Consider the following 42,290-nt stretch of genomic DNA (forward strand, 5'->3'; position numbering starts at 1 on the left):
CATCGAGAGTATAAATATAAATATATCCATTTTATGAATTCCTTACTATTAAGCTATTTGGCAAATTAAATTGTTTGATTAGTTCTTCTTCTTTTTCTCTATGTTCACCTGCATCAATTTCATGATCAAAGCCTAATAAATGCAAAAGACCATGAATAAATAAAAGTGAAAACTCTTCTTGGGATGTATGTTCATACTCTTTGGCTTTGTCTTCTACATAATCTGATGAGATTACAATAGAACCCAAAGGCATATTTGGCATATCAAACTCTAAAGGAAAACTTAGAACATCTGTAGCTTTATCAATATTTCTATGCTCTTTGTTTAATTCTTGAATTTCATCATTATTTACAACAATTAATTCAATATCTTTAGATGTTAAAGAAGTAGTAATATCTTCAAGTAAAGAAGTGTTTATTTTCAATGAAGTATTATTTTCTATATCAATCATAATTTACCTTTTAATTTTCGCGAGTATATCAAACTTTTGCAAATTAAAAGTTTAATTATAATAAAGTTATATATTAATAAGAATAATATAAGGACTTAATATGGCTTTAGAAATTGGAATAAAAGATAGTATTGAATTTAAAGTAGAAAATAGTGATTTAGCAAGTAATTTAAATATCTCAAAAGATGATAGTTTCCCCGATGTTTTTGCAACGGCTAGACTTGTTGCTTTAATGGAGTGTTCAGCTGCAAAAATATTAATACCATTATTAAAAGAAGGTGAACTTTCAGTTGGTGTTGGTGTGAATATTACTCATTTAGCTGCAACACTTGAAGGGGATACTGCAATTTCAACTGCTACTTTTGATGGAATGGAAGGAAAACTTTTCAAGTTTTCAATTGAAGTAGTTGATTCTGGTGGAAAAATAGGAGTAGGAACTCATACAAGAGCTATAGTTTCAACTGATAGATTAATGTCAGGGGCTAAAAAAAGAGTTGCTAAGTAAAACTTATGAATGTAAGAGTTTTTAATAATAGAACTATTTTAAAATAGTTCTATCATTTTAGATACTTCATCTACAGGAAAGCACTTAAGCTTTAATTTCATACTTGGTTTTTGTGCAATCACTGCTTTTTGAATTCCTTGTGCTTGAGCTTCTTTTAATCTCATATCTATTGAGAAAACATCTTTAATCTCACCCGTTAGTGAAACTTCACCAATAAATACAGACTCTTTTGAAATTGGTCTATCTCTAAAAGAAGAAATAATAGCTGCAACTACGGCTAAATCAGCTGAACTTTCTTTGATTTTAATACCACCTGAAATATTTACAAATACATCATAGTGATTTAGAGGTAAATCAATCTTTTTCTCTAATAATGCTAAAAGCATATTAAGTCTTGCTCCATCAAATCCCGTTGCACTTCGTTTTGGATTTGGATTTGTACTTTCCGTTACAAGTGCTTGAACTTCAAGAATTAAAGCACGGCTTCCTTCCATTACGATAGTTAAAGCTGAACCTGATTGTGCTTTTGACTTATCAAAGAATTTTGAAGCAATATCTTTTGCACTTACTAGTCCTTCATTTGTCATCTCAAAAATACCAATTTCAGAAGTTGAACCAAACCTATTTTTAAAACCACGTAGCATTCGTATTTCTTTGCTTGCTTCACCTTCAAAGTATAATACAGTATCAACCATATGCTCTAGTACTCTAGGTCCTGCAATACTTCCATCTTTTGTTATATGTCCAATAATAAACATAGCGATGTTTGTCTCTTTTGCTTTTCTCATAAGCTCAAAAGTTATCTCTCTTACTTGTGAAACACTTCCTGGTGCACTTGTAAGATTTGAGGAGTAAATAGTTTGAATTGAATCAATAATTACAACATCATAGTTTACTCTTAAAAGCTCATCTTGAATCTCTTCTAATTTAATTTCACTTAATAAATATACATCATCATGGTTTGCATCAAGTCTATCCGCACGAAGTTTTATCTGTCCTGCACTTTCTTCTCCTGATACATAAAGCACTTTTCTTCCACTTGTAGCAATTGAACCTGCTACTTTTAAAAGAAGTGTAGATTTACCAACTCCTGGACTTCCCCCAATTAAAGTAAGACTTCCTGGGACTATACCTCCACCTAAAACCAAATCTAATTCATCATTATTAGATGAAAATCTAACTACATTATCTTGTTTGATTTGAGTAATAGGAACTGCTTTTGTATTTGTGTCTTTAACTTTTGATGTTTGTTTTAATACTTCTTGTTGGTCTTGATTTAATTCTATAAAGGAATCCCATCCTCCACAACTTGGGCACTTCCCAAGCCATTTTGTTGCTTGTTCTCCACAGTGTTGACATTCAAATAGTGATGTTTTTTTCTTAGCCATTTATTTTCCTTAAAAATCTAAAGGTGATTCTATATCATTTTTGTTTAATTCCTTGACTACATGAGTATAAATCATAGTTGTTTAAACTGATTTATGACTAATAGTCTTTTGGCCATGTTTATTATTTAAAATATAAAAATGACCAATTCTCTAATTATTTCATAAAAAAAGGTTTAATAAAATAATATCTAATATATCTTTTTGTATCTAAAAATATTTCAATATGTAATATTTTTACTGTAAAGTACTTAAGTATGGTGCTTCACCAGAATTAATTGGAGATATTTATAAAATGATGATAGATTTCTTTATAGAAGAAGAATTAAATGAGTGAAATAGACAACAAAATATATAACAAAGTATTGGAAAAGAATAAATTATATATTCTATTGGAAAACTTATTGGTTTTTTGTAATTGATTTGTTTCCTGTCAGCAATAAAGACTTCAAAAAAATAAGACAAATACTAATTGATAAAAAGAAAATAGATGGAGATTTTCACTGGAACTATTAAAACAAGATTATATATGTATGAAAAAGTTCCATATCTTGATTTAAGAAGAAACAAAACTAAATAGTTTTGTTTCTAATGTTGTACTTTCATTCTAAAATATCTTGGGAATTTATATTTTAATGATTCATCAATTTCAAGAGGAAATATTTTTAAAATAGATGGTCTTATTAGGTTATAATGTTGTCTATTTCCACTCATATATTTTAATTGTTCATATCTTCCATCTTTTAAAATTGTTACTCTAATATTTACATCACCTAAGTTTTCTAATATGTTTTTATCTACATCTTTTGAAATATTTGAATAAATTTTTTCTTTAATCTTTTTATAGAATGCTTGAATAGTTATCGGACCTGTAACTTCTTTTGTTATTTGAATCTTATCTTCTACTTTTTTAATTTTCTTTTCTTCTCTTATTGCTTCTTTAAGTGCCTCTTTTATCTCTTTTTTAACTTTTTCAAATTTTTGGATTTGTTCTTTTTTTTGTTCTTCTTTCACTACTTGTTCTTTTTCTTCTATAAAAGGAAGTGCTTCTGTATTTGTATTAATATTTTTTTCAACAATAGTTGGATTTTCAAGTGAATTATCTATAACATCCTGTGACCCAAAAAAGAAAGAGTATAGGCCATATAATATAGCACCTATTAGTAGCAAAATTAAAGTATCTTCAATAAATGATTTACTTTTGGTATTCAATATTTATCCTTGCATCTAAATTTTTTATTTAAATGTAAGTTTAGCATTTTTTTTAAAATTGTAAGTAAAATTAAAAAAACATTGTAATAATTATGTACAAAAATTGTTGTATAATATAATTAGAAATAAAAACTTTATTAAAAGATGAAAGATTACATTTTATGCCACATATTCACAGAAAAAGAAATAAAAATTTAGGTGTTTTAGAATTAGTAGCCATTGCCTTAGGTGGAATGGTTGGAGGTGGTATATTTACTGTTTTAGGTATATCTGTTTCAATGATTGGAGTTTATACTCCTTTGGCTTTTATAGTTGGTGGTTCATTAGCTTTTCTTGCAGTTTATTCATATATTAAATTAGCAGTTTTTTATAAAGATGAAGGAGCAACTTATTCTTTTTTCAAGAAAACTTTTCCTAACTCCTCTTTAGCTGCATCGCTTATTGGCTGGTGGGTTATATTTGGTTACATAAGTACTCTATCTTTATATGCTTATACTTTTTCTTCTTATGCGATAAGTGCTTTTGATTTTGCAGATAATGAAATAGTACGAAAACTAGTTGCTGGTCTTATCATACTAATTTTCACATTGATTAATGTATGGAGTGTTAAAGGAATGGGTAAACTTGAAGATATCATGGTTTACACAAAACTTATAATCTTAGCAGTAATTTCATTTGTCCTAATAAATAATTCAAATACCACACTTCCTGTTTTAATACAAAACAATGATGATGTAAGTATTCTTTCTATTTTGATAGTAGCATCATTGACTTTTGTTGCATTTGAAGGTTTTCAACTTGTAATTAATGCAGTTAATGAAATGGAAAAGCCAGAGCTAAATATTCCAAAATCAATATATATTTCTTTGATTTTAGCTATTTTAATATATTTTACACTTTCATATGGTGCAATAGTTTCTATACCTTTTGATGTAATAATCCAAAATGAAGAGTATGCCTTAGCCTCTGGAGCTGAAAAAATATTAGGGCATTGGGGAACTGATTTGGTGATACTTGGAGCTTTATTAGCAACTAGCAGTGCTATTAGTGGTACACTTTTTGGTGCATCAAGACAAATGTCTGTAATAGCTCGAGATGGATATTTCCCTCAGTTTTTAACAAAACGAAAAAACAATATCCCTTATCTTGCAATTATTACTATGGCTGGATTTTCATTTGTATTAATTTTACTTGGTGATTTAAAAGTTATCTTAGAGTTTAGTAGTGTTACATTTTTATTAGTTTCACTTCTTATGGCTTATGCAAATTTTAAAATATATAAAAAGACTTCCTCTTCTCTATTTATAACTATTTTAGCTATATTAGGATTATTATTAGGAATGGTTTTAATTTTATATTATGAGTATACTACGCAAGTTGAACAGCTTTATTTTATTGGTGGATTATATATTATTCTTACTCTTGGCGCATATCTTTATTCTTTTCAAAAAAAGATAGCTTAAGAATGAAAAAAATACTATTATTTTGTGATGGAAGTGTTAATCCTCAAAAAAAAATTGGTTTTGGGGCTTATTTTATTTATGATGCCAATCTAGTAAATCAAGATATTAAAATAAAAAGATTTGAAGATACATCTTCTACAAAACTAGAACTTGAAGTTTTACTTTGGGCCCTAAATGATTTAAAATATAAAAAAGAAGAGCTTGTAATATATACAGATTGTCAAAATATTCTAGGATTAGAAAGAAGAAGAGAAAAACTTGAGTTAAATAACTATAAAACTAGTACTGGAAAAGTAGTTAAAAATAATGAACTTTATAAAAGTTTTTATAAAATGACAGATAATATAAAAGTGAATGCTAAATTTACTTTTATAAAAGTAGAAGGTCATAAAAAGTCAAGTCAAAAAGATGATATTGATAAACTATTCAACCTTGTAGATAAAGCTTCAAGAAGAGCTTTACGTGAATATCTAAAAGAAGAATTGCAATGAATGAAAATTTTTATTTAAACTTAAAAGTTATGGATAACTTATACTCAATAACTAATAATGAGTTTTATGAAGATGCACCTAAAGATTGGTTTGTAGTAGTTTCAGATGTAATAGATTCAACAAGAGCAATTGAAGAAGGTAAATATAAAGAAGTAAATATGGTAGGGGCTTTGAGTATTATTTCTATTTTAAATATTGCTAAAAACATAGATATTCCTTTTGTATTTGGTGGAGATGGTTCTTTTTTATTAATTCCAAAATCAATATATAAACAATCAACACAAGCGCTACTTGCTGTTAAAAAGATTGCCATGGAATCTTATTCATTAAATTTAAGAGTAGGTATTATTTCTATAGAAGAAGTATATAAAAGAAATAAGCAAATACTAATTACTAAATATAAAGTTTCAAAAGACTATACCCAAGCTTTAATAAAAGGTGGTGGTTTAGAATTATGTGATAATCTTTTAAAATCAAGTGATAAGTATTTGATTAAAGAGAAAATCGATGAAAGTTTTAAACTTGATATTAGTGGTTTAGAGTGTAGATGGAAAGCAATAAAAACACCAAAAGAAGAAAACTTATCAATAATTATCAAAGCCTTTGATGAAAGTCATTATGAAAAAATACTAAAAGACCTAGATGGTATTTTAGGTAATAATACTCTAAGACATCCTATCATAAATGAAAATTTAAAACTTAGTTTTAAAAATAAAGAACTAAATGTAGAAGCTTCTATTTATACAAAAAATATTATTATGAGGTTTTTAATAAGTACAAAATTTAAACTAATAAATGCTTTAGGTGCATACTTGATGAAGGAAAAAGTATCTTTATGGGGTGAATATAAAGATAGAATAATAAGTACATCAGATACAGAAAAATTTGATGATATGTTAAGAATGATTGTTGCAACAGATTATTTACAAACTACAGCGCTTGAAAAGTATTTAGAAAGTGAATTTTTAAATAAAAATATACAGTATGGTTTACATAAATCAGATTCTTCTTTAATGACTTGTATTATTTTTCAAAGACATGGAAAACATATACATTTTGTAGATGGATCAAATGGTGGATATGCAAGTGCGTCAAAAAATTTAAAAGAAAGTTTAACAAAAAAATAAAGGATAAAAATGGTTATATATTTACATGGCTTTGGAAGTGCAGGGTTTGGAGAAAAGGCTCAAAAATTTTTAGAATATTTTGAAGATGAGATGATAACTCCCACATTATCAACAATTCCTGTATTAGCAATAGCTACACTAGAACAAATAATTGAAGCATTTGTAAACAGAGGTATAAAAGTATCTTTAGTAGGTTCTTCTCTTGGTGGTTTTTATGCTCTTTATCTTGCAAATAAATATGATTTAAAAGCAGTTTTAATAAACCCAGCAGTAACTCCTTGGCTTAATTCTGATAGTTTAGATAAAGATGGAGAGGAAATGTCTATATGTTATTATGATAATTCAAGATTTGAGTTTAATCACTCTCATATACAATCATTAAGAAATTATGAAGTGGTGATGCTTAAAAATCCTAGTAACTTTTTAACTTTATTACAAACAGATGATGAGGTACTAGATTATAATGATGCTGCTGAAAAGCTTGAAGAAACAGAACTTATAATAGAAGAGGGTGGAAGTCACTCTTTTGAAGATATCGAAAGATATTTTAGAAAAGTTTCTACTTTTTTAGAATAAATATATTAGAGATATACCCGCCCAGTTTGATTTTACATTATTATCAAATAGAGATTTATTAGATTTAAAATTAAAAGATATGATATATTCATCAAAATAGGTATCTAGAGAAACTATTTGAGTAATAGTTTCTCTAATTTTTTCAAGATTGTAAGATTTATCATGGTCATTTACATAAAAGAAGTCTGTATATGTATATGTTAATCCATAAGAAATAGACCAATTTATATCTTTAGAATTTCTTTTATGAATGTTTAATTGTTTATTTTCATTTGAACCAATTAATCTTCCTGCTGTGTTAAAGTTATCAGTATACCCACTTCCATATCTTATCATTGAGCTTAAACTTGCTGCTCGATTATAATTTCCTAAATCAATTCTAAAACTATTATTGATATCTAATTTTCCATAATCAAATGTTTTTTTATAGGATTTATGTCCAAAACTATAAGAGAAGTTATATAAAAAATCATCTTTTAGTTGATTGTCCCAACCTTGAGGTTTTGTATTTCCTGTAATATTATGGAAAGTTTCTTGAATTTGTTCAACTTTTGTACTAGCTCCTACCATTCCTAAAGTTAGCATATACTCATGAAAAAATGTTTCGCTCCATTTATAGATAAAGAAATCAAAATTTAAAATACCTGCATATGGTAAATCCCCAACAATTTTATTATTTTGTTTAATATCACTTGGTGTAAATGTTAATTGTGAGAAACCTATACCAAAGTTTGCATTTGTAGTTTGAGAAAAAGGTGTTGGTATTTTATTTATAAAATCATCTTCATATGAATCACTTACATATACAATAGAAGTTCCATTTGTATAGTGTCTATCTTTTCCATCTATAACATCATTTTCAAGATAAAGAGATAAACTTTGTGCCTGAGCAGAAATCGTAAAAAATATTGTGCTAAGTATAGTTAAAAGAGATGTTTTTATAAATAAATTCATATTGAAGTCCTTGAAACTAGTATACAGTCTTTTAATTTAATAATATTTTAAAGTCTTATTATTAAGATACTAGATATTAATTAATAATCTGTTTTTACTTTTAATGCATTTGTAATTTTATTTCTTTTTTAATTCTTTCATAAAGTTTTTGAAATGAGGAAGTAGTTCTTTAAAAGGTTTAGAATCCTTATTTTTTAACATAACTTCACTAAACAATTTTAAACCAATAATTAATGCTTTTGTCTCTTGATTATCAAGTTGCATTTTGCCTTCCATTTGTTCTACAATTTTAAAAATATCATCATGGTTTTTTGTTTCAAATACTAAAGGGTTTTCTTCAATACCATTGCCTTTTGAATCTTCTAAATGTTCAATTGTAAACTTGTATAAATTGCCTTTCATTTATTCTCCTTTATTTATTAATACTGAAACATAATCAATGAGTAAATCCTTTTGATTCTCAAGTTGAAAATCTGGATTTAAGAATATGTATATTCCAAAAACTACAGCCACAGTTGATAACATTATTTATTTTAGGTCCTTTGGATATTATCTTTCTAGAAAGAATTTAACATCTATTAGCTTAAAACTAACTTTCTAGAAAGATATATTTATTAAGTATTACTTCGTTATAATCTTTTATGAATAAAAATTACAAAGAAAAATTATCAGAATTAAAAAAAATAGTTTCTCCTTCGCATAAAAATACATTGGATCTTGTTATTCCTTTTCATATTTATTATAAGGATATGATGCAAGAGATAAAATATATGCTTGAAGTAAAATATACACTTAGTAAAAATGAACTTGATTTGTTATTAGCTTTGATAGGTAGTGGTAATAATTGTAATACATTAGCGCCTACAGAACTTTATGATTATTTATTATTTTCTTCAGGAGGAATGACAAAACTTTTGAAAAAACTTGAAATGAAGGATTATATTATAAGAGTTGAAAATCCAGATGATAAGCGTAGTAAATTAGTTCAGATAACTTATGAGGGGAAAGAACTTGCAAAAAGTGCTATAGATGATGTTTTAGAAATAGAAACTCAATATTTTTCAAAATTAAATGATTTAGAGAGAAGTACTTTATCAAATATTTTCGAGAAACTTGCTAAAAAATAGAGAAACTATTTAGTGATAGTTTTCTCTAAGTTTAAAAATTTTACTTTTAGTTTAGTTAGTTTCTTCATCTACATAGATTTCATCAAGTAAGGAATCTACAAATTTATCTGGTGAAAATTCAATTAAGTCATCTTGCTTTTCACCAACTCCTACAAAGAATATAGGAAGTTCAAGTTGATTTGAAATAGAGAATAAAGCTCCACCTTTTGCAGTACCATCAAGTTTTGTTACTATAATTCCATCGATACCAACCATTTCATTAAATGCTTTTGCTTGTGCTATTGCCGTATTTCCTTGTGTACCATCTAAAATCATAAGTTTTTGGTGAGGTGCATTTTCTTGTGCTTTATTACAAACTTTTACAATTTTAATAAGTTCATTATTCAGATTTTTTTGAGTTTGAAGTCTTCCTGCTGTATCAATAATAACATTGTCAATATCTCTAGCTATTGCTGAAGAAATTGTATCATATGCCACGGCACTTGAATCATGACCTTGTTTTGTTTTAATAATAGGAACATCTAATTTATCTGCCCAAATTGAAAGCTGTTCAATTGCAGCTGCTCTGAATGTATCACCAGCTCCTAGAATTACAGATTTACCTTCTTTTTTTGATCTATTTGCGAGTTTTGCAATAGTTGTAGTTTTTCCTGCACCATTAACACCTATTATTAATCGTACAAAAGGTTTTGGTAAATTGTTTAAATCAACATCAGGTGCATGTTCAAAAAGCATTACAAGTCTATGTCTTAACTGTTTTCTTGTAATTTCTTCAGGTAATCCATCCATTGCTTTTTCTATAATTTCATATTCCATATCTGCTTCAATTAGCATTTCTTCAATATCATCAAAAGCAATTTTTTCTTTTTTTGTTGGAATTACTGTTTTAATTGTTCCAAAAGTCTTTTCTAAAGCTCTTGAGAAAAAGCCTTTTTTCTCTTCTTTAGCTTCCTCTTCTTTTACCATTTCTTCTTGAATTACAGGTGTTTTAGAAACTTCTTCAATCTTTTCAATAACAGTTTCTTCAGTTTTCTCTTTTACTTCTTCAATAATCTCTTGTTCTACTAAAATCTCTTCTTTAGGTTCTTCTTTTTCAACTTTTTTCTTTTTAAAAAAACTAAACATTTTATTCCTCTATTTTTCTAAAAGTTTTTTAATATCTATTTCCATCATTTCAACAGGAACTATTCCTACATATTTTTGGAATATTTTTGATTCTTTATCAACTAAGAACATTGTTGGAATTGATTTGATTGTGCCAAGGGCATCTGATAATTCAAAGTTTTCTTTTCCATTTACAACTGCATAATTTATTTTGTATTCAGTTATAAACTTAATAATCTCTTCGTTTGATTTACCTTCTTCTAATAAAACTGATACAACTTTTAAGTCATTTCCATATTTGTTTTCTAATTCTATTAGATTTGGAATTTCTGCTTTACACGGTGGACACCAAGTTGCAAAGAAATTTAATAATACTAATTTTTCAGGATAATCTTTAAAAATTATCTTATCTCCATCAACTTTTATATTAATGTCTAAATTATTTGTTGTTTTTAATATAAAGTCTGTTTTTTTAATTACTACTTCTTTTGTCTCTGATTTATTAGAACTCTCATTTTCTGTCTTTGAATCACAACCAGTTAGTACTAAAATTGATAATATTGACAAAAATGCGAATGTTTTAAACTGCATTTTAATTCCTTTTGGTAAAATTATTTGTTGGGTAGGAATTTTACCCAAGTGAGGCTTAAAAATGGAATTGAATCACAAAAGTGATTTTAGAAAATCGTGTATAAAAAGATTAAAATTTACAAGTGTTACTTCAAAGTATTATAAAGACAAAATTGTTATTAAAAAATTAGAAAATTTTATAAATAGAAGCAAAGCAAAAAATATTTTATTATATATACCATTAGGTATAGAAGTTAATGTTAATCCATTAATCAATAAATTAAGAAAAAACAAAAATGTTTATGTTCCTTATATGGAAGGTGAGAGTTTTAAGATAGTTAAGTATAGATTACCTTTACAAAAAAAGAAGTTTGGAATAAAGGAACCAAACAACTCCTTTTTAAAGCCACAAAAAATTGATTTGGCAATAGTACCTATTGTAGGAGTAGATGCTATTGGCAAGAGAATAGGCTTTGGTAAGGGAATGTACGATAGATTTTTTGATAGATTATCTTATAGACCAACACTAGTTTTTACACAATTAGTACTTTGTAAAAGTGACAAAATTTTATCTGAAAGTTACGATATTCAAGCAGATTATATAATAACTAATTAAGGTTTTGAATATGGAATATATTATTGGGTGTGTGATAGTAGCAATTATTAGTGCTATTATAAGTATTATTGTAGTTAGAAAAATTGACAAGGCTAAGTTTCAAGTATTTATTGAACAAGCAAAAGCAAAAGCAAAAGTTATAGAGCATGAAGCGGAAGTTTCTTTAAAAGATTCACAATTAAAAGCAAAAATTGACTGTGATAGAGAGTTTAAAAATGCAAGACGTGATTATGATACTATGCTTGCTAAAATTGAAAAAAAAGAGAGAGAATTAAACGAACATCTTGAATCAGAATTGAAAATAATCAAATCTGAAAAAGAAGAAATAATAGAAACAAACAAAAAAATTACATCTTTAAAAGATAGTTTAGAAAAGCAAAAAAAGAGTTATGAAGATAAAACACAAGAAGCTATAAAGATTCTTGAAAATGGATGTGGTCTTACTGTTGAAGAAGCAAAAGAGTTAATGCTTGAAAAAGTAAAAGAAGATTCAAGAGCTCAAATTTCTTCTATTTTTAGAAAAAAATATAAAATAGCAGAAACAAATACTAAAAATGAGATTAATAATATGCTTTCTCATGCAGTTACGAGATATGCAGGAGAATTTGCAGCTGAGAGACTTATTAATAATTTGCCTATTAAAGATGATGAAACTAAGGGAAAAATTATTGGTAAAGAAGGGCGAAATATTAAAGCTCTTGAAATGTTATTAGGAGTAGATATTATTATTGATGATACGCCAAATACTATTACAATCTCTTCTTTCAATCTATATAGAAGGGCAATTGCTACTAAAACTATAAAAGTTTTATTAGAAGATGGAAGAATTCAACCTGCAAAAATTGAAGAAGTTTATAATAAAGTTAAAATTGAATTTGATAAAAATATCCTAAAAGAGGGTGAAGATGTAATCTTAGAACTTGGTATTAAAACAATGCATCCAGAGCTTATAAAACTTGTAGGACGTCTAAGATACAGAGCTTCTTATGGACAAAATGCATTAGCTCATACTTTAGAAGTTTCTCACTTAGCTGGACTTTTAGCTTCGCAAATGGGTGGAGATGCAATTCTTGCACGTCGTGCTGGATTATTACATGATATTGGTAAGGCTTTAACTCATGAAATGCCAGGATCACATGTCGATTTAGGTGTAGAAATTTGTAGAAGGTATGATGAACCAGATACTGTAATAAATGCAATTTATGCACATCATGGTCATGAAGAACCTATAAATGTTGAATCAGCTGCAGTTTGTGCAGCAGATGCATTAAGTGCAGCAAGGCCAGGTGCTAGAAGAGAAGTATTAGAAAGCTTCTTAAAAAGAGTAGAAGAGGTTGAAAATATTTCAACATCAAAACCTGGAGTATTAAATGCCTTTGCAATTAATGCAGGTCGAGAAGTTAGAGTTATTGTAAAAGCTGAGCTTGTAAATGATGACGAAGCAGTTATTCTTGCAACAGAAATTGCAAAAGAGATTGAAGAAAAAGTTCAATACCCAGGTGAGATTAAAGTAAATGTAATTAGAGAATTACGAGCTTTATCTTATGCTAGATAAGTATTAAATTAAAAAAGAAATAAGAGAAAAATGAAAATAAATACACCAACAACAAAAATAATAGCAGGTAAATATAAAGGTAAAACTATAGCTTTACCTTCATTAGAAGTTACAAGAAGTTCAAAATCAAGATTAAAAGAATCATTGTTTAATGTTTTACAGTTTGATATAATTGATAAAATATTTATTGAATCTTTTGCAGGTTCAGGTTCTATTGGGCTTGAAGCAGTTTCAAGAGATGCTAAAAGAGCATATTTTGTAGAGTTAAATAAAGCTTCATATAGTATTCTTATTAAAAACTGTAGAGCAATTGATATGAATAAATGTGAAACACAATTAGGTGATACTTTTGTTCAAACACCTGCAATCCTTTCCTCTGTAATGAATTCAAATGATGAAGTGATTTTATATATTGACCCACCATTTGATTTTAGAGATGGAATGGAAGATATTTATGATAGGTCATTTAAAATGATTGAAGAAATTGAAAATGAAAATATTTTTATGATTATTGTTGAGCATGTATCAACTTTAGTAATGCCACAAACACTTGGTAAATTTTCTTTAAATAAGACTAAAAAGTTTGGAAAAAGTTCTTTATCATATTATAAATACTCATAAGAAATAAAAAAAGATAAGAAGAAAACATGTTTAAATTTGCAGTATATTTATTGATTTCATTAATTGGAGTAGTCTTTTTATTGCCATTTTTTTATACTATATCTGCATATGAGTTAAATCCTTTAAAAATCCTTGAAAGTCCATCTTTACAGCATCTATTTGGTACAGATAGATTAGGTAGAGATGTGCTTGCAAGAATACTTCAAGGTGGACAAACATCACTTATTATTGGCTTTTTAGCAGCTAGTATATCTTCTTTGATTGGTTTATTTATTGGAATAAATGCAGGATATTTTAAAGGAAATATTGATAAAACGATTACTATTACGATAGATTTATTTTTAACTTTTCCTACTTTCTTTTTACTTTTGGCATTGGTTTCTTATATCCAAGCTTCATCTGTTATTTTGATAATTGTTATTTCAATTACAGGATGGATGGGAATGGCTAGACTTATAAGAAGTGAGAGTTTTGCAATTGGGAATAAACCCTATATAAAAATACTAAAACTATCAAATGTTTCTACTTTTAAAATCATCTTCAAATACTTTGCACCTTTGCTTGCACCAATATTCTTAATATCTTTTACTTTTGGAGTAGGTGGCTCAATTTTAGCAGAGTCTGGACTTTCTTTTTTAGGTCTTGGTATTAATCCTCCCCAGATGTCTTGGGGTTCTTTACTAAGCGATGGGAAAAGTGTGATTGATATAGCTTGGTGGGTTAGTTTCTTCCCTGGTTTAATGATATTTTTAATCACTTTTTGTCTTATTCAAATTTCTGATTATTTACAAAGTAAATTTAATACAAAAGAAATTCAAAATCCATAATTTAATTTTCTAAGTTCTTATGTTAATATAAGATAAAAAATAATTAGGAAACTTATCATGAAATATATATCAAATATCTTGCTTCTTTCAATGATACTACTTTTTACCGCTTGTTCTTCTAAAAATCAAGTAAGAATAAATGAGCAAATGAATACATTTTCTTTATATAAAAATGTGGTAATTCTTTCAGCACCTAAAACAATACCAAGTCCTTTTTCTGTAGGTTTAGGAGTAGGTGGAAGTCTTTCAAGACATGTTGGAATTAGTATGGGAACAGTTTTTAGACCTGATATAGAAAATGACGAAGCTTTAGATTTAGAACGAAGTATTGCTGTTCACAATGTATCTTTGCAAAATTTAGTAAAAGACGAGTTTTCAAAGGCTATGAGAAATGATGCTTACTATAAAAACAAATATACAGCTTTTGGAGCAGATTATCAAGTTCATTTATTTGTTCCTAAATATATAATTGATAAATCAATACTAACTTCAAATGCGTATGTAAAAGTTTATTTAGATCTTGAAATAGTAAATAGAAATGGAGATGTAATTTATAGTGATAGAGCTGTAAATGATTCAAAGTATTATGGAGAAGACAGTTTATTAAATAATAAAGTACTTCTTGAAGATGCTTTAAGAACATCTATACAAAAATCAATACAAGAGTTAATTATAAATATGAAGAAAAGCTAGTTTACTAGTTCTCTTAGATTAAACAATAAATTTATATTTTAAAATTGAAAGAAGTAAATGAATTATCTTTATGAAAATCAAAACATTCCAAAAGATTTAGAATCATATATTAAAACTAATAAATCTATACATCCTTACTTTGAAATGAACTTTGATGGAATTAAACCTAAAAATAGGTGTGGTTTTTTATCTATTGAAAATAAAAACTATTTTATCGTTCCAAAAATATCTTCAAAAGAAGATGATAATCTAAATATCTTTATATATATGATTTTATACTCTTATGATATTAAAATATCAAATGAAGATTTAGCTAGTTTTGATAATACAAAATATAAATATCTTGAAATTTTTATAAGATATTTTACAAATACATTACTTCAAGAATTAAAAAAAGGTTTATATAAAACTTATATCACTAAACAAGAGAATCTAAAAGTCTTGAAAGGTAAATATTTATTTGAAAAAAACTTTAATAATTTTTATCATATGAATATTCATTGTGAATTTGATGAGTTTTCATCGAATAATGATTTAAACAAGTTTTTTCTTTATTGTATAAAAACTTTTAAAAGATATAGTTCCTATTCAAATATACATAAATGTGAAGCAGTATTTGATGAAGTAGAATATAATCATGTAGATATCAATAGATTAAATATAAAGTTTGATAGATTAAATCTAAGGTTTAAAAAGTCATTTGAAATAGGACTTATGATACTTAAAAAACTATCACCTTTAGTTTCAAACTCAAATACAAAAAGTTTCGCATTTTTATTTGATATGAGTGAAATATTTGAAAAGTTTATAGGAAACTTATATAAAGACATAGATAGTACAACATCACTTCAAACAGAAAAAAATTTTGGTAATTTAAAATTAAAACCTGATATTTTAACGTCAAGAAAAATAATTGATACAAAATATAAATTAGTAAAAAATAAAGAAGATTTAAAAACAAATGATAAATATCAGATGTTTACATATGGAATAAATTTCAGTATCAAAGAAACTCTTCTTTTATATCCTAAACATATATATGATGTTAATGAAAGGTTAAAGCTTGGAAAAGATGATAATTTGATTAAATTAGAAATGAAAAGTATTGATTTAAAGAGTGATAAAACAAAATATGATGAATATATAGAAGAAATAAAAAATAGACTGGAGAATATTAATGCCTGAAAATAACATAATTACAGAAGAACAAGTTATCGATATGTACCAAAAACTAATAAACTATTCTAATAAACAATTGACAATTTTTGAAGAGCAAACTCAGTCTCAAATTGTGGAAAATATTAAAAATAAAATACTTAATGAAAATAGCTTTGAATGGAATGAAACTTCATTACTAGATTATTTAAATGCCCTTATCTATATGATTAAAGGACAACAGTTTGCAAGAACAATTAATAGTTTCTCTAAAAGATATTTACTCAAAGAAATAAATAAGGACTTTGGTGAGGAAATTTATAATAATGCAAAGAAGTCCCTTGAACTGCATGAAGAATATTATAGAAATATAACGAATAGGAGAAGGCTAAAAAAAGCAATTAAAAATTTTAAGGATAAATGGGATGATACCGATGGTTTATGGAGAAATGAATATTTTGAAGGTATTAGAACATTTAAAAATCTAAAAATAAATGTCTCTTATGGATATGGAAATAGAATAGCTCTTCCTAAAACTCCTTATATGAATTTTTTAAAAGAAGGTTTTCTTACAAATAATGGAGCATATCCATTTATAACTTATATTTATGAGAAAAATGAATTTGAAATAGGGATTAGTTTATCTAGAGAAAATAGACCTAATTTAAATGAAAATATAGTTAATGAAATTCAACTTTACAAAAGTACTTTTATTTCTACAAACGATTTAAATGCAGTAGTTAATCAGTTAGATATTTGCATAAAAGACTTTTTTAAAATATTAAACTCTAATCATCCATCTTTAGAGATTACAAAACAAGTCTTAGAACATATTATTGAGAATTATACTTTTGAAAAAGAAGTAAATCATTATTTTAAGATAGATAATAAAGACAAATTATATCCAAGAAGATTTATAGTAAATGAAGCAGCTAAATATCAGAATTTGAACAAAGAATATAATACAAATGAAGCTAAACAAATTTTAGAGAATATATTTGGGAATAGAATAGAATTTATTACAAAACCTAACCAAGGAAATAGTATGCAAATTAAAAACATCATTTTATATGGAGCACCAGGAGTTGGGAAAACTCATAATTATAAAAAGTTGATTTCTCTTATTGAAAAAGGAAATCTAAAAGAAAAAGACATTTTCAAAGAGATTGAAACCTCAAATGAAAAATATGAATTAGAAAATTTTAATGATGATTTGGATTCAAGAATTGAATTCATTACATTTCACCAAAGTTTTGGATATGAAGACTTTATCGAAGGATTCAGACCAAACGAAGAAGGTAATATAAAATTAGAAAATGGAATATTAAAAAAAATATGTAAAAATTTATCTTTATCATTAAATATTTTTGAATCAAGAGTAAGTTTTTTTAAAACAGAATGTTTAGATTATTCAATAGACGTAAATGAAATGATTAATGAATTAAATAGTAAACTTATTATTAATAGTCCAGTTCAAAACTTATTAATAGAAAAAGAATATATTGCACTAATTTTGAGAAACAAAATAAGAATAGAAATTAGTAATGGTGATTTAGAAAATTGGTTACATGAAATAGTTCATAATGAGTTATTTGAGGATGAAATACTATTCGATTTTTATAAAAAAAGTCGATACATAGACATTATTGGTAGCCATATGCTTAATAGAATAAAAGTAAATAAAGTTTACGATGAATTAATAAAAAGTTACAAAAAAGTTTACAAGCCAAATGATAATAAATATTTGGTTATTGATGAAATAAACAGGGGAAATATTTCTAAAATATTTGGTGAATTAATTACATTAATTGAAGAATCTAAAAGAGATAATTATGAAGTAACTCTTCCTTATTCAAAAGAAAAGTTTTCAGTTCCTTCAAACCTTTTTATTATTGGAACAATGAACACAACAGATAAATCAATAGCTTTAATTGATGTAGCGCTAAGAAGAAGATTTACATTTATAAAAATGCAACCTAATTCAAATTTAGTAATTAAAAGTTTTAAAGAGACATTTGAAAAATTAAATGAGCAAATAAAAACAGATTTAGGAGAAGAATATCAAATAGGTCATAGTTATTTTATGAATATTGAGGAATCAGATTTAGATTTTGTAAAAGAATATAAAATCAAGCCTCTTTTAGAAGAGTATTATTATGGAGAAAATAATAAATTGCAAGAGACTTTAAAAATTATCGGTTTAGAAAAATCTAGTTTCTTATAGTTAATAAGAATACATATAAAGAGTTATCCATGAAAAATACAATTCTAATTTTAATATTTATTGCTAGTATAATTGGTAGTACATCAAAATTCATATATGACAAAATAGAAGGTCTAAAAAGTGAATTACTTCAAGTAAAAAAGTTAAACACAAAGTTAAAGAAAAATAATACAAACTTAGTTAAAAAACAGAATACTATAAAACAGAAATTAAAAGATAGAAGAACAGTACTATCAAAGAAAAAGTTAGCAAAAGCAAAATATAAAATTGGAAAAGCTGCAGTAGGTGTTATTCCTTTTGTTGGTACTGGTGCTGTTGCTGCATTAACATATGAGGAAATAAAAGGTTATTGTGAAGATTTAAAGGAATATAAAGAATTTGAAAATTCTATCTTCTCTAATCCTGATGAAAGTATTGTTAATGAAGAACAAATCTTATGTGGCTATGACAAAAATCTTATAGAAAAAGAAGTTTATAAAGATTTAGAAGAATTTAAAGATGACTTTTCTTCGGTTATAGGTTCTCAATTTAATCTATTATCAATATACTTAGAAACAAAATATAATTCATTTATAAAAGATTAAAAGGAATAAATATTTAGCTTAGTGCAGATTTAAAATATATCATTTAATAAAAAACAATTTAAAAGGTAAATACATGATAAGTAAAATTATTTTAGTTATGAGTTTTATATTTATTTCAAATATATTTGCAAGTGAAATTATAGAAAACAATTTTGATGAAGCAAATAAAGTTATTGATAAAAAGATTGAAGAATATAATCCTTCTGAAAAATATAATATTAAGTTTAGTAAAGAAGAGTTAAATATATTATGTAAAACAGCTCATACTTCATCTGCTTGTGAAACGGTTAGGGTTTCTGTTGAAAATGAAGTTATAAAAAAGAGAATATCTTTCATTCTAAGAAAGATATCAAAAAAATATAACATAGATGAAAACTTTTTAAATGATTCCCAAAATAAGTTTGTTAAATATATTGAAAAGAAAGAAAAACTTGATGGACCTGCATTTGATTGTAGCTCATCAATTTGTTATGTAAAATCAATTTGGAGTGAATTAATAAATTTTGAGAATAATTTAACACTTATTTTAAATAATGAAGATATTAAAAGTGATTTTGAGTATAGTTTAAATGATTTTGATGACTTATATATAGATATTGATAATGCAATTTACATGATAAAGTATAATAAAGATTATGATTCTAAGGAATTAAAAAAAGAGTTTGATTTAGTTAATATCAAATGGATAGACTATGAAAATACATTAAACAATTTTTTAAAAAAAGTAAACAAATATGATATAAAATGGATTAAGTTATTCTATAAATCTAGATATTCTTCATTAAATGCACAAAAAGAGTATTTCTATTCTCTTCTCACTGTAGATGAACATACTGGTATTCTTGAACCTTTGATACTCTCTGAACTCGATAATTATAATAAAGACAACAATAAAATAGTATATAGTTTTGAAAAAAAATATGAATTAAATGATAACGAAATTTTATATTTATACTCATCTGCTCCAAAAGATTTTGATTGTCATGCATGTATTCCTAAAATGAATTGGTTTCATTTTAAAAAAGAAAACAACAACTGGAATATAAAAAATAAAATATTAAATATAGAAACTGATTATGGTTCATGGGGAGATTTAGTACCTCCTAAACTAATAAGAACTGTAGAAAACCTTATTTTATTTAAAACTGAATTTACTTATTCAAATCAAGGTTTTTCAAATGAATATATTAAACTTGAAGTTTATAAAAATGGAGATTTTATAGAAGTCTTTACGGATGAGACAAGTTTTGATGATGCTGGAGCATATGAGATAGAAAAAAATAATTGGGAAAGTAAAATTACTTTTATTGAATCATCTAAAATACTTCCTAATTTATTAGTTGAAAAATTTGGATTAAAAGATTCGAAAGATTATTATGAAAATAAAATATATGAGTTTAAAAATGAGAAATATATTTTAAAACATAAAGAATAAAAAAAGAAAAGCTACGCTTTTCTTACATTTTATTTAATATTTTATCCATAATTGAAGTTGAGAATATTCTTTTACAAAAACCTAAAATATAAGTAGCTTTTGTTACATAATATCTTGGTTTTGGTTTAGAACTTTTCATAATTTCAAATACTACATTTGCAACAGAAGATGAAGGAAGAGTAAAAGGAGTGTTGTCTTCTTTTGATTCTAATCTCTTTTTTAATTCTTTTTTATAAACATTGGAAAAATAGCTATTTTCTATATCTACGTTTTTATTAAAGTTTTTTAAGCCATTTACTCTAAATTCTGATGTAACCGGTCCTGTGTTAATAGTACTAATAAATATATTTGAACCCATCACTTCTTGCCTTAAAGTATCGTTTAAACCTTCTATTGCATATTTACTTGCATTGTATGCACCTCTAAATTTTAAAGAGATAATCCCTAAAACTGAACTATGTTGGATTATTTTTCCATAGCCTTGCTTTCTAAATATTTTCATAGCTTGAATTGTAACTTCGTGTAGTCCAAAAAAGTTTGTTTCAAATTGTTCTTTTAAAACATCTGTTGTAATATCTTCAACAGCACCTGGCTGTCCAAACCCTGCGTTGTTAAATACTGCATCTAGTTTTTTGTCACTTTGTAAAATACTTGCAAAAGCATTTGTAATCTCTTCTTTGTTTGTAACATCTATTTTAAATGTTTCAAGACCAAGGTTTTGAAGTTTTTTTACATCTTCTTCATCTCTAGCACTTGCATATACTTTAAAGCCACTATTTTGAAGAACTAATGCTGTTTCTAATCCTATACCTGTAGAACATCCTGTAATTAATATATTTTTCATTTAACACTCTTTTTCTTTAATTGTTGGTATTATAGCAAATCAAATATTGGATACTTAATGAATAAGATAAAAAAGCTTTTAAATGAAGAAGTTTCTTCACGAAATAAACATCACGAATTATCATATGATAAACCAGACCCACTTTTAGTTGCAAGTAGATATAAAGATGAATACATAATACTTTTATGCGCACTCTTTGCATATGGAAAAGCTTCTATGATAGTGAAATTTTTAGATACTTTTGATTTTTCACTTTTAGAAGCAAGTGATGAAAAAATAGATAAAGAACTAGACTCTTTTTATTATAGATTTCAAAATAGTGAAGATATTAAAATAGTGTTTAAAACATTTAAAAAAATGAAACAAGAAAATTCTTTAAATGAAATATTTACAAGTGGATATAAAAAAGGTAATAACATTCTAGAAGGATTAGATTCTGTAATCACAAAGATACACGAAGTTGCAAACTATAAATCACAAGGCTTCACTTTTTTAGTTTCAAGTCCATTAAAAAGAGATAAAGAAGGAAATATAAAAGAAATAGGAAATGCACCATATAAAAGATGGAATATGTTCTTGCGTTGGATGGTAAGATCTGATGAACTTGATTTAGGATTATGGAGTGGAATTGATAAAAAAGATTTGATATTACCTTTGGATACTCATACTTTTAAAGTATCCCAAAAGCTAGGATTATTAAGAAGAAAAACATATGATTTAAAGTCTGCATTATTGATAACGAAGAAGTTAAAAGAGTTTGATGAAAATGATCCTATTAAGTATGATTTTGCGTTGTATAGAATTGGACAGGAAAAAATAAATCTTCACTAATAAACAAACATATTTATAAATCGACATTTTTTAGCTATTAAAGAATATACTAATGTAATATAATTCACAAAAGGATTTGATATGAAATTAGGAATTTCTTCGTGTTTACTAGGAACAAATTGTCGTTATGATGGAGGCCATTCAAGAGATAGGTTTATTACTGATATGTTGAGTGATTATTTTGAGTTTGTGCCATACTGTCCAGAAAAAATGGTTTTTACAACACCACGGGAAGCTATTAGGTTAGTGAAAATTGAAGATGAGATTAAAGTAAGAACATCCACAGGAGATGTTGATGTAACTGAAAAATTAGTAGATATTTCAAAACAGCTTGCAAACCAGATTCAAGATGATGATTTATGTGGGTTTATATTAAAATCAAAATCTCCTACTTGTGGAATGGAACGTGTAAAAGTTTATCCATCTGCAAAAAACCAAATGAGTGAAAAAAATGGTACAGGTGTATTTGCACAAGAGATAAAAGATAAATATCCTCTTTTACCTTTAGAAGAAGAGGGTAGATTAGAAGATGCTTGGCTTAGAGAAAACTTCTTAATGCAAATTTTTTCTTATAAAGATATCTTTGAGTTTCTAAAAACAAATCCTTCTATGAAGGAACTTGTTGAATTTCACACATCATATAAGTATATGGTATACGCAAAATCACATCAATCATATAAAGAGCTTGGGAGAATAGTGGCAAATCATGATAAAAGAGAAATTGAAATTATTTTAGAAGACTATAAACATGCATTTTTAAGAGCGATTAGTTTAAAAGGAAGTATTTCAAATACATACAATGTTTTACTTCATTTATACGGTTACTTTAAAAAAGATATAACAAAAGATGAAAAAACTGAAATACTAGATACCTTAGAAGAGTTCAAAACTGGACTTATTCCCTTAATTGCAGTAGTTAAAATCTTGAATCTTTATATTAAAAGATTTGATATAGAGTATTTAAAAGCTCAAAAATTTTTAAATCCATATCCAAAAGAGTTAGCTTTAAGATCGAAAGTTGAGGCATACCGATGAGACAAGTTCTTTGGTTTAGAAGAGATTTAAGAGTAGAAGATAGTGCACTTTTAGCAAATGCGAGTGAGGATGTATTGCCTATTTTTATTTTTGATAAAAATATTTTAAGTAAATTAGAAAAAGATGATAAAAGAGTTACTTTTATATATAAATCTATTTTAGGACTAAAGAAAAAATTACAAGCATTAAATCTTGATTTAGCAATATTTTATGATGAACCAAAAAATGTTTTTGAAAACTTAAAAAAAGATGGTTTTGATGAGGTATTATGTTCTGTTGATTTTGATTCGTATGCAAAAAATAGAGATGAAGAAATTGAAGCAATACTTCCTATAAAAAGGTTTATCGATTCATTTATTTTAAATCCTAATTCGCATTTAAAAAAAGACAATACTCCATATAAAGTATTTACTCCCTTTTATAAATCTCTAAATATGATTACACAATCACATAATATTGAAGAATATTCTGCAAATAAAAACTTGCAAAAAATACAGACTGATTACTCTTTTATTCCTACATTAGAACAAATGGGATTTGAAACACAAGAACTTCCAGACTTTTTATCAAAAAATCCAATAGAACTTTTAAAAGAGTTTAAAGCAAAAGTAAACAAATATCAAGAAGAAAGAGATTTCTTTTATATAGATGCAAGTTCTAAAATATCTGTTCACTTAAGATTTGGTTTGATTTCGCCAAAACAAGTTTTTAACTATTTTAAATCTTTTAACTCAATTGATTGTGAGTTTTTTATAAGAGAGATTTTTTGGAGAGAGTTTTATAACTATATTCTGTTTCATTTTCCAAATTCAGAAAAACAAAACTTTAATAATTTAGAGATAAAGTGGAGTCAAAACGAAGATGATTTTCTTAAGTGGTGTGAGGGAAAAACAGGTGTTCCTATAATAGATGCTGCAATGATACATTTAAACAATACTGGACTTATGCATAATCGTTTACGAATGGTTGTAGCTTCATTTTTAACTAAGAATTTATTTGTAGATTGGAAAAAAGGCGAAGAGTATTTTGCAAAAAAACTACTAGACTATGAAGCTAGTTCAAACATAGGTTCATGGCAGTGGAGTTCTAGTACGGGTGCTGATAGCGCGCCTTATTTTAGAGTTTTTAATCCTTACACACAATCACAAAAGTTTGATAAAGAAGCAATTTTTATTAAAAGTATATTTAAAGAGTTTGAAAATATAGAGCCAAAATTATTTCATATTGAAAATGGCTTACAATCAAATTTATTTGTTGAATATCCAAAAGCAATTGTTGATATAAAACTATCAAGACAAAGAGCAATCCAGATGTTTAAAGAAGCAAAAAATGAACAATTTTGATATAGCAGTTATTGGTTCAGGAATGGGTGGAAGTTTAATCTCTGCACTCAATAATGATAAAAATTTAATACTATTTGAAAAAGATGTAAATCTTGGAGGATGTGCTAGTACTTTTAAAAGAAAGGGCAATTACTACAACTCAGGGGCAACTACTTTTGTAGGATATGAAGATAATCATCCTATAAAAAATATCTTCGATAAAGCAAAATTTATTCCAGATATTAAAAAAAGTGATATTGCTATTAGAGTTATTCAAAATAAGAAAAGTGTTGATAGAGTAAAAGATTTTGATGCTTTTCTTGATAATATGAATAAAATATATCCTCATAAAAATAATAGAATATTTTGGAATACAATTAAGACTTTAGATGAGAAGTTTTGGAGTTTACAAAAACTTCACTATGCAAAATATAATCTATCTTCTTACCTTAAAACAGCAAATGCACTAATAGAGATACTAAAAGTTTTTAAGCTTGATGTTTTAAAAAGTGCAGAAAGTTTTATAAATGAAACTTTATATGGTATTTCTGATGAATACAAAGCGTTTATTGACTCGCAATTACTTATTACTATTCAAACCACTTCAAAAGATATTCCTTTACTATCTCTTGCTTTAGGATTATCTTATCCTTTCCATGATGTATTTTATGTAAATAATGGAATGGGAAGTTTATTTGAAGGTTTACTAAAAGATATAAATGTACATAGAAAAGAGCAAATTTTAAAAATAAAAAAAGAAAAAGAGTTTTATAGAATTATTTCAAATAAAGATGAATATAAAGCAAAGCAAGTTATTTTAAACTCTTCTATTTATGATAGTGCTTCACTTTTTGATGATGCAAAAATCAAGAAGTATTATAATAGTTTCTCTTTTTCAGATCAAAGTGCTTTTGTGATAAATTTAACACTAGCTTCAAAAGAAGATTTTATGCATCACTATCAAATCATATTAGATAAAAATCTTCCAAATGCAATATCTCAATCATATTTTATATCATTTTCTTCTAAAGATGATAAGAAGCTTTCAAAAAATGGATATAGTGTGACAATTTCAACTCATACAAAAGCAAATATTTGGAAAAATATTTCCAAAGAAGAGTATAAATTACAAAAACAAATAACAGAAGATTTTATAATAAATAATTTTCTAGAAAACTTTGAAAAGGTAAAAAAAGAAGATATAATAGATATACATAGCGCCACAGCTAATACTTTTAAAAGATATATAAATAGAAATAATTGTGGTGGAAAACCAATAACATTTAAAAACATTTTACAAACACCAAGTTGTAGAACTCCTTTTGAGGGATTATTTAATGTTGGTGATACAATATTTGCAGGTCAAGGCTGGCCTGGTGTTGCTATTGGGGTAGAAGTTTTAAATAAGGAATTAAATGTCTAGAGTAGAGCTAAAAATATCAAAACTTGACTGGGTGTATATTATTATCATTGGAGCTTTTTTTGGTTTCTTTATCTCATTTTTTTTATTTCTAATAAATACTAATTTAAAAGAGTTTTCAACTATACTTTTTGGTACAACAAGTGCTGTATCAATTTCTTTGAGTGCTTTTGTCTTTATTTCTATTTCAAATGATTTAATTCTTCCTAAAATTAATGAAAAATTTTGGTACTTAATTAGTTTTATCTTCTCTTTTCTTTCAGGATTTTTAGGTTTTGTTGTTTGTTATGCTCTTTTTTCTTTTACTGATTTTCCAATTATAAGTTTTTTAAAACCCATTTGGCTTTATATTAGTATTGTGATTGGTTTTTTTACTTTTTTAATTGGTTTAATTTTGCATCAATTTATTTCAATGAAATATAAAAATGAATCAATAAAAAGTGAAGTGCTTGACTCTAAAATAAAAGCTTTAGAAAGTGAACTAAACCCTCATTTTTTATTTAACGCTTTAAATTCTATATCAGAGTTAATTTACGTAGATCAAAAGAAGGCAGAAAAAGCAACTCTTGAATTATCAAAGTTTTTGAGAAATGCAATTACAAGAGATTCTTTAATTGAACTTGATAGTGAAATAAAGATGGTAGAAACTTACTTAAAAATAGAAAATATTAGATTTGATGATAATATAAAATTACAAACAAATATAAAAAAAGAGTTTTTAAAAATAGAAATACCAAAGTTTTCAATTCAACTACTTGTTGAAAATGCTATTAAGCATGGTTTTAATTCAAAAGAATTAAATATAGATATTACAACAAAAGATAATAAAATCTTTGTATCAAATGACGGAATTTTAAGTGAAAATGTTAGTTTTGGAACAGGTCTTAGTAACTTAGAAAAAAGATTAGAATTATTGGGTATTGGAAACTTAAGATATAAGAAAGAGAATGATAAAATGTTCTTTATAATAGAATTAAAAGGCAAAAATTGAAAACACTTATAGTAGATGATGAAAAACTAGCTCTTAGTAGATTAAAAAGACTTTTAGAAGAAGAGGGAGTAGAGGATATTACTGAATGTAATAACCCAATAGATGCTATAAAGCTTGTATCAAAAGAGAAATTTGATATTGCATTTTTAGATATATCAATGCCAAATATGAGTGGTTTAGAGCTTGCTAATACGATTTTAGATATCAATCCTAACACCTTCATAGTATTTCAAACAGCATATTCAGAACATGCCTTAGAAGCTTTCCAAAGTGGTGGAGTAGATTATTTACTAAAACCTATTTCAAATGAAAGCATAAAAAAATCTTTAGAAAAGATTGAAAAGTTTATGATAAAAGAAAATATTGATAGTTCAAAAAGAATTATGGCAAAAAGAGGAAGTAAGCTTTATTTGATTGATATAGAAGATATTTTTTATATCAAAGCTGATTTAGATGAAGTTATCATCAAGATAAAAAATACAGATGCTTATGTTAGAAAGAAAATAGGGGATATGGAAAAACTACTAAAGGGAAAAAACTTTTTTAGAATTCATAGATCTTGTATTGTAAATGTAGATAAAATAAAGTCTATGCAAAGTATGGAACAATCAAAATTAGAAATATCATTTGAAGGAATAGATGATATTGTAACAAGCTCAAAAGATGGAGCTAAAGAGTTTAGAGAATATCTTGAAAAGAGAATTCTCTAGGCTTTAAGATTTATATGATTTTTTACTTATCATCTTTAATTATAGTAATTACAAGTTCACCCACTGTAAAACCAAACTTCTTCATTTTAGAGTGATTTAAAATAACTCCATCTTCTTGAAGATGTAGCCAATCTTTTACGTTTATATCTATTGTAGAGTCATTATATGGAACTCTCATAGTATAATCAATCATTACTGTATTTCCATTTGCAATCATTTGTGCCTGACCTACAATATCACCTGCTGTTCCTATAAAAGTTTTATCAGCTGTTGGAGTTAATGTCCAAACTCTAGTTTGTTTTTCTCCGTTGTCATAAATGAATTTTTCATCAAGTGTTCCTACACCATTTTTATCCCAAGAACCTATTAAGTCACCTTTGAATGTTTTAATGATTTTCCCACTTCTATCTTTTACCATTCCATAAGCTGTTAATTTTCCATTGAAATATTTTTGTGGAATAAACTCAGGTCCTTTGTTTGTAAAGTCTTCTATTTGCATTTTTGAACATCCTGTAAAAATTAAAAATATTGCACTTAAGAAGAACAGTTGTAGTTTCACGCTACAAGTCCTTCATTTAAATCCATATTTTGATACCTTGTAAAGGCAATTTGAACTAGGTTTATATTTCTAGTTAAGAATGCTGCTTCACAATAACAAAGATACATTTTCCACATTCTAATAAAGTACTCATCAAAGCCTAGTTCTTTTACTTTTTCTAGTTTTTGATTAAAGTTTTCATGCCAAATATTTAATGTTTTTGCATAATGCTCTGTAAACTCTTCCATATGTAAAAGGTTTAGTTTAGTGTTTTTTGTAGTTACATCTAGTATTTTACCAACACTTGGAAGATGGCCTCCTGGAAAGATATACTTTTGAATAAAATCAGTCCCCTTACAATATGAACTATATCTTTGATCAGGCATTGTAATTATTTGCATTACTAGAATTCCACTTGGATTTAATAATGATTCACATTTTTTAAAGAATACATCAAAATACTCTCGACCTACTGCTTCAAACATCTCAACTGCAATAACGGCATCAAATTGTCCTTGCATATCTCTGTAATCTTTTAACATTACATCAACTGACTCTTCAATATTATGCTCTTTAAATCTTCCTTCACAAAGCTTTTTTTGCTCTTTTGATAGTGTTAAAGTTGTAACTTCACAACCATACTCTTTAACTAAGTGCATAGCCATAGCTCCCCAACCTGAACCAATTTCTAGTACTTTTGAGCCTTTTTTAAGATTTAGCTTTTTTGCAAGTAAATCTATTTTTCTTTTTTGTGCATCAAATAAAGGTTCATCCGCTTTTTCAAATACAGCTGAAGAGTACATCATAGTGTCATCTAAAAATAGTTCAAAAAATTCATTTGATAAATCATAGTGTTCTTGTATATTCTTAGCAGAACGTGTTTTTGAGTTTTTTCTCATAATATGTTTTAATCTATTTACTACTGGAAATAAGTTGTAAAGACTAAACTTCTTTTCATCTTCACTTTTTGTTTGTAAAGCATCAGAGTTTATAATTCCAATTTTAATTAATGCTGTTAAATCATCACATTCAAAATCTTTGTCCATATAACTCTCCGCAAAACCAATATCTCCAAAAAGTGTTAATCTTCTAAATAAATCTGCATTATTTAAAACCATTTTTGCTTTTGGTTCTTGATTATTTCCATAAGTTTTAACTTTTCCATCACAAAATGAAACTTCTAATGTTCCTTTTGTGATTTTTGAAAAATACTTATCTCCTAGTTTATTCCAAAAAGATTTCATTTTTAAGCCCTCCTAGTTTGATCAATAGCTTCTGGTCCATTCCATTTTAGACCTTTTAATTTAAGTTTTAAACTCTGCCAAATTGTTCTTGTAACTACCCAAAATGTAAGTAGGGTATGTCTAAAAAATAGTGATATAATATTTACTTCATTAAAAACAAGACTTTTACCTACAAATGTTGAAGATAACATCTTTTTATCATCTTCAAAAAGTTTTATTCCTATTGAGAAATGATTGCTTGTATATGTTAAATCAAACTCATATCTTCCATCTCTTTTAAAAAATGGAGAAACGTGCATATCTTTTAAACTTTCACCTTTATAGTGTTTGTTATCACTTGTTTCTAACTTAACAGGATAGATAACTCTTCCACCATTATAGTTATGTACTTCTGCAATCATATTTGTTGGTTTATCATTTTCAAAAAGTACCAAAATACTAATAGGATTAAATACATAACCAACAATTCTAGGCAAGGTAATAAATCTCATTTTTTCAGTTGCTTCTAAGTCATATTCTTTTAGTAAGTTTTTTATATTTTCTTTAAAATCAATACTCTTCCCAAAATGGTCTTTTGTATTAAAAGAGAATAGATTAAAACTATTTTGAGAAAAGTACTTGTTATCTAATTTTTCAAGTTTTGATATATTTATATCAATCATAAAAAATTTATATTTAAAATCATGTACTTTTGGACTATACCTTTTATGATAAAGACTTCCTTCAAAAAATTTGTGACTCATAATGCACATCCAAATTCTTGTGCAATTGTATTTGCACTGTATAATCCATCTTCATGGAAACCATATCTCCAATAAGCTCCTGCAAAATAAGTATTATTTTTGCCATTGATAAGATTTCTTTTACTTTGTGCATTAATTGCTTTTGCATCAAACTGTGGATGTTCATAGCTTATATTTTCTATTATTTCATCTAGTTGTTCTGTTTCATTTAACGAAACAAAATACTCTTTTTTACTCTTTAAATTTTGTAAGCGATTAATCCAATATGACAATGTCACATTTTTATCTTTTCCATTTGTTTTATAATTCCAAGCTGCATATACTTTTTTATCAGGATACAGTGCTTTTTTATCTGTATGTAAAACTGCTTTATTTTCTTTATATTCAAAACAAGAAAGGATTAAAAGCTCATCAACACTTGGTTCATCTAATAAATTCAAAGCATCAGGTGCATGCATGGCAAAAATTACTTTGTCGTAAACTGATTGTGAGTTATCTGCATGTATTAAGATAACTTTATCATCTTCTCTTTCAACACTTATTACATCAGAGTTTAAAAAGATTTTTCCAGATATTTTCTTTGATATTTTTTCAACATAATTAATAGAACCACCACTAACAGTAAGCCATTGATGATGAGTATCAACTCCTAATAATCCATGATTTTTAAAAAACTGTAAAAATGCACGTGCAGGAAAATCACTCATCTTATCACTAGGTGTTGACCAAATTGATGAACCCATTGGAACAATATATCTTTCTTTAAAATAAGATGAGTAATTTTTTAAATATTCACCTAAAGATAAATCTAAATCGCTACTATTATTTTCTAAATCTTCATTTGCTTTTTTATTAAATTTTAATACATCAAAAATCATTTTATTGTGTGAATAAGAAAAGATATTTTTCTTTTGAAAATACATACCTTTTAAAGATTCACCATTATATGCTAAGTTACTCTTTTGATCCCAAAAAGCAAAACTCATATCACTATTTTCTATTTTTACATCAAGCTGTTTAAATAGTTTTGTAAGAAGTGGATAAGTAGGGTGATTAAATACTAAAAATCCAGTATCAACACCAAATGTTTTACCATCTTCTTGCACTTGTGTAGTTCGTGCATGACCACCTAATCTATTATCTTTTTCATACAAATCAACGTCATGTTTTTTACTTAATAAATAAGCAGAACCAAGTCCACTTATTCCAGCTCCTAAGACTGCTATTTTATATCTTTTTTCTTTACTCATTTGTATCGTCCTTGGGAATCTTGTGGCGTGTATATCAATCTTTTAGTATCCATATGTTTTGACAAAAAAGAAACTAAATTTTCTAGTTTCTTTTTTTTCGTAAAAGGTGTTCTATTCATAATCCATACATTATTCATATTTTTATCAACTACTACGGCACTGGAATAATTTTTATCTAAATATACGACTCTATAATTTCTAGTAAATATCCAAAAGTAAGTCATTTGTATTTGTGCCATCGTATTTTGGTTTAAAGGTTTTGCTACTCCATTAAATTCGATTAAATCTCCACCAATTACAGTATTAAAGCATCTATTTTTAATGTCATAATTTAAATCATCTCTTAGCTTGTATTCAACAGTTGCTGCTACACAATCTTTTTCAAAACTATTGTATGTACGAGCTATTTCATACCATAAGCCACTAAACTTTTCAATTGATACATAATCAACTGCTTTAGGTGCTTTGTTAAACTTTAAAGAAGTTTGAGATAAAAGAAAAGAAAAAGAAATAATAGTTATAAAAAGTATCTTCATGTCAAACTCCTTGTACTGTTATTTTATGATGAAATGAAGAGTTTTTGTAGGAATAAAATGTTTGTTGGTAAGATTATGCTTTTTTATCAGTATATTTATTGATAAAAAATATTGCGATTAGTTTTAAAATTACAGGAAAAATTCCATAAAGAAAAGCTAATACAAGTAATGAAGTAGAAGTAGGATTAGATGCTTCAAAATTATAGAACCCTAGAATTATAAAACTTAAAGCCACTGCAAAAGCAAGAGATAACTTCGTAATCATAGTCCATATACCAAATAATAAGCCAGAAATATTACTCTCATAATCTTTACTTCTTTGTACTAAATCACTTTGAATAGAAGTAGGAAGTGCCATATCAGCTCCTAGTGATAATCCTGATACTAAACTTATAATTATAAAAGCGTTTAAATCTCCAGCTTGTAATAAAGGCACAAAAACAAAAGCGCTTGAAGCTAGAACAATTGAGCTAATCCAAGTTTTTTTCTTTCCAATTTTACTTGATAGAAAGTTCCAAAAAGGAAGAGCAATAATTCCTGAGAAAAAGTATAAAATTAAAATCATTCCACCAGAACTTTTTTCTTGAATAACTAGTTCAATAAAAAGTAAGAATAGAGTTGCTGGAAGTGCATTTGCAAGATTATTAAAAAAGTATCCAATTTGAAGATATTTTAAATCACTTATATTTTTATAGATATTTTTTAGATTTTTAAAAGTATACTTTTCTACTACTATATTTGTTTTGATTTTGATTTTCTTTAAAGTTATAAAAAATAAAGGAATAAAAAGAATTAAAAATGACATATATAGTATTTGTAAGGTTTGCTCAAAATTTTGTGAAACCTCATAAATATAAGGAACAAGTAAAGCAATTAAAACACCAATAATAGTAAAAAGTTCTCGTGAACTATTTAAAAGAGTTTTATCTTCATATTTACAACTTATTTCGCTACTCCATGTTAAGTAAGGAATATTAATCATACTCCATCCTATATAAACTAAAGTAGAAAAAGCTAAAAGCCACAGTTTAGGAAATTGTAAGTTTGGATTTATAAGTGCATAAAAACTACAAATCAAAATAAAAGAACCTAAAATCATAATAGGTTTTCTACTATTAAAATACTCAATACTTTTATCGCTTAAGTATCCAAAATATGGGTCTGTAAATACATCAGTTAATCTTGCAATAAAAATTATCAAACCAACAGTAGCTATTTCAATTCCAACAGTTGTTGCATAAAAAGTTGGCAAATATATGTATAGTGGTAAACCTACAATTGCTAAAGCAATTGCAAGAAGGCTATAATAAAGTACTAATTGTTTTGAAATTTTTGTATTTTCCATGACTAACTATTTATTTTGCTTTTTATAAATCTCATGAAAAAAGAAAGAATAGGAATTTTCTCATATAAGTTACTTGATGAATCCCAATAATCAATATGAGATATTACTTTATTCTCTTTATTGAATTCAACTCTACTAACGCCTTCAAAACATTCAACTTTTTTATCATTTTTAAATGAAAATTGAAAATCCCATTTTAAATAAGTAATATTATTTTGCTCAATTATTTCTGTAACTTTAAAACTTGGATTATCAAGTTTTATATACATATCTTCAAATATCTTATATAGTTTTTCAAGCCCTTTAATATCGTGAAAGGGGTCTTTAAATCGTACATCTTTTTCAAATATTTTTTCATAATCTTTTATTGGAGTGTTTTTATTAATATTTTCAAAAAATCTTGCATAAACTCTTGCTTTTGAATTGTTTATTTCACTCATTACAGCATCTTTTTTGTAAGTGCTAAAGAGATTTTATAAGGAAGCATTTTTAATAATCTTAAAAATATTCTTAATCCAAATGGAAATCTAATTTCAAAAGATGATGACTTTTCCATACCTTCAAGTATTTTTTCTGCTGTTTCTTTAGCTTCCATAAGTTGTGGCATTTGAAATTCATTTTTTTCAGTTAATCTTGTCTTTACGAAACCATGGTTTATTATTTGCAAGTTTATATTTGAAACTTCTAATTCAGGTTGAATTGATTCTGCAAGATTTACTAAAGCAGCTTTTGGAGCAGAATAACCTCCACCTTGAGGAAGTCCAAAATAAGAAGATAGACTACAGTTCCATATCCACTTTACATTTTTTCTAGTTTTATCATTATGAAAAATTGGAAGAAGATTTGACATTACTCTAATTACACCTAAATAATTTACTTCATTCATTTGCTCAAATTTTTCAATATCCCATGCCTCAATACTCATTACTTCATAAGTTGCAGCATTATAAAACCAAATATCTAAACCATCATAAATAGAATATGCATCTTTTGTTTTAACTGTTATATCTTCTTTTGAACTTACGTCCATATCTAATAAGTGTAACTCTTTAGAAAACTGCTCTTTTAATTTTATTAAATCATTAGTTTTTGAAGCATTTCTTGAACTTACAATTACAAGATAACTACTATTTAGACATAATTTAACTAGTTCTAAGCCAATTCCAGAACTTCCACCAACAATCCAAATTCTTTTTGTAGCTTGCATTTTGAAGCCTTTTATTTTTATTATAGAGTATTGATGTATTTTTAGTAGAGTTAATGTGTCAGTTTATATATTTTGCAAGATAAAACTTTTTAAATGACATATTTATAATACAAATACATCCTAGAATGTATATAATAGTATAAGTAAGAAAAAAGGGGTATATTATGAAAACTCTAGCAATAACAGGTTCAAGTGGATTTGTTGGAACAAATTTGAGAAGCTTTTTTGAGAAAAAAGGTTTTAATGTAATTGGAATTAAAAGAGAAGAATTAAAAAATGAAAAAAAACTATTAGACATTATTGAAGCTTCAGATGTTGTTGTAAATTTAGCTGGTGCTAATATTATAAATAGATGGACTGAAAGTTATAAAAAAACTTTATATAATAGTAGATTAGATACTACAAAAGCATTAATTAGTGCTATGAATAAAGTAGATAATAAACCAGAGCTTTTTATCTCTACTTCAGCAGTTGGAATATATAAAAATACAACTTGTTATGATGAAGAAAGATTTGAATATGAAGATGATTTTCTAGCAAACCTTTGTAAAGATTGGGAAGCAGAAGCTTTAAAAGCAAAAGAGTTTGGAATAAGAACTGCTATTTTTAGATTTGGAATTATCTTAGGAGATGGTGGTGCTTTAGAAAAAATGCTAACACCTTTCAAGTTTGGACTTGGTGGAACTATTGGAAGTGGACTACAAGACTTTTCATTTATTCATATAAGTGATTTAATAAGTGCTTATGATTTTGTATATGAAAATAAAAACCTTGAGGGTATATTTAATCTAACAGCTCCAGAACCTACTACAAATTTAATACTAACAAAAGCTTTAGGAGAAAAACTAAATAGACCTACAATATTACCAGTTCCTGAGTTTATATTAAATTTAATATTTAGTGAAGGTGCAAAAGTATTAACAGATGGACAATGTGTAAAACCTAAAAAACTACTTGAGAGTGGTTTTAAATTTGAGTTTGTAAATATAGATTCTACTATTGACAACTTAGTAGGATAAAGGAAAAGAATGAAAAAATTTGAAAAAATATCTACAATTAACTGTAAAATAGAAGAGCTATTTCAGTTTCACACAGATATGAGAAATTTAGTAAATATAACACCACCTGATACAAAAGTTACTTTAATAAATAAAGACTTCGTACCACATGAAGGTGGTGTTTTAAAAATTAAAACTGTAAAAAACTTTATTCCAACTACTTGGGAAGTAAAGATAGATAAGATGCAAGAACCAAACTTATTAGTAGATATTGCACTTAAATCACCTTTTAAATATTGGAAACACTCACATATATTTACACAAAAAGGAAATATATGTGAGTTAAAAGATATAGTTGAGTATGAACTTCCTTTTGGGATGATTGGAAATTTATTTGACTTTTTCATTCAAAATGAACTTAAAAAAATGTTTGATTATAGACATAAGGTTACTAAAGAAATATTAAATTTCAAAGCAAGGAGATAAAATATGTTAAAAGTAATAATAGGTGTTTTTATGGCATTTTTATTTGTAGGTTGTGGGGCAAAGGACCCATATTTGCAAACAGTTGAAAAAGTTGATATAGAAAAATATAAAGGTACTTGGTATGAAATTGCAAGATTTGAACATTTTTTTGAAAAAGGTTGCAAAAATGTAACAGCAACTTATGAGTTAAAAGATAATGGAAAAATAAAAGTAATTAACCGATGTACAGACATTGATGATGGTGAAAAAAAGGAAGCAATAGGTGAAGCTTATGCTCTTGATGGAACTAATACAAAATTAAAAGTAAGTTTCTTTAAACCCTTTTATGGAGATTATTGGATTATTGATTTAGATGATGCCTATACTTATGCACTAGTTGGAAGTCCGAATAGAGAATATTTATGGATTTTAAGTAGAACAAAAACAATAAGTAAAGAAGTTAAAAATAATATTTTAAATAAGCTTCCTAAACATCAATTTGACAAGAATAAATTTATTTGGACGATTCAAGAATAAATATATTATTTCAAATTGATAGTAGTGTAAAAGTATCTTTAATTAATTATGGCATCATGCCATTGAACTAAAGATACTCTATATCCTTTTTTTACTTCTAACACTTCATGTGTAAAGTAGGGGTTACTAAAGAATACAATCATATCACCAGCTTTTGGTTTTATTTGTATTGTTTCTCCATTTTTGTCATATAAATAGTTGAAAACAAGTTCTCCACCATTAAAGTTATTCTTTGAAACAATATTACTGTGATTAGTTGTAAATAAAACAGATGTAATTTTTCGCTCTAAAGCAACAGGAAGAAAACCAATAACTTCATCATCTTTAAGTAAAACACTTGAATCATCGCTATGTTGTTTATAAAATGAGCCTTTTGTATATTCTAATGCTTGAATTTCAGTTGATGTTGTAATAGATAGATTGAAAAATTTTTCAATATCTTCTTTATGTTTTACGAAACTTTCATTATATATGTTTTCTTGTGTAGAGTTTAATTTATGAATATTTGTTTTTCTAATGGAAGTATTTTTACCTGTTTGAATTTGTATAGCTTCATATTTTCTAATTTCTGCTTCACAAATATCTTGATTTAATCTCATTGATGATGTTATTTCTTCACATATTTTTGAAGATAGAAAGTTCTCTATAAGCATAAAAGGAAGATCATAATAAGGATTTGGTAATTTTCCTGTTTTTATATCCAATTTTGTAAGAAACTCCTCACAAAAAATTTGATTACTTATTTGTACCATTTTAATTTACTCCGTAAAATAGGGCATGAATTCTAGTATATTTTATTAAAATTATATATATTGTATGTTCATGGAAAGAAGCCTAACAATTAATTAGTAAGTAATAATTTAGTGTAGATCTAGGCTATCTATAGGTTGGTTTTATGCTTTTGAAAGATTCATAAAGCGATATTATATTACAGATCAAGTAGTATAAATATTGAAAAGATTGTATCTGAATTTTTAGTAAATGTAGCAAGAATAGAAAATCTTGAGACTGAAAAAACTAAATAGTTTTTCCATCTTCAAGTTTGATTTGATTTCTACCATTTTCTTTTGCTTCAAATAAAAGCATATCTGCTTTTTGTAAAGCACTATTATATGATTCATGATTAGCTCTTATTGCAACACCTGCTGAGAATGTAACTTTTATTTCATGTTCTTTATATTTAAAGTTATTAGCAGTAACTATTGTTTTGATTCTTTTTAAATATTGTAAAAGTTCTCTATTTAAATTGAAGTGTACAATTGCTACAAACTCTTCACCTCCATATCTTCCAACAATATCATGGTCTCTTGTATTCTTTTCTAATATTTTAGCAAATGTAGAAAGAATAACATCTCCACATTCATGTCCATAAGTATCATTTACTTTTTTGAAAAAGTCTAAGTCAAAAAATACTACTGCATATTGTGTATTGTGTCTTTTATAAGAGCTTTCTATTTTCTTAATTTCTTCATTGTATGCTCTTCTTGTAAGTAATCCTGTTAGATGATCTTTCATACTTTCATCTTTTGTTTTAGCAAGTTCTTGTTCTAATGAGTTTACTTTTTCTTCGAGTTCTTGAACTTTTGTTTTTCCCGTTTGTAACTTATTACTAACTGTATTCATCTCTGATTCTATTGATGATGCAGCATTTATAAGTTCTGTTTGTAAATCAGATAATTGAAGTAAGTTATCATTTGACAAATCAATTGACTGAATCTTTTCTTTTATGCTTAATACATTTTTAGAGCCAGATCCACTACTTGTAATTGCATCATTTAAATATTGTCCCATTAATGAAACAAATTTTGAGATATCTGAAGTTCTTTGTATTACAACTTGTTTATCTCTTGCAAATCTTTGTTCAATAAATCTTTGAATTTTCTTTTGAATTTCTTTATCAAATAATAAGTTTTTATCTTCATCAATACTTTCAAATACTTGTTCGATTTCATCATCAGTTTTAGAACAAATTGATGGTAAAACAGATTGTTTTAGAATAGCTGCTAATTCATCTATATTATCTTTAGACACTCTTTCTAAAAGTAATGGAATAATATCGACAACTGTTTCAATCTTACTTTTAGTTATTTCATTTTTCTCAAGTATTGTAAGTCTTGAGAATATTTCTTCAAATTCTTTACTCATAATTAATCCTAAAATGTCGTTATTAAGCTAAAAGTTTTTTAACCATTTCATTTATTCTTTTTCCATCAGCAATTCCTGCAAACTTTTTACTAGCAGCTCCCATTACTTTACCCATATCTTTCATTGATTCTGCATTTACTTGAGAAATGATTTCTTTCATTCCTTTTTCTAATTCTTCATCTGTTGCTTGAACTGGTAAATAAAGTCTAAATACTTCAATTTGTTCAGCTTCTTTTTCTACTAAGTCATCTCTTGAAGCAGCTGTATATTGTGAGATTGCTTCTTCTCTTTGTTTAATACCTTTTTGAATAAGCTTTATGATATCTTCATCAGTTAGTTCTATTCTTTCATCAACTTCAATTTGTTTAATCATTGTATTTATTGATCTAATTGAATCTCTTTTAACTATGTTCTTTTCTCTCATAGCTATTTTAACATCATCTTTTAGTTGTTGTTTTAAACTCATTTCAATCCTTGTACTTTTGTTATTTATTTAGTTATTATATCTTTTTAAGAATTAAAAGTCTCAATTAACTCTTCAAGTTCTAAAAATCTTTCAACTTTTGTTTCATAAATTGCTTCTACTTCTTCAAGCTCTTTTGATACAGCAACAATACCTTTTTCTTCATAACATTTTGAATCCATAAGACAGTTATTAAGTTCTTCTATAGTAGCTTCTAAATCTTCTATTTCATTTGGAAGCATTTCATAATCTCTTTGTTCATTAAAAGAAAGTTTTACTTGTTTCTTTTTTATTATTTCTTTGCTTTTTTGTGTCTCTTCTTTTTTCATACTTTTTTCTAGTGAGCTTAAATCTTTTAACTCTTTTTCAATTTCTAAATATTCACTATAAGGTTGAAAACTTTCTTCTACTTGTCCATTTATACCTTTAAAAACAAATAGTTTTTTTGCAATTTTATCTACAAAATATCTATCATGAGATACAAGAATAATTGCACCTTGAAAGTTTTCTAAGTACTCTTCTAAAATATTAATAGTAGGTAAGTCTAAATCATTTGTAGGTTCATCTAAAACTAAACAATCTATATTTCTAGTAAATAGAAGTGCTAAAGCTACTCTATTTTTTTCACCACCACTTAATACACCAATTTTCTTTTCCAAGTATTCTTTTGGAAATAAAAAGTTTTTTAAGTAGCCATAAACATGCATGGTTCTACCATCATTTAGCTCAACTAAATCTCCACCATTTGGGCAAAATGTATGCATAATGGTTTGATTGTCGTTCAACATTTCTCTATGTTGATCAAAATATCCTACTTTAAAATCACCTTTTTTAAATCGTCCTGAGTCAATTTTAAGTTTTTCCATAAATATTTTAAGCATTGTAGATTTACCAGTTCCATTTGGTCCCACAATTGCAATAGTATCTTTTTGTAAGATTCTTGTAGTAAATTCTTTGATTAAAAGTTTATCACCTAAAGTGATACTTATATCATCAAGTTCAAAAAGCATTTTCTTTTTATTTTGAGTTCTTGTTTCTTCGCTATTAAATGATTTTTGTTCTCTTTGTAGTTCAACACTCATTTTTCTAATTGCAGCTGGGTTGGATTTTACTTTCTGTTTTAAGTCTAAGTATTCTGCTTTTCTTCGAACATTTCTTTTTCGTCTAGCAGTTACACCTCTTTGCATCCAGTGAGCTTCTCTTTTAAATAATCGGATCATATTATGATGATCTTTTTGCATATTTTCTAAAAGCTGTTGTTTTTGTTCTAGATATGATGAGTATCCGCCTTGGAATTTACGTAATGATCCATTTTCTACTTCAATAACAGAAGTTGCAATATTGTCAATAAAATATCTATCATGTGAAATAAAGATAAGCGTAAAATTCTTTTTAATTAAAAGTTGTTCTAAAAACTCAACCATATAAACATCAAGATGATTGGTAGGTTCATCTAGTAGTAGTACATCAGGTTTCTTTAAAAGAAGACCAGCAAGAGATACTCTTCTTTGCTCACCTCCTGAAAGAAGGTTAACATCTTTAAATTCATACTCTTTTAAATGAAACTCTTTTAATACTCTTTCAATCATATTGTCTAAATCCCAAGCATCATGGAATTCTAAAAATGTTGCAAGTTCACTTTGTCTATTTATTAATTCTGTATTTTCATAATCATCAACAATTTTAATAGAGATTTCTTCATATTCAACTCTTGCATCTTTTAATTCTTTTAGTTGATTTTCAATAGCATCTCGTACAATTAAATTATCATCAAATTTTGGATGTTGTGCTAGCATTTCTATTTTGATAGATTTATCTATTGCTTTTATACCATCATCAGGTTCTATTTCTCCTGTAATAATTTTTAAAAGTGTTGATTTTCCTTGACCATTTTGACCAATTACTGCGATTCTTTGACCTGTATTTAAAGTAAAGTTTGCATCTTTTAAGATAATTTTTGTGTCATATTGTTTTGAAATGTTTTGTAGGTCTATTAGTGCCATATAATTATAAGTTTCCTGTTTTTAAGTTATTGTGAGTTTATCTAAAAAACAATTAGTAGCTTATTTCAGATAAGAAGTATTACTTCTTATCTGCTTCAAAACTACCCTGAATATCATAAATTCCTTTTGAAAAATCTACTCCACCTTTCATTTTATTTGCTTCTTTTCCATAGAAATCTGCACCTCCTGTTCCAGTTGTTGTTTCTGTCCCCGTTAAAGTTGCATGATTAGATGAATTTATATCTCCATTAAATGTAAAAGTAGGTGTTTCTATAGTTAGTAAAGGTAAACCTAAAATAGGTTTGATAACTGCATCAACTTTACCATTTGTTATTTGGTTTGTATCTTTTCCAAAATCAATATCCATAGATATATTAGCACTTTTAAATATATTATTAGTATCAACACTCCCTTCATATGATGCAGTGGATGTATTATTAATAAAATAAGTATCTTTTGTTAATTCATCAAGGTCATTATATTCATTTTTATCAGCTTCAAAATCACCTTTAAGTTCTTTAATATCATCATTTTCTAATTTAATATCACCTTTTACAATATTTGCTTGAGAACCATAAAAAGATGCTTCACCTCCTGGACCTGTAGTATCATTTGCGGATTCAAGTTTTAATGTTTTATTATCTTTAAAATATCCATCAAATTCAAGGTCTTGATATCCTGCTACTTTAATTTTTCCATTTGTTATTTCTTCTTCCGTTTTACCAAAATCAATATCCATTGAAATTGTTGTACTATAAGGAATCTCTTTTTTCTCAGATTCTCCATAGAATTTAATATATTGTCTTTTTGAATCAAAAGACTCAGTATTAAAATCTCCTATATAAGTTGCTTTACTAGTATTGTTTTGATAATAAGATTCTGGCGTGATTAGTTTTAAACTTGCAGCAAGTTCAGCAGCAGCTTGTTCATCTGCTAATCTTTGAGCTTCTAAATCAGCAAGCCTTTGAGCTTCAGCAGCAGCAGCTTG

General features: G+C 26.4%; 46 protein-coding genes (1 of these 46 only partly in view). 24 read left to right on the forward strand and 22 right to left on the reverse strand.

Annotated elements, in window-relative coordinates; genetic code table 11:
* Together KO488_RS03480 and ybeY are read right to left on the reverse strand one after the other, a co-directional pair.
* Nucleotides 1–30, reverse strand: partial view of a calcium/sodium antiporter gene (locus KO488_RS03480; RefSeq protein ID WP_216057403.1) — the start only. It extends 891 nt beyond the left edge of the window; 30 of the gene's 921 nt are visible here — the first part of the coding sequence; its start codon is at nucleotides 28–30; its stop codon lies off the left edge, out of view.
* A 1-nt stretch (nucleotide 31) separates the two neighbouring features.
* Nucleotides 32–451: an rRNA maturation RNase YbeY gene (gene ybeY, locus KO488_RS03485; protein ID WP_216057404.1), complete on the reverse strand. Its 420-nt coding sequence runs from the start codon at nucleotides 449–451 to the stop codon at nucleotides 32–34.
* A gap of 100 nt (nucleotides 452–551) precedes the next feature.
* Between ybeY and KO488_RS03490 the strand changes: the two genes are divergently transcribed.
* Nucleotides 552–956 (forward strand): thioesterase family protein, encoded by a 405-nt coding sequence (locus KO488_RS03490; RefSeq protein WP_216057405.1) that lies wholly within the window; start codon nucleotides 552–554, stop codon nucleotides 954–956.
* Nucleotides 957–994: 38 nt separating this feature from the next.
* Here the strand turns inward: KO488_RS03490 and radA are convergent, their stop codons facing one another.
* Nucleotides 995–2,344, reverse strand: a complete 1,350-nt coding sequence (radA, locus tag KO488_RS03495) for a DNA repair protein RadA (protein WP_216057406.1) — start codon at nucleotides 2,342–2,344, stop codon at nucleotides 995–997.
* A 585-nt stretch (nucleotides 2,345–2,929) separates the two neighbouring features.
* The gene (locus KO488_RS03500; RefSeq protein ID WP_216057407.1) at nucleotides 2,930–3,553 is read right to left on the reverse strand and encodes a hypothetical protein; all 624 of its coding nucleotides are present in this window, start codon (nucleotides 3,551–3,553) and stop codon (nucleotides 2,930–2,932) included.
* A gap of 161 nt (nucleotides 3,554–3,714) precedes the next feature.
* Here KO488_RS03500 and KO488_RS03505 point away from each other — a divergent pair, with 161 nt between their 5' ends.
* From KO488_RS03505 to KO488_RS03520, 4 genes are read left to right on the forward strand one after another with little or no spacing between them, the layout of a single operon-like run.
* Nucleotides 3,715–5,016 carry an APC family permease gene (locus KO488_RS03505; RefSeq protein ID WP_216057408.1) on the forward strand — a complete coding sequence of 434 codons (1,302 nt, stop codon included), beginning with the start codon at nucleotides 3,715–3,717 and terminating at the stop codon, nucleotides 5,014–5,016.
* Between the two features lie 2 nt (nucleotides 5,017–5,018).
* Nucleotides 5,019–5,507, forward strand: a complete 489-nt coding sequence (locus KO488_RS03510) for a ribonuclease HI (RefSeq protein ID WP_216057409.1) — start codon at nucleotides 5,019–5,021, stop codon at nucleotides 5,505–5,507.
* Nucleotides 5,504–6,634 (forward strand): DUF3095 domain-containing protein, encoded by a 1,131-nt coding sequence (locus KO488_RS03515; RefSeq protein ID WP_216057410.1) that lies wholly within the window; start codon nucleotides 5,504–5,506, stop codon nucleotides 6,632–6,634. The genes KO488_RS03510 and KO488_RS03515 overlap by 4 nt, the downstream gene beginning before the upstream one ends.
* A 9-nt stretch (nucleotides 6,635–6,643) precedes the next feature.
* The gene (locus KO488_RS03520; RefSeq protein WP_216057411.1) at nucleotides 6,644–7,210 is read left to right on the forward strand and encodes a YqiA/YcfP family alpha/beta fold hydrolase; all 567 of its coding nucleotides are present in this window, start codon (nucleotides 6,644–6,646) and stop codon (nucleotides 7,208–7,210) included.
* On the opposite strand, the gene KO488_RS03525 is transcribed toward KO488_RS03520, so the two are convergent.
* On the reverse strand, nucleotides 7,202–8,164 hold the full coding sequence (locus tag KO488_RS03525) for a lipid A deacylase LpxR family protein (protein ID WP_216057412.1): 963 nt from the start codon (nucleotides 8,162–8,164) through the stop codon (nucleotides 7,202–7,204). The two genes, KO488_RS03520 and KO488_RS03525, sit on opposite strands and share 9 nt — an antisense overlap.
* A 117-nt stretch (nucleotides 8,165–8,281) precedes the next feature.
* Entirely contained in the window at nucleotides 8,282–8,566 is a 285-nt protein-coding gene (locus KO488_RS03530) for a DUF3861 domain-containing protein (RefSeq protein ID WP_216057413.1), read from the reverse strand.
* Nucleotides 8,567–8,913: 347 nt separating this feature from the next.
* On the opposite strand from KO488_RS03530, the gene KO488_RS03535 reads away from it, so the two are divergent.
* A complete protein-coding gene (locus KO488_RS03535) occupies nucleotides 8,914–9,291 on the forward strand; it encodes a MarR family winged helix-turn-helix transcriptional regulator (protein ID WP_216057414.1) in 378 nt (125 codons plus the stop codon).
* 51 nt (nucleotides 9,292–9,342) lie between these two features.
* On the opposite strand, the gene ftsY is transcribed toward KO488_RS03535, so the two are convergent.
* A complete protein-coding gene (gene ftsY, locus KO488_RS03540) occupies nucleotides 9,343–10,257 on the reverse strand; it encodes a signal recognition particle-docking protein FtsY (RefSeq protein WP_216057451.1) in 915 nt (304 codons plus the stop codon).
* A gap of 168 nt (nucleotides 10,258–10,425) precedes the next feature.
* Nucleotides 10,426–10,986 (reverse strand): TlpA family protein disulfide reductase, encoded by a 561-nt coding sequence (locus KO488_RS03545; protein ID WP_216057415.1) that lies wholly within the window; start codon nucleotides 10,984–10,986, stop codon nucleotides 10,426–10,428.
* A 61-nt stretch (nucleotides 10,987–11,047) separates the two neighbouring features.
* Here KO488_RS03545 and KO488_RS03550 point away from each other — a divergent pair, with 61 nt between their 5' ends.
* From KO488_RS03550 to KO488_RS03590, 9 genes are all read left to right on the forward strand, one after another.
* Complete coding sequence (locus KO488_RS03550; protein ID WP_216057416.1) at nucleotides 11,048–11,581, forward strand: 5-formyltetrahydrofolate cyclo-ligase; 534 nt, start codon at nucleotides 11,048–11,050, stop codon at nucleotides 11,579–11,581.
* A gap of 10 nt (nucleotides 11,582–11,591) precedes the next feature.
* Nucleotides 11,592–13,136: a ribonuclease Y gene (gene rny / locus KO488_RS03555; RefSeq protein WP_216057417.1), complete on the forward strand. Its 1,545-nt coding sequence runs from the start codon at nucleotides 11,592–11,594 to the stop codon at nucleotides 13,134–13,136.
* Between the two features lie 30 nt (nucleotides 13,137–13,166).
* Nucleotides 13,167–13,757 (forward strand): 16S rRNA (guanine(966)-N(2))-methyltransferase RsmD, encoded by a 591-nt coding sequence (gene rsmD, locus KO488_RS03560; RefSeq protein WP_216057418.1) that lies wholly within the window; start codon nucleotides 13,167–13,169, stop codon nucleotides 13,755–13,757.
* Nucleotides 13,758–13,783: 26 nt separating this feature from the next.
* Complete coding sequence (locus KO488_RS03565) at nucleotides 13,784–14,584, forward strand: ABC transporter permease (protein WP_216057419.1); 801 nt, start codon at nucleotides 13,784–13,786, stop codon at nucleotides 14,582–14,584.
* A gap of 57 nt (nucleotides 14,585–14,641) precedes the next feature.
* On the forward strand, nucleotides 14,642–15,277 hold the full coding sequence (locus KO488_RS03570) for a hypothetical protein (RefSeq protein WP_216057420.1): 636 nt from the start codon (nucleotides 14,642–14,644) through the stop codon (nucleotides 15,275–15,277).
* A 57-nt stretch (nucleotides 15,278–15,334) separates the two neighbouring features.
* Nucleotides 15,335–16,462, forward strand: a complete 1,128-nt coding sequence (locus tag KO488_RS03575; protein WP_216057421.1) for an McrC family protein — start codon at nucleotides 15,335–15,337, stop codon at nucleotides 16,460–16,462.
* The gene (locus KO488_RS03580) at nucleotides 16,455–18,656 is read left to right on the forward strand and encodes an McrB family protein (protein ID WP_216057422.1); all 2,202 of its coding nucleotides are present in this window, start codon (nucleotides 16,455–16,457) and stop codon (nucleotides 18,654–18,656) included. Before KO488_RS03575 ends, KO488_RS03580 begins: the two co-directional genes overlap by 8 nt.
* Nucleotides 18,657–18,685: 29 nt before the next feature.
* A complete protein-coding gene (locus KO488_RS03585) occupies nucleotides 18,686–19,240 on the forward strand; it encodes a hypothetical protein (protein ID WP_216057423.1) in 555 nt (184 codons plus the stop codon).
* A 73-nt stretch (nucleotides 19,241–19,313) separates the two neighbouring features.
* Nucleotides 19,314–20,675, forward strand: a complete 1,362-nt coding sequence (locus KO488_RS03590) for a hypothetical protein (RefSeq protein WP_216057424.1) — start codon at nucleotides 19,314–19,316, stop codon at nucleotides 20,673–20,675.
* A 22-nt stretch (nucleotides 20,676–20,697) separates the two neighbouring features.
* Here the strand turns inward: KO488_RS03590 and KO488_RS03595 are convergent, their stop codons facing one another.
* Entirely contained in the window at nucleotides 20,698–21,519 is an 822-nt protein-coding gene (locus tag KO488_RS03595; protein ID WP_216057425.1) for an SDR family NAD(P)-dependent oxidoreductase, read from the reverse strand.
* A gap of 57 nt (nucleotides 21,520–21,576) precedes the next feature.
* Here KO488_RS03595 and KO488_RS03600 point away from each other — a divergent pair, with 57 nt between their 5' ends.
* From KO488_RS03600 to KO488_RS03625, 6 genes are all read left to right on the forward strand, one after another.
* Entirely contained in the window at nucleotides 21,577–22,350 is a 774-nt protein-coding gene (locus KO488_RS03600; protein WP_216057426.1) for a TIGR02757 family protein, read from the forward strand.
* An 81-nt stretch (nucleotides 22,351–22,431) separates the two neighbouring features.
* A complete protein-coding gene (locus KO488_RS03605; protein WP_216057427.1) occupies nucleotides 22,432–23,385 on the forward strand; it encodes a YbgA family protein in 954 nt (317 codons plus the stop codon).
* The gene (locus tag KO488_RS03610) at nucleotides 23,382–24,728 is read left to right on the forward strand and encodes a cryptochrome/photolyase family protein (protein ID WP_216057428.1); all 1,347 of its coding nucleotides are present in this window, start codon (nucleotides 23,382–23,384) and stop codon (nucleotides 24,726–24,728) included. Before KO488_RS03605 ends, KO488_RS03610 begins: the two co-directional genes overlap by 4 nt.
* A complete protein-coding gene (locus tag KO488_RS03615; protein ID WP_216057429.1) occupies nucleotides 24,715–26,130 on the forward strand; it encodes a phytoene desaturase family protein in 1,416 nt (471 codons plus the stop codon). Before KO488_RS03610 ends, KO488_RS03615 begins: the two co-directional genes overlap by 14 nt.
* Nucleotides 26,123–27,118 (forward strand): sensor histidine kinase, encoded by a 996-nt coding sequence (locus KO488_RS03620; RefSeq protein WP_216057430.1) that lies wholly within the window; start codon nucleotides 26,123–26,125, stop codon nucleotides 27,116–27,118. Before KO488_RS03615 ends, KO488_RS03620 begins: the two co-directional genes overlap by 8 nt.
* Complete coding sequence (locus KO488_RS03625) at nucleotides 27,115–27,828, forward strand: LytR/AlgR family response regulator transcription factor (RefSeq protein WP_216057431.1); 714 nt, start codon at nucleotides 27,115–27,117, stop codon at nucleotides 27,826–27,828. The genes KO488_RS03620 and KO488_RS03625 overlap by 4 nt, the downstream gene beginning before the upstream one ends.
* A 22-nt stretch (nucleotides 27,829–27,850) precedes the next feature.
* On the opposite strand, the gene KO488_RS03630 is transcribed toward KO488_RS03625, so the two are convergent.
* From KO488_RS03630 to KO488_RS03665, 8 genes are all read right to left on the reverse strand, one after another.
* Complete coding sequence (locus KO488_RS03630) at nucleotides 27,851–28,387, reverse strand: DUF3833 domain-containing protein (RefSeq protein ID WP_303571993.1); 537 nt, start codon at nucleotides 28,385–28,387, stop codon at nucleotides 27,851–27,853.
* A complete protein-coding gene (locus KO488_RS03635) occupies nucleotides 28,384–29,610 on the reverse strand; it encodes an SAM-dependent methyltransferase (RefSeq protein ID WP_216057432.1) in 1,227 nt (408 codons plus the stop codon). Before KO488_RS03635 ends, KO488_RS03630 begins: the two co-directional genes overlap by 4 nt.
* Nucleotides 29,611–29,612: 2 nt before the next feature.
* Nucleotides 29,613–30,353: a DUF1365 domain-containing protein gene (locus KO488_RS03640; protein WP_216057433.1), complete on the reverse strand. Its 741-nt coding sequence runs from the start codon at nucleotides 30,351–30,353 to the stop codon at nucleotides 29,613–29,615.
* Nucleotides 30,350–31,603, reverse strand: a complete 1,254-nt coding sequence (locus KO488_RS03645; protein ID WP_216057434.1) for an NAD(P)/FAD-dependent oxidoreductase — start codon at nucleotides 31,601–31,603, stop codon at nucleotides 30,350–30,352. The genes KO488_RS03640 and KO488_RS03645 overlap by 4 nt, the downstream gene beginning before the upstream one ends.
* Entirely contained in the window at nucleotides 31,600–32,139 is a 540-nt protein-coding gene (locus tag KO488_RS03650; RefSeq protein ID WP_216057435.1) for a lipocalin family protein, read from the reverse strand. Before KO488_RS03650 ends, KO488_RS03645 begins: the two co-directional genes overlap by 4 nt.
* A gap of 73 nt (nucleotides 32,140–32,212) precedes the next feature.
* The gene (locus KO488_RS03655; RefSeq protein ID WP_216057436.1) at nucleotides 32,213–33,484 is read right to left on the reverse strand and encodes an MFS transporter; all 1,272 of its coding nucleotides are present in this window, start codon (nucleotides 33,482–33,484) and stop codon (nucleotides 32,213–32,215) included.
* Nucleotides 33,485–33,486: 2 nt separating this feature from the next.
* Nucleotides 33,487–33,924 (reverse strand): nuclear transport factor 2 family protein, encoded by a 438-nt coding sequence (locus tag KO488_RS03660; RefSeq protein WP_216057437.1) that lies wholly within the window; start codon nucleotides 33,922–33,924, stop codon nucleotides 33,487–33,489.
* Nucleotides 33,924–34,691, reverse strand: a complete 768-nt coding sequence (locus tag KO488_RS03665) for an SDR family NAD(P)-dependent oxidoreductase (RefSeq protein WP_216057438.1) — start codon at nucleotides 34,689–34,691, stop codon at nucleotides 33,924–33,926. Before KO488_RS03665 ends, KO488_RS03660 begins: the two co-directional genes overlap by 1 nt.
* A gap of 164 nt (nucleotides 34,692–34,855) precedes the next feature.
* Between KO488_RS03665 and KO488_RS03670 the strand changes: the two genes are divergently transcribed.
* Genes KO488_RS03670 through KO488_RS03680 form a run of 3 tightly spaced genes read left to right on the forward strand, consistent with a single transcriptional unit; the run spans nucleotide 34,856 to nucleotide 36,691 of the window.
* Nucleotides 34,856–35,710, forward strand: a complete 855-nt coding sequence (locus KO488_RS03670) for a TIGR01777 family oxidoreductase (RefSeq protein ID WP_216057439.1) — start codon at nucleotides 34,856–34,858, stop codon at nucleotides 35,708–35,710.
* 9 nt (nucleotides 35,711–35,719) lie between these two features.
* Entirely contained in the window at nucleotides 35,720–36,175 is a 456-nt protein-coding gene (locus KO488_RS03675) for an SRPBCC family protein (protein WP_216057440.1), read from the forward strand.
* 3 nt (nucleotides 36,176–36,178) lie between these two features.
* Nucleotides 36,179–36,691 carry a lipocalin family protein gene (locus KO488_RS03680; protein WP_216057441.1) on the forward strand — a complete coding sequence of 171 codons (513 nt, stop codon included), beginning with the start codon at nucleotides 36,179–36,181 and terminating at the stop codon, nucleotides 36,689–36,691.
* Nucleotides 36,692–36,729: 38 nt separating this feature from the next.
* Here the strand turns inward: KO488_RS03680 and KO488_RS03685 are convergent, their stop codons facing one another.
* The 5 genes from KO488_RS03685 to KO488_RS03705 all read right to left on the reverse strand — a co-directional run.
* Nucleotides 36,730–37,395 carry a 2OG-Fe(II) oxygenase gene (locus KO488_RS03685; protein WP_216057442.1) on the reverse strand — a complete coding sequence of 222 codons (666 nt, stop codon included), beginning with the start codon at nucleotides 37,393–37,395 and terminating at the stop codon, nucleotides 36,730–36,732.
* A 313-nt stretch (nucleotides 37,396–37,708) separates the two neighbouring features.
* Complete coding sequence (locus tag KO488_RS03690) at nucleotides 37,709–38,836, reverse strand: GGDEF domain-containing protein (protein WP_216057443.1); 1,128 nt, start codon at nucleotides 38,834–38,836, stop codon at nucleotides 37,709–37,711.
* Between the two features lie 22 nt (nucleotides 38,837–38,858).
* On the reverse strand, nucleotides 38,859–39,302 hold the full coding sequence (locus KO488_RS03695) for a GatB/YqeY domain-containing protein (protein ID WP_216057444.1): 444 nt from the start codon (nucleotides 39,300–39,302) through the stop codon (nucleotides 38,859–38,861).
* Nucleotides 39,303–39,346: 44 nt separating this feature from the next.
* On the reverse strand, nucleotides 39,347–41,302 hold the full coding sequence (gene abc-f, locus KO488_RS03700; protein ID WP_216057445.1) for a ribosomal protection-like ABC-F family protein: 1,956 nt from the start codon (nucleotides 41,300–41,302) through the stop codon (nucleotides 39,347–39,349).
* Nucleotides 41,303–41,381: 79 nt separating this feature from the next.
* The coding region (locus tag KO488_RS03705) for a hypothetical protein (protein WP_216057446.1) at nucleotides 41,382–42,290 on the reverse strand (909 nt) is incomplete at its 5' end.

It is taken from the genome of Poseidonibacter lekithochrous, from assembly GCF_018861145.1.
Lineage (GTDB): Bacteria > Campylobacterota > Campylobacteria > Campylobacterales > Arcobacteraceae > Poseidonibacter > Poseidonibacter lekithochrous_A.

What these genes read in the sequence shown, in the direction of transcription:
- ybeY (WP_216057404.1), bottom strand. Translation starts at nt 451, where the DNA reads ATGATTGATATAGAAAATAATACTTCATTGAAAATAAACACTTCTTTA.
- KO488_RS03490 (WP_216057405.1), top strand. Translation starts at nt 552, where the DNA reads ATGGCTTTAGAAATTGGAATAAAAGATAGTATTGAATTTAAAGTAGAA.
- radA (WP_216057406.1), bottom strand. Translation starts at nt 2,344, where the DNA reads ATGGCTAAGAAAAAAACATCACTATTTGAATGTCAACACTGTGGAGAA.
- KO488_RS03505 (WP_216057408.1), top strand. Translation starts at nt 3,715, where the DNA reads ATGCCACATATTCACAGAAAAAGAAATAAAAATTTAGGTGTTTTAGAA.
- KO488_RS03510 (WP_216057409.1), top strand. Translation starts at nt 5,019, where the DNA reads ATGAAAAAAATACTATTATTTTGTGATGGAAGTGTTAATCCTCAAAAA.
- KO488_RS03515 (WP_216057410.1), top strand. Translation starts at nt 5,504, where the DNA reads ATGAATGAAAATTTTTATTTAAACTTAAAAGTTATGGATAACTTATAC.
- KO488_RS03520 (WP_216057411.1), top strand. Translation starts at nt 6,644, where the DNA reads ATGGTTATATATTTACATGGCTTTGGAAGTGCAGGGTTTGGAGAAAAG.
- KO488_RS03525 (WP_216057412.1), bottom strand. Translation starts at nt 8,164, where the DNA reads ATGAATTTATTTATAAAAACATCTCTTTTAACTATACTTAGCACAATA.
- KO488_RS03530 (WP_216057413.1), bottom strand. Translation starts at nt 8,566, where the DNA reads ATGAAAGGCAATTTATACAAGTTTACAATTGAACATTTAGAAGATTCA.
- KO488_RS03535 (WP_216057414.1), top strand. Translation starts at nt 8,914, where the DNA reads ATGATGCAAGAGATAAAATATATGCTTGAAGTAAAATATACACTTAGT.
- ftsY (WP_216057451.1), bottom strand. Translation starts at nt 10,257, where the DNA reads ATGGTAAAAGAAGAGGAAGCTAAAGAAGAGAAAAAAGGCTTTTTCTCA.
- KO488_RS03545 (WP_216057415.1), bottom strand. Translation starts at nt 10,986, where the DNA reads ATGCAGTTTAAAACATTCGCATTTTTGTCAATATTATCAATTTTAGTA.
- KO488_RS03550 (WP_216057416.1), top strand. Translation starts at nt 11,048, where the DNA reads ATGGAATTGAATCACAAAAGTGATTTTAGAAAATCGTGTATAAAAAGA.
- rny (WP_216057417.1), top strand. Translation starts at nt 11,592, where the DNA reads ATGGAATATATTATTGGGTGTGTGATAGTAGCAATTATTAGTGCTATT.
- rsmD (WP_216057418.1), top strand. Translation starts at nt 13,167, where the DNA reads ATGAAAATAAATACACCAACAACAAAAATAATAGCAGGTAAATATAAA.
- KO488_RS03565 (WP_216057419.1), top strand. Translation starts at nt 13,784, where the DNA reads ATGTTTAAATTTGCAGTATATTTATTGATTTCATTAATTGGAGTAGTC.
- KO488_RS03570 (WP_216057420.1), top strand. Translation starts at nt 14,642, where the DNA reads ATGAAATATATATCAAATATCTTGCTTCTTTCAATGATACTACTTTTT.
- KO488_RS03575 (WP_216057421.1), top strand. Translation starts at nt 15,335, where the DNA reads ATGAATTATCTTTATGAAAATCAAAACATTCCAAAAGATTTAGAATCA.
- KO488_RS03580 (WP_216057422.1), top strand. Translation starts at nt 16,455, where the DNA reads ATGCCTGAAAATAACATAATTACAGAAGAACAAGTTATCGATATGTAC.
- KO488_RS03585 (WP_216057423.1), top strand. Translation starts at nt 18,686, where the DNA reads ATGAAAAATACAATTCTAATTTTAATATTTATTGCTAGTATAATTGGT.
- KO488_RS03590 (WP_216057424.1), top strand. Translation starts at nt 19,314, where the DNA reads ATGATAAGTAAAATTATTTTAGTTATGAGTTTTATATTTATTTCAAAT.
- KO488_RS03595 (WP_216057425.1), bottom strand. Translation starts at nt 21,519, where the DNA reads ATGAAAAATATATTAATTACAGGATGTTCTACAGGTATAGGATTAGAA.
- KO488_RS03600 (WP_216057426.1), top strand. Translation starts at nt 21,577, where the DNA reads ATGAATAAGATAAAAAAGCTTTTAAATGAAGAAGTTTCTTCACGAAAT.
- KO488_RS03605 (WP_216057427.1), top strand. Translation starts at nt 22,432, where the DNA reads ATGAAATTAGGAATTTCTTCGTGTTTACTAGGAACAAATTGTCGTTAT.
- KO488_RS03610 (WP_216057428.1), top strand. Translation starts at nt 23,382, where the DNA reads ATGAGACAAGTTCTTTGGTTTAGAAGAGATTTAAGAGTAGAAGATAGT.
- KO488_RS03615 (WP_216057429.1), top strand. Translation starts at nt 24,715, where the DNA reads ATGAACAATTTTGATATAGCAGTTATTGGTTCAGGAATGGGTGGAAGT.
- KO488_RS03620 (WP_216057430.1), top strand. Translation starts at nt 26,123, where the DNA reads ATGTCTAGAGTAGAGCTAAAAATATCAAAACTTGACTGGGTGTATATT.
- KO488_RS03635 (WP_216057432.1), bottom strand. Translation starts at nt 29,610, where the DNA reads ATGAAATCTTTTTGGAATAAACTAGGAGATAAGTATTTTTCAAAAATC.
- KO488_RS03640 (WP_216057433.1), bottom strand. Translation starts at nt 30,353, where the DNA reads ATGAGTCACAAATTTTTTGAAGGAAGTCTTTATCATAAAAGGTATAGT.
- KO488_RS03645 (WP_216057434.1), bottom strand. Translation starts at nt 31,603, where the DNA reads ATGAGTAAAGAAAAAAGATATAAAATAGCAGTCTTAGGAGCTGGAATA.
- KO488_RS03650 (WP_216057435.1), bottom strand. Translation starts at nt 32,139, where the DNA reads ATGAAGATACTTTTTATAACTATTATTTCTTTTTCTTTTCTTTTATCT.
- KO488_RS03655 (WP_216057436.1), bottom strand. Translation starts at nt 33,484, where the DNA reads ATGGAAAATACAAAAATTTCAAAACAATTAGTACTTTATTATAGCCTT.
- KO488_RS03660 (WP_216057437.1), bottom strand. Translation starts at nt 33,924, where the DNA reads ATGAGTGAAATAAACAATTCAAAAGCAAGAGTTTATGCAAGATTTTTT.
- KO488_RS03665 (WP_216057438.1), bottom strand. Translation starts at nt 34,691, where the DNA reads ATGCAAGCTACAAAAAGAATTTGGATTGTTGGTGGAAGTTCTGGAATT.
- KO488_RS03670 (WP_216057439.1), top strand. Translation starts at nt 34,856, where the DNA reads ATGAAAACTCTAGCAATAACAGGTTCAAGTGGATTTGTTGGAACAAAT.
- KO488_RS03675 (WP_216057440.1), top strand. Translation starts at nt 35,720, where the DNA reads ATGAAAAAATTTGAAAAAATATCTACAATTAACTGTAAAATAGAAGAG.
- KO488_RS03680 (WP_216057441.1), top strand. Translation starts at nt 36,179, where the DNA reads ATGTTAAAAGTAATAATAGGTGTTTTTATGGCATTTTTATTTGTAGGT.
- KO488_RS03690 (WP_216057443.1), bottom strand. Translation starts at nt 38,836, where the DNA reads ATGAGTAAAGAATTTGAAGAAATATTCTCAAGACTTACAATACTTGAG.
- KO488_RS03695 (WP_216057444.1), bottom strand. Translation starts at nt 39,302, where the DNA reads ATGAGTTTAAAACAACAACTAAAAGATGATGTTAAAATAGCTATGAGA.
- abc-f (WP_216057445.1), bottom strand. Translation starts at nt 41,302, where the DNA reads ATGGCACTAATAGACCTACAAAACATTTCAAAACAATATGACACAAAA.